At 53.2% G+C, this 57671-nt stretch carries 50 protein-coding genes, 1 pseudogene and 1 other annotated feature (1 of these 52 cut by a window edge); of the genes and pseudogenes, 25 read left to right on the forward strand and 26 right to left on the reverse strand.

Going from position 1 to position 57671, the window contains the following annotated elements; translation table 11 throughout:
• A protein-coding gene (ycjG, locus tag ACIP6T_RS05975; RefSeq protein WP_400455942.1) for an L-Ala-D/L-Glu epimerase crosses the window boundary here: on the reverse strand, positions 1–301 show its beginning. 686 nt of this gene lie to the left of the window's left edge; only the first 301 of its 987 coding nucleotides appear in the window; it begins with the start codon at positions 299–301; its stop codon lies off the left edge, out of view.
• Positions 302–455: 154 nt separating this feature from the next.
• Here ycjG and tpx point away from each other — a divergent pair, with 154 nt between their 5' ends.
• Entirely contained in the window at positions 456–959 is a 504-nt protein-coding gene (gene tpx / locus ACIP6T_RS05980; protein ID WP_400455943.1) for a thiol peroxidase, read from the forward strand.
• A 95-nt stretch (positions 960–1054) separates the two neighbouring features.
• Here the strand turns inward: tpx and tyrR are convergent, their stop codons facing one another.
• The 7 genes from tyrR to pspA all read right to left on the reverse strand — a co-directional run bounded on the left by tyrR (position 1055) and on the right by pspA (position 6979).
• Positions 1055–2620: a transcriptional regulator TyrR gene (gene tyrR / locus ACIP6T_RS05985; RefSeq protein ID WP_097097242.1), complete on the reverse strand. Its 1566-nt coding sequence runs from the start codon at positions 2618–2620 to the stop codon at positions 1055–1057.
• Positions 2621–2833: 213 nt separating this feature from the next.
• The gene (locus tag ACIP6T_RS05990; protein ID WP_400455945.1) at positions 2834–3907 is read right to left on the reverse strand and encodes a TIGR01620 family protein; all 1074 of its coding nucleotides are present in this window, start codon (positions 3905–3907) and stop codon (positions 2834–2836) included.
• On the reverse strand, positions 3904–5301 hold the full coding sequence (locus ACIP6T_RS05995) for a YcjX family protein (RefSeq protein ID WP_400455947.1): 1398 nt from the start codon (positions 5299–5301) through the stop codon (positions 3904–3906). Before ACIP6T_RS05995 ends, ACIP6T_RS05990 begins: the two co-directional genes overlap by 4 nt.
• Entirely contained in the window at positions 5282–5530 is a 249-nt protein-coding gene (pspD, locus tag ACIP6T_RS06000; protein ID WP_007888070.1) for a phage shock protein PspD, read from the reverse strand. The genes ACIP6T_RS05995 and pspD overlap by 20 nt, the downstream gene beginning before the upstream one ends.
• A 147-nt stretch (positions 5531–5677) precedes the next feature.
• Positions 5678–6025 (reverse strand): envelope stress response membrane protein PspC, encoded by a 348-nt coding sequence (gene pspC, locus ACIP6T_RS06005; protein WP_345829630.1) that lies wholly within the window; start codon positions 6023–6025, stop codon positions 5678–5680.
• A complete protein-coding gene (pspB, locus tag ACIP6T_RS06010) occupies positions 6022–6249 on the reverse strand; it encodes an envelope stress response membrane protein PspB (RefSeq protein WP_097097239.1) in 228 nt (75 codons plus the stop codon). The genes pspC and pspB overlap by 4 nt, the downstream gene beginning before the upstream one ends.
• Positions 6250–6313: 64 nt before the next feature.
• The gene (gene pspA / locus ACIP6T_RS06015; RefSeq protein ID WP_097097238.1) at positions 6314–6979 is read right to left on the reverse strand and encodes a phage shock protein PspA; all 666 of its coding nucleotides are present in this window, start codon (positions 6977–6979) and stop codon (positions 6314–6316) included.
• Between the two features lie 164 nt (positions 6980–7143).
• Between pspA and pspF the strand changes: the two genes are divergently transcribed.
• The 9 genes from pspF (at position 7144) to ACIP6T_RS06060 (ending at position 17652) form a co-directional block, all read left to right on the forward strand.
• Positions 7144–8136, forward strand: coding sequence for a phage shock protein operon transcriptional activator (gene pspF, locus ACIP6T_RS06020; RefSeq protein WP_097097237.1), 993 nt, complete (start codon positions 7144–7146; stop codon positions 8134–8136).
• A 274-nt stretch (positions 8137–8410) separates the two neighbouring features.
• On the forward strand, positions 8411–9838 hold the full coding sequence (locus ACIP6T_RS06025; RefSeq protein WP_400455951.1) for a trehalose-6-phosphate synthase: 1428 nt from the start codon (positions 8411–8413) through the stop codon (positions 9836–9838).
• A gap of 298 nt (positions 9839–10136) precedes the next feature.
• Positions 10137–11759 carry an ABC transporter substrate-binding protein SapA gene (gene sapA, locus ACIP6T_RS06030; RefSeq protein WP_097097235.1) on the forward strand — a complete coding sequence of 541 codons (1623 nt, stop codon included), beginning with the start codon at positions 10137–10139 and terminating at the stop codon, positions 11757–11759.
• Positions 11760–11761: 2 nt separating this feature from the next.
• A complete protein-coding gene (gene sapB, locus ACIP6T_RS06035) occupies positions 11762–12727 on the forward strand; it encodes a putrescine export ABC transporter permease SapB (protein ID WP_345829625.1) in 966 nt (321 codons plus the stop codon).
• On the forward strand, positions 12714–13604 hold the full coding sequence (sapC, locus tag ACIP6T_RS06040) for a putrescine export ABC transporter permease SapC (RefSeq protein WP_097097233.1): 891 nt from the start codon (positions 12714–12716) through the stop codon (positions 13602–13604). Before sapB ends, sapC begins: the two co-directional genes overlap by 14 nt.
• Positions 13604–14599 carry a putrescine export ABC transporter ATP-binding protein SapD gene (gene sapD / locus ACIP6T_RS06045; protein WP_400455954.1) on the forward strand — a complete coding sequence of 332 codons (996 nt, stop codon included), beginning with the start codon at positions 13604–13606 and terminating at the stop codon, positions 14597–14599. Before sapC ends, sapD begins: the two co-directional genes overlap by 1 nt.
• Positions 14600–14601: 2 nt before the next feature.
• On the forward strand, positions 14602–15405 hold the full coding sequence (gene sapF, locus ACIP6T_RS06050; protein WP_097097231.1) for a putrescine export ABC transporter ATP-binding protein SapF: 804 nt from the start codon (positions 14602–14604) through the stop codon (positions 15403–15405).
• A 139-nt stretch (positions 15406–15544) separates the two neighbouring features.
• Positions 15545–16333, forward strand: coding sequence for an enoyl-ACP reductase FabI (gene fabI, locus ACIP6T_RS06055; RefSeq protein WP_007892455.1), 789 nt, complete (start codon positions 15545–15547; stop codon positions 16331–16333).
• A 197-nt stretch (positions 16334–16530) separates the two neighbouring features.
• Positions 16531–17652, forward strand: a complete 1122-nt coding sequence (locus ACIP6T_RS06060) for a CMD domain-containing protein (protein WP_400455956.1) — start codon at positions 16531–16533, stop codon at positions 17650–17652.
• On the opposite strand, the gene ACIP6T_RS06065 is transcribed toward ACIP6T_RS06060, so the two are convergent.
• Positions 17649–18545 (reverse strand): LysR family transcriptional regulator, encoded by an 897-nt coding sequence (locus ACIP6T_RS06065; RefSeq protein ID WP_097097229.1) that lies wholly within the window; start codon positions 18543–18545, stop codon positions 17649–17651. The two genes, ACIP6T_RS06060 and ACIP6T_RS06065, sit on opposite strands and share 4 nt — an antisense overlap.
• Before the next feature lie 300 nt (positions 18546–18845).
• On the opposite strand from ACIP6T_RS06065, the gene ACIP6T_RS06070 reads away from it, so the two are divergent.
• The gene (locus tag ACIP6T_RS06070) at positions 18846–19031 is read left to right on the forward strand and encodes a general stress protein (RefSeq protein WP_097097228.1); all 186 of its coding nucleotides are present in this window, start codon (positions 18846–18848) and stop codon (positions 19029–19031) included.
• A gap of 61 nt (positions 19032–19092) precedes the next feature.
• On the opposite strand, the gene ACIP6T_RS06075 is transcribed toward ACIP6T_RS06070, so the two are convergent.
• The gene (locus tag ACIP6T_RS06075) at positions 19093–20682 is read right to left on the reverse strand and encodes a PTS transporter subunit EIIC (protein ID WP_400455959.1); all 1590 of its coding nucleotides are present in this window, start codon (positions 20680–20682) and stop codon (positions 19093–19095) included.
• Positions 20683–20926: 244 nt separating this feature from the next.
• Here ACIP6T_RS06075 and ACIP6T_RS06080 point away from each other — a divergent pair, with 244 nt between their 5' ends.
• The 5 genes from ACIP6T_RS06080 to pdeR all read left to right on the forward strand — a co-directional run bounded on the left by ACIP6T_RS06080 (position 20927) and on the right by pdeR (position 29973).
• Entirely contained in the window at positions 20927–23233 is a 2307-nt protein-coding gene (locus tag ACIP6T_RS06080) for an FdhF/YdeP family oxidoreductase (RefSeq protein ID WP_400455960.1), read from the forward strand.
• Positions 23234–23357: 124 nt separating this feature from the next.
• Entirely contained in the window at positions 23358–25292 is a 1935-nt protein-coding gene (locus ACIP6T_RS06085) for an exoribonuclease II (RefSeq protein ID WP_400455962.1), read from the forward strand.
• A gap of 184 nt (positions 25293–25476) precedes the next feature.
• Entirely contained in the window at positions 25477–27543 is a 2067-nt protein-coding gene (locus tag ACIP6T_RS06090; RefSeq protein WP_097097224.1) for a carbon starvation CstA family protein, read from the forward strand.
• Positions 27536–27832 carry a YbdD/YjiX family protein gene (locus tag ACIP6T_RS06095; protein ID WP_400455964.1) on the forward strand — a complete coding sequence of 99 codons (297 nt, stop codon included), beginning with the start codon at positions 27536–27538 and terminating at the stop codon, positions 27830–27832. The genes ACIP6T_RS06090 and ACIP6T_RS06095 overlap by 8 nt, the downstream gene beginning before the upstream one ends.
• Positions 27833–27987: 155 nt before the next feature.
• Positions 27988–29973 (forward strand): cyclic di-GMP phosphodiesterase, encoded by a 1986-nt coding sequence (gene pdeR, locus ACIP6T_RS06100; RefSeq protein ID WP_097097222.1) that lies wholly within the window; start codon positions 27988–27990, stop codon positions 29971–29973.
• A gap of 15 nt (positions 29974–29988) precedes the next feature.
• On the opposite strand, the gene ACIP6T_RS06105 is transcribed toward pdeR, so the two are convergent.
• The 3 genes from ACIP6T_RS06105 to araD form a co-directional block, all read right to left on the reverse strand.
• Positions 29989–30855 (reverse strand): crotonase/enoyl-CoA hydratase family protein, encoded by an 867-nt coding sequence (locus ACIP6T_RS06105; RefSeq protein ID WP_097097221.1) that lies wholly within the window; start codon positions 30853–30855, stop codon positions 29989–29991.
• A 145-nt stretch (positions 30856–31000) separates the two neighbouring features.
• Positions 31001–31984: a 2-keto-3-deoxygluconate transporter gene (gene kdgT, locus ACIP6T_RS06110; protein WP_097097220.1), complete on the reverse strand. Its 984-nt coding sequence runs from the start codon at positions 31982–31984 to the stop codon at positions 31001–31003.
• A gap of 231 nt (positions 31985–32215) precedes the next feature.
• Positions 32216–32914 (reverse strand): L-ribulose-5-phosphate 4-epimerase, encoded by a 699-nt coding sequence (gene araD / locus ACIP6T_RS06115; RefSeq protein WP_400455966.1) that lies wholly within the window; start codon positions 32912–32914, stop codon positions 32216–32218.
• A gap of 338 nt (positions 32915–33252) precedes the next feature.
• Between araD and osmB the strand changes: the two genes are divergently transcribed.
• Positions 33253–33471, forward strand: coding sequence for an osmotically-inducible lipoprotein OsmB (gene osmB / locus ACIP6T_RS06120; protein ID WP_097097218.1), 219 nt, complete (start codon positions 33253–33255; stop codon positions 33469–33471).
• Positions 33472–33544: 73 nt separating this feature from the next.
• Here osmB and yciH read toward each other — a convergent pair whose 3' ends face one another.
• The 5 genes from yciH to pgpB all read right to left on the reverse strand — a co-directional run bounded on the left by yciH (position 33545) and on the right by pgpB (position 37152).
• Positions 33545–33868 carry a stress response translation initiation inhibitor YciH gene (yciH, locus tag ACIP6T_RS06125; RefSeq protein ID WP_097097217.1) on the reverse strand — a complete coding sequence of 108 codons (324 nt, stop codon included), beginning with the start codon at positions 33866–33868 and terminating at the stop codon, positions 33545–33547.
• Positions 33868–34575 (reverse strand): orotidine-5'-phosphate decarboxylase, encoded by a 708-nt coding sequence (pyrF, locus tag ACIP6T_RS06130; protein ID WP_400455969.1) that lies wholly within the window; start codon positions 34573–34575, stop codon positions 33868–33870. The genes yciH and pyrF overlap by 1 nt, the downstream gene beginning before the upstream one ends.
• Before the next feature lie 202 nt (positions 34576–34777).
• Complete coding sequence (lapB, locus tag ACIP6T_RS06135) at positions 34778–35947, reverse strand: lipopolysaccharide assembly protein LapB (RefSeq protein ID WP_097097215.1); 1170 nt, start codon at positions 35945–35947, stop codon at positions 34778–34780.
• A gap of 6 nt (positions 35948–35953) precedes the next feature.
• On the reverse strand, positions 35954–36259 hold the full coding sequence (locus ACIP6T_RS06140; protein WP_097097214.1) for a LapA family protein: 306 nt from the start codon (positions 36257–36259) through the stop codon (positions 35954–35956).
• A gap of 128 nt (positions 36260–36387) precedes the next feature.
• Positions 36388–37152: a phosphatidylglycerophosphatase B gene (gene pgpB / locus ACIP6T_RS06145; protein ID WP_400455973.1), complete on the reverse strand. Its 765-nt coding sequence runs from the start codon at positions 37150–37152 to the stop codon at positions 36388–36390.
• 229 nt (positions 37153–37381) lie between these two features.
• On the opposite strand from pgpB, the gene ribA reads away from it, so the two are divergent.
• Positions 37382–37975 (forward strand): GTP cyclohydrolase II, encoded by a 594-nt coding sequence (ribA, locus tag ACIP6T_RS06150; protein WP_097097212.1) that lies wholly within the window; start codon positions 37382–37384, stop codon positions 37973–37975.
• A gap of 34 nt (positions 37976–38009) precedes the next feature.
• On the opposite strand, the gene acnA is transcribed toward ribA, so the two are convergent.
• From acnA to topA, 4 genes are all read right to left on the reverse strand, one after another.
• The gene (gene acnA, locus ACIP6T_RS06155; RefSeq protein ID WP_400455976.1) at positions 38010–40691 is read right to left on the reverse strand and encodes an aconitate hydratase AcnA; all 2682 of its coding nucleotides are present in this window, start codon (positions 40689–40691) and stop codon (positions 38010–38012) included.
• A gap of 629 nt (positions 40692–41320) precedes the next feature.
• Entirely contained in the window at positions 41321–41479 is a 159-nt protein-coding gene (locus ACIP6T_RS06160) for a YmiA family putative membrane protein (RefSeq protein ID WP_097097209.1), read from the reverse strand.
• 494 nt (positions 41480–41973) lie between these two features.
• Entirely contained in the window at positions 41974–42948 is a 975-nt protein-coding gene (gene cysB, locus ACIP6T_RS06165) for an HTH-type transcriptional regulator CysB (protein WP_400455978.1), read from the reverse strand.
• A 192-nt stretch (positions 42949–43140) separates the two neighbouring features.
• Positions 43141–45738 (reverse strand): type I DNA topoisomerase, encoded by a 2598-nt coding sequence (gene topA / locus ACIP6T_RS06170; RefSeq protein WP_345829606.1) that lies wholly within the window; start codon positions 45736–45738, stop codon positions 43141–43143.
• 371 nt (positions 45739–46109) lie between these two features.
• On the opposite strand from topA, the gene ACIP6T_RS06175 reads away from it, so the two are divergent.
• Positions 46110–46358: a DUF2498 family protein gene (locus ACIP6T_RS06175; protein WP_400455980.1), complete on the forward strand. Its 249-nt coding sequence runs from the start codon at positions 46110–46112 to the stop codon at positions 46356–46358.
• Positions 46359–46384: 26 nt separating this feature from the next.
• Here ACIP6T_RS06175 and sohB read toward each other — a convergent pair whose 3' ends face one another.
• Positions 46385–47431, reverse strand: a complete 1047-nt coding sequence (gene sohB, locus ACIP6T_RS06180; protein WP_097097206.1) for a protease SohB — start codon at positions 47429–47431, stop codon at positions 46385–46387.
• A gap of 174 nt (positions 47432–47605) precedes the next feature.
• On the opposite strand from sohB, the gene ACIP6T_RS06185 reads away from it, so the two are divergent.
• Positions 47606–48370, forward strand: a complete 765-nt coding sequence (locus ACIP6T_RS06185; protein ID WP_097097205.1) for a YciK family oxidoreductase — start codon at positions 47606–47608, stop codon at positions 48368–48370.
• Positions 48367–48954 (forward strand): cob(I)yrinic acid a,c-diamide adenosyltransferase, encoded by a 588-nt coding sequence (cobO, locus tag ACIP6T_RS06190; protein WP_097097204.1) that lies wholly within the window; start codon positions 48367–48369, stop codon positions 48952–48954. Before ACIP6T_RS06185 ends, cobO begins: the two co-directional genes overlap by 4 nt.
• A 37-nt stretch (positions 48955–48991) precedes the next feature.
• On the opposite strand, the gene rluB is transcribed toward cobO, so the two are convergent.
• Positions 48992–49867, reverse strand: a complete 876-nt coding sequence (gene rluB / locus ACIP6T_RS06195; protein WP_097097203.1) for a 23S rRNA pseudouridine(2605) synthase RluB — start codon at positions 49865–49867, stop codon at positions 48992–48994.
• Positions 49868–50686: 819 nt separating this feature from the next.
• Between rluB and ACIP6T_RS06200 the strand changes: the two genes are divergently transcribed.
• Positions 50687–51343, forward strand: a complete 657-nt coding sequence (locus ACIP6T_RS06200; RefSeq protein ID WP_345829598.1) for a serine protease — start codon at positions 50687–50689, stop codon at positions 51341–51343.
• Here ACIP6T_RS06200 and ACIP6T_RS06205 read toward each other — a convergent pair whose 3' ends face one another.
• Both ACIP6T_RS06205 and ACIP6T_RS06210 read right to left on the reverse strand, forming a co-directional pair.
• Positions 51344–51964: an L-threonylcarbamoyladenylate synthase gene (locus ACIP6T_RS06205; protein ID WP_097097201.1), complete on the reverse strand. Its 621-nt coding sequence runs from the start codon at positions 51962–51964 to the stop codon at positions 51344–51346.
• A gap of 12 nt (positions 51965–51976) precedes the next feature.
• Complete coding sequence (locus ACIP6T_RS06210) at positions 51977–52861, reverse strand: PHP domain-containing protein (protein ID WP_400455984.1); 885 nt, start codon at positions 52859–52861, stop codon at positions 51977–51979.
• 154 nt (positions 52862–53015) lie between these two features.
• Positions 53016–53120, forward strand: a sequence feature (Trp leader region).
• A gap of 23 nt (positions 53121–53143) precedes the next feature.
• Here ACIP6T_RS06210 and ACIP6T_RS06215 point away from each other — a divergent pair.
• The 3 genes and pseudogenes from ACIP6T_RS06215 to trpCF all read left to right on the forward strand — a co-directional run bounded on the left by ACIP6T_RS06215 (position 53144) and on the right by trpCF (position 57668).
• Positions 53144–54706: an anthranilate synthase component 1 gene (locus ACIP6T_RS06215; RefSeq protein WP_097097199.1), complete on the forward strand. Its 1563-nt coding sequence runs from the start codon at positions 53144–53146 to the stop codon at positions 54704–54706.
• Positions 54706–56299: pseudogene (gene trpD / locus ACIP6T_RS06220) on the forward strand (bifunctional anthranilate synthase glutamate amidotransferase component TrpG/anthranilate phosphoribosyltransferase TrpD). The gene ACIP6T_RS06215 and the pseudogene trpD overlap by 1 nt, the downstream one beginning before the upstream one ends.
• Before the next feature lie 7 nt (positions 56300–56306).
• Positions 56307–57668 carry a bifunctional indole-3-glycerol-phosphate synthase TrpC/phosphoribosylanthranilate isomerase TrpF gene (gene trpCF, locus ACIP6T_RS06225; protein WP_400457082.1) on the forward strand — a complete coding sequence of 454 codons (1362 nt, stop codon included), beginning with the start codon at positions 56307–56309 and terminating at the stop codon, positions 57666–57668.
• Positions 57669–57671 lie beyond the last annotated feature (3 nt).

A 57671-nucleotide genomic window follows, 5' to 3' on the forward strand; every position in this document is an offset into this window, starting at 1 on the left:
GCCGCTCTAAGTCCCACAAGGCGCAGTCGATAGCATTACGCGCTGCACCCGCAGGTAACGCCTGCTGCAAGGCTTCACGCGTCATGCCGCTCTGCAGCGCACTCAACTGCGAGGCAATCTGTTTCAATACCGAGGCTTCGCTTTCGCCGTAACGCAGATAAGGCGTGGCTTCACCCACCCCTTTGATGCCGTTCTGCTCAATTTCCACCACCACCACATGCGCCTCGGTGCGGCTGCCGCGCGAAATAATAAACGGCGAATGGAGCGGCCATGCTTCCGGATAACTCTTCACTGTTCTCATTCTTTCTCCTTAAATCCGCATGTTAATTGCGAGCCGGCTCGATTATCGCCCGGAAAGGCGCTCGTAAACCCTTAAAAATTATGTCATAAACAAACGCTATATCTATTCTGACGCGGCTAAAGTCAGATATTCACTTGTTAAAAAAGGAAATCGTATGTCTCAGACTGTTCACTTCCAGGGTAGTCCGGTACCGGTTGCAGGTCACTTCCCGCAGGCTGGCGAGCAAGCAAAGCCTTTCAACCTGGTCGCCAAAGATCTCAGTGATGTCTCCCTTGCTAAGTATGCAGGCAAACGTAAAGTTCTGAACATTTTCCCAAGCATCGATACTGGCGTGTGCGCCGCATCGGTGCGTAAGTTTAACGAACGCTCGGGTGAAGCGGACAATACCGTCGTACTCTGCATTTCGGCAGATCTGCCTTTTGCGCAGTCACGCTTCTGCGGTGCGGAGAACGTCAGCAATGTGATCACGCTCTCTTCACTGCGTGGTGCTGAGTTCAAAGAAAACTATGGCGTGGCGATTGCTGATGGCCCGTTAAAAGGCCTGACCGCGCGTGCTGTGGTGGTGCTGGATGAAAACGATAAAGTGATTTATAGCGAATTGGTGAACGAAATCACCGAAGAGCCAAACTACGATGCGGCGCTGGCTGCATTGAAGTAATTTTTTGTATTAAAAACGCCGCCCTATTGAGGCGGCGTTTTTAGTGTGCGCGCGTATCAATGCGCGCCTTGCTGCCACATCATCGCGGCCAGCGGCTACTCGCTCTCGGTGCGCTTCTGCCCCAATCCATACTCACGCAACTTATTAGCAATTGCGGTATGCGATACGCCCAGGCGTTTGGCCAGTTTACGTGTGCTGGGATAGGAGAGATACAGACGCGTGAGCACCGAACGTTCAAAGCGACTGGTAATGTCATCCAGCGATCCTTCCATCGCCTCTTCGCCCAGCGACACATCCAGCGCCTGCTCCGGTAACACAATATCCTGCGGTCCCAGTTCGTAACCTTCCAGCTGCGTCAGCGCGCGATACAGCGCATTTTTTAGCTGCCTTACGTTACCTGGCCAGTTGTAGCGAGTTAGAAACGGTGCCAGCTGCGATGACAGACGTGGACGCGGTAATCCCTGCTCATCGGCAAAGCGCGCCACAAACATTTCCGTAAGCGGCAGGATATCCAGCGGACGTTCACGCAGCGGCGGTAGATTCAGCGTCAGCACATTCAAGCGATAGAACAGATCTTCACGAAATTCGCCGCGTTGTACTAGCTCAATCAGGTTCTTCTGCGTGGCGCAGATCACACGCACATCAACATGCACTTCATGCTCTTCACCCACGCGGCGGAACGTCCCATCATTGAGGAAGCGCAGCAGTTTAGTCTGCATGCGTGGCGACATTTCGCCAATCTCATCCAGCAATACCGAGCCGCCGTTGGCCTGTTCAAAGAATCCTTTTTTGCCTTCCAGAGCATTAGGATACGCGCCCGCTGCGTGGCCAAACAGTTCGCTTTCAGCCACATCATCCGGCAACGAGGCGCAGTTAAGCGCGAGGAAAGGTTTTTTACCCCGCGCGCTACGCAAGTGGCAGGCGCGCGCCAGCATATCTTTGCCGGTGCCGGTATCGCCCACGATCAGCAGCGGAGCATCGTGCATCGCCAGTTTGCGTGCTTGATCGATCACCTGACGCATTTTTGGCGTTACCGCCACAATATGATCGAATTCTGATTCGTCAGTGACGGTGAGGTTTTGCAGCTGTCGCCCCATGCGCGCCGTTGATTTCAGCGTAATCATCGCGCCGACCGGCAGATCGCTCTGGCCCTCTTCTTCTGCCAGATAAATTGGCCGCGCTTCCATCAGGAAATCGCGTCCCTGTATCACCACATGCTGCGCCTGAGCATCAACCCGCTCATTCTCCAGCCAGCGCTGGAAGTTGAAGCCGGTGATTAGCGTGCCAACGTTTTGATTACGCAGCTTCTGTTCATCAAGCGTGAAAAGGTTTTGTGCCGCGGGATTCGCCAGCTCGACCTTGCCTTTTAGATCGATCGACAACACCGGCTCCGGCATCGCCACCAGCAGCGCGCTCAATGCACGATGTTCGCGTTCAGATGGCATAAACGAGACGGTGCGCACATCTGTCACGCCAGGTGTACGGCGAATTTCCGCCATCAGATTGCTGAAAGGTTCAAACTCCAGCGCGGTAAAATTGAGGTAAATGCGGCCGAGTGGCGCAATTTCGATGCCGCGCAGGTCAATATTGCGGGCAACCAACAGGTCGAGCAACTCGCGCGCCAGACCGATTCGGTCCTGGCAGAAAACTTCCAAACGCATTGCGATGAGCCTTAGTCAGGTTTTGATTTTAGTGATAATACGCTAACTTGCAGCGCCTCAGAAGAGGCCTGTCATGAAAAGTTGACAGCCAGAGGCAGGTGATAGAGGGAAGTGTAGCGGAGCGACCAACAAAAATCCCGCCAAATCCAGGCGTTAACACAGATAATTTCACCTTTCACGCCACGGCTAGCGTGAAAGGTAAGCAACAGCTGATTATTTAGCAGCCTTCCCTGGTTTATCCCCACTTTTTACCAGCGTTTCTTTAAGCTGACCGATCAGCTCACGGCGGAAATCACCCAGACGCGGTTTGTCCTCTTCCAGCCATGGCAGTGGACGACACAGCTCCATGGCTTTGATGCCAAGACGCGCAGTGAGTAAACCGGCGCCAATCCCTTGCGCAGCGCGGGTGGAGAGGCGCGCGGCGAGATCCTGCGACATCCAGTCCATCCCCACTTCACGCACCAGTTCCGAGGCACCGGCGAACGCCATATTGAGCAGTACCAGCCGGAATAGGCGGATACGACTGAAGTAACCCAGCTCGATACCATAAATGGCCGCGATGCGATTCACCAGCCGCAGGTTGCGCCAGGCGATAAACGCCATATCCACCAGCGCCAGTGGGCTAACGGCGATCATCAAGGTGGATTCCGCGGCATGACGGCTAATTTCACGTCGCGCCTGGCGATCCAGCACCGGCTGCACCAGCTGGGCATATAAAGTGACAATTTCCCGATCGTTATGGGTTTCATGCAATGCCGCATGCCAGCGTTGCAGCGCGGGATGCGCCTGGTCCAGCTGCGCCTGCTGGGCCAGTTTTTCGCAAAACGCCCGCCCTTTACCGACGCCGTGGCTGTGCAACAATTCGCGGCCAATATCGCGTTCCTCGGCACGTTGGCGCAGACGATACAGGCGACGCCATTCACCTATCAGCGCGCCAGCGCCCGCCGCAACAATCAATCCACCGGCAATGCCCGTGCCGAGCGCAAACCAGTCGCGCGTGATCCATGAATCGTGCAGCCACTGTGCGCCCTGCGCCACCACGCTGACGCCAAAAATACCGAGCCCAACGCCAACCATTTTGCGCCACAGGCTCCGTTTAGGACGCAGTGCCGCCTCCACCGCTTTTTCGCCTTGACCCTCTTCCAGCGGCTCGGCTTCTGCCGTGGCAAGAAACGCGCTCTCACTTTCGGGGGTGAAGGTTTGCGCGGCGCGCAGCGGTTTTTCTGCTTCTACCGTCAGCGGGCGGGCAAAATCAATGCGCCCTTTTAAAGGTGTTTCATCGCTCATCGCAATTTATCTCCCAGTAAAAATTCCAGCGCAGCATCCATGCGAATGTGCGGTAGCGGACGGTCGACATCCAGCTGCTGCGGTCTGAACTGCTCAAACTGAAATCCCTGCTGCTGCCAAAAACCGTGGCCAGGCAAACGCGGCGGCACTTCGCCGGGATAAAACGTGAGCGCTTCGTTATCGGCCAGACGATGGCCACGCAACGCAGGCAGCTTCTCGCCACGATGATCAACCAAGCCGCTTTCGGTGGCCTGCACCGACGCCAAACCAAGGCAATCCATGTTGATCCCTTCAAACGCCGCGTTCTGCCACGCATCCTGCACCAGCTGCTGCAGCAGAGAGACCATGTTGGCATGTTGATCGGCAGTCACATGATCGGCTTTGGTGGCAGCAAACAGCAGCTTGTCGATGACCGGGGAAAACAGGCGGCGGAACAGCGTGCGCTGGCCGTAATGGAAGCTCTGCATCAGCTGGGTCAGCGCCAGGCGCATATCGTTGAACGCCTGCGGTCCGCTGTTGAGCGGCTGCAGGCAATCGACCAGCACAATTTGGCGATCGAAGCGCAGGAAGTGATTCTTATAGAAACCTTTCACCACGTGCTGGCAATAGTAGTTGAAGCGCTGCTGCAGCATAGCAAAGTTGCTGCCCGCGGGGGCTTGCGCCAGTTTGCTGACCTGCATCTCTTCAACCTGCGGCCAGGGGAAAAACTGCAGCGCCGGCGCACCCGCCATATCGCCCGGCAGCACAAAGCGTCCCGGCTGGATAAAGTGCAAGCCTTCGGTTTTGCAGTGATGCAGGTAATCAGTCCAGGCAGCAGCGATCGCGGCGAGGCGATTCTCATCGGCTGGCGCGAAAGGATCGAGATCGGCGCACAGGCTGCGCCAGTGCGCTGACCACGCAGCACGATCGCCCTGCAACAGCCCGACCATTTGGCGTGACCAGCTAAGGTAATCCTGCGCCAGCATCGGCAGATCCAACAGCCATTCGCCGGGATAATCGACAATTTCAAGGTACAACGTGGCAGTGTCTTTGAAGTGGCGCAGCAGCGATTCATCGGGCCGATAGCGCAGCGCCAGGCGCATTTCGCTCACGCCCCGCGTGGGCATTGGCCACATGGGCGGCGTGCCATACAGCTGGGCCAGACCTTCATCGTAGGTGAAACGCGGCGTACCCAGTTCACGCTGCGGTACGCGCTTCACGCCCAGCAGCCGATCTTCGCGCACCACGGAAAACAGCGGCAAACGCGCGCCACTGTGTACATTGAGAAGCTGGTTAACCAGCGAGGTGATAAACGCGGTTTTGCCACTGCGGCTTAAGCCAGTAACCGCCAGGCGCAGATGGCGGTCAACACCGCGGTTCATCAGCGCCATCAATTCATTTTGCAGTCTTTTCATCGTTCTCCCTGATGAATCGTGCCGACAAGCGTTTGAACGCTTTGCTCAGCAACGGTTCCAGGGCGGCCGCCAGCAACAGGCGCAGCGGACGGCGCGCCACCGATTTCACCGCCCAGCCAGCAATCCCGCCGGGCCCGTAAGTTACTGCGCTAATGATGATAAATTTCCCCGCCGACATCAACGCAGGTGTCGCGCGACGGCGCAGAGCAGTAAAACGTTGAGTTTGCATACAGTTTCCTATTTCACTTTTTAACCAAAATAATTCGAGCGGCAGAAAGGCGGCAAGTGCCTGAATCCCCGGGAGCTTACTCTAGTAAGTGACCGGGGTGAGGTCACGCAGCCAACGCATCTGCCGCTTGAAGTATGACGGGTAAAATCAGATTTGGCGGAAGCGGCTACGCACGCTAAATGTTTCCGAGGTGACATAGCGTTCAATCTCACGCACGTTACGTTCGTCGCTGTGTAGCGTGGCTTCCAGCTCGTCGAGCAGTTCCCGTGCGCTCGGAGTGCGTTCACCCGCGGCATCGGCGGGCTTCTCATCCAGCACAAAACCGAGAATAAAATAGGCAACGATGGTGAACATAAACAACCCAAGGAACAGCGACAGCACCACAATGACGCGCAACAGACGCACCGGAATATCCAGGTATTCGGCGATACCGGCACAGACGCCGCGCACTTTACCCTGCTGGGGTATGCGCCACAGTTTACGACCGTTCATCATGGCTGCCTCCAGTTTGGATGTTCGGCATCCAAAATGGCTTCCAATGCTTCCACACGCTCACGCATACGACGTGCATCCTGGGTGATCTGTTGCAAACGCTGCAAATCATTCGATGACAAATCTGCACCGCCGTTGCGTTTGTTGCTGTAATGCAGCCATAACCAGATCGGTGCGACAAATAGCACAAAGATCGTTAACGGTATGGCGAGAAAAAGTGCGCTCATTAATTCGACTCTCCTTAATCATTTACACCCTTTTAACTCGGGCCTGCGGCCAGGCCCGTGGCGATCACTCACTGCGATTCATTTTGGCTTTCAGTGCGGCCAGCTGCTGGCTGATTTCATCATCGGCTTTCAGTTCAGCAAACTCCTGATCCAAACCTTTCGGTTTACCAAAACGCTGACTTTCCGCTTCGGCTTCCATGTGATCGATACGGCGCTCAAAGGATTCAAAACGCGCCATTGCATCGTTCAGCTTGCCGCTGTCGAGCTGACGACGTACATCACGTGAAGAGGACGCCGCCTGGTGACGCAGTGTTAATGCCTGCTGACGCGCACGGGTTTCGGTCAGTTTATTCTCCAGCTCACCAATCTCGCCTTTCATGCGTTCCAGCGTCTCTTCCACTTGCGCCGATTCCTGCTGCAGGGCCGCCATCAAATCGGTCAGTTTCTGCTTTTCGATTAACGCAGCACGCGCTAAATCCTCTTTACCTTTATTAATCGCCAGTTCGGCTTTGTCCTGCCATTCAGTCTGCTGAATCTCAGCTTGCTCAATGCGGCGCGATAACTGTTTCTTTTCCGCTAGCGCGCGAGCGGAGGTCGAACGCACTTCAACCAGCGTGTCTTCCATTTCCTGAATCATCAGGCGTACCAGTTTCTGCGGATCTTCGGCGCGCTCCAGCAGAGAGTTGATGTTAGCGTTCACGATGTCGGCGAAACGAGAAAAAATACCCATAATGATGTTCCTCTAATTTTGTAGGTAGGTGCGCAGGGCGCTCTTCACTAATACAAATCGCGTGCCAACTTTTAGTTGCTTGATTTTAATGGCTTTGTTTATTTTACATCCGCCACAACATCACTTAAGGTAGTGAAATTGATTAATCAGTGGCGAATTTCATCATGGCAAACGGTAGCGACAATCTCTTGGGCGAGTCGAATAACTTTCTGGAGGTGTTGGAGCAGGTCTCGCGTCTGGCGCCGTTAGAAAAACCTGTACTGGTGGTCGGCGAACGCGGCACCGGCAAAGAGCTTATCGCTAGCCGCTTACATTATCTGTCAAACCGTTGGGAAGGCCCTTTTGTTTCCCTCAACTGTGCTGCGCTGAATGAAAACCTGCTCGACTCCGAACTGTTCGGCCATGAAGCCGGTGCATTTACCGGGGCGCAAAAACGTCATCTGGGCCGCTTTGAGCGCGCCGACGGCGGCACACTTTTTCTTGATGAGCTCGCCACCGCACCGATGCTGGTGCAGGAGAAACTGCTGCGCGTGATTGAATATGGCCAGCTGGAGCGCGTTGGCGGCAATCAATCACTGCAGGTCAATGTGCGCCTGGTCTGCGCAACGAATGAAGATCTGCCCGCGCTGGCCAGCGCCGGAAAATTTCGCGCGGACCTGCTCGATCGCCTGGCCTTCGATGTGGTTCAACTGCCGCCGTTGCGCGAACGTCGCAGCGATATCTTGGTGATGGCTGAACATTTTGCGATTCAGATGTGCCGCGAATTAGGTTTGCCTCTCTTCCCCGGTTTTAGCGAGCGCGCCCAGCTGACGCTGCTGAAGCACAGCTGGCCCGGTAACGTACGCGAATTAAAAAACGTGGTAGAACGTTCCGTATATCGCCATCACAGCGCTGAAGAGCCACTGGATAATATCATTATTAACCCGTTTGCTCCGCGCACGCCGCTGCCAATTCACTCCGAACCGACAGCAGCTCCCCTGCCTTCTCTGCCGCTTGATTTACGCCAATGGCAAAACCAGCAGGAACGTGAGTTAGTGGAAGTGAGTTTGCAGCAGGCCAAATACAACCAGCGCCGCGCCGCCGAACTGTTACGTGTGACTTACCATCAACTACGCGCAATGATGAAAAAGCACGGCATAGAGATGAAGGTAAATTGAATAATATCGATTATTAAATATTTATAAATTTCACCGCTATTTTTACGGCTTTTTTACGGGTGAGTCGGCTAGATTAATTCTATCGACAACCCTGAAAGATGCGCAGGAATAGCAACAAATGGAAAATATCGAGTTAACTGGCAGGACTCGGCCGTTCATTAATACGCGCGAACGTTAAATAATGAGCGGCTTTCTTCAATTCCTTTTACATCAACCTTTTTTTAACGCTCTGCCAGAAATCGAGAACAGGCAGGTTAAGCAACAGGTAAAAACTATGTCAGGCTTAATATTGGTTTCGCACAGTCAGAATAGTCACTCAACTCTCGCCACTATTTATGAAAGCATATTAGCGCGCCGCGGTGGAATGTGGGTGAAATGGAGCGGTGAGTTCGAGACTCTCTCTTCAGAGCTGCACCGTGAGCTGAATTTTAATAAAGGCAATGAATATGACACGCTGACATTTCGCTTAACCAAAGCTGAATATGAAGAGGGTTACCATCAATATATTCATCAGGGATTGTGGCCGGTCTTTCATCAGCGACCTGACATGGCTCGATTTTCAACCAGTAGCCAGATTGGCTATATGCGGCTTAATGAAACCTATGCGCGTGCTATTAGTGATTATGCCATGCCCGATGATGATATCTGGTTGCAGGATTATCATTTAATTCCCAGTATTAAAATGCTGCGCGATGCGGGGCTAATCAATCGTATTGGTTTCTTTTTCCATCAACCTTTTCCCGCCGGGCAATCTTTTGAATCGATACCCAACTGGCGCTATTTGGCCGATTCATTATTGTGTGCCGACCTGATTGGTTTCCAGACCACCCAGGATATGAACAATTTCACTGCATGGGTAGAATCGCGTTTCCGCTGTGAACACCTCTCGCCTTATACGCTGCGGATTCATGGCCGCCAGTTAAGCGTTGGTGTATTTCCAGTGGGCATTGATACGGCGGAAACCAGCGCGCTGGCTGAAAGCAACAGCTGCCTTTTTATGGAACAGCAGTGCCGTGAAACCTTACCGGAGAATATCATTCTTAGCAGCGGACACTTCGACGATAGCACCGGCACGCCCTACCGTATCAGCGCGATTGAGGTATTACTTCGTCAACATGAAGAGTACCACCACAAATTTTCATTGGTGCAGCTCGCTTCTATGGCGTCCGGCTATTCTCATCGCATTAAAGAATTGTCGCGCGATCTTGAGACGCGCTGCGGCGAAATGAACGGTATTCATGGTGAGCTGAACTGGTATCCCGTGAGTTATCTGAGCAATCATTATTCGCGAGAAGAGCTGTGCGGATTCTACCGTGCGGCGCGCGTGGCGCTGGTAACACCGCTGATAGCCGGGATGAGCCTGATGGCTAAAACCTATGTCGCCGTGCAGGATCATACTAATCCCGGCGTTTTAATTTTGTCACAGTTTGCCGGTGCCGCCGAGCAGATGCAGGGGGCGCTGGTGGTCAATCCTTACGATCCCGATGCGATTGCAGATGCCATTCATACCGCGCTCATCATGCCACTTTCCGTGCGCCGCGAACGTCACGCGAGCCTGATGAAAAATCTTCACCTGCATAACTGCTATACGTGGGCGGAAGCCTTCATCAACGCCTTGCAACCGCGCGAACAAGAGGCCGATTTGAGCGTAAAATCAGGCGTGATGCTCTCGAATGGCTTCAGTGGACGCCTGCGTTATTAACGCTGGCTCGAACCTGGACAAAAAAAAGCCCGCACAGCGTGCGGGCAACTAATACTGGAAGCAATGTGAGCAATGTCGTGCTCTTCTTCGGTAGAGCCACCGTCGAAGCGCAGACGAATAATAATCATTCTTATTATCATCTGTAAACCCCTAATTGAGAATTTTTCTCATTTCCACACTAAGATTGTGATTACCTCATCGCCACTTTGGCGAAAAACGCAGCAGAAGCGTCGCGAATTTTGGGACTCCGAGCGGTTTGGGATACACTCACGCTATTGCCTCAGAATCGTTGAGTTCTATGCCAAAACTATTCCCTTCTCTGCTGCTTGGTCTCAGCATCATGAGTGCGTCAGCGTGGGCCGCGCCAACCGACAATATCCGTCACAGCGGCTTTGTCTATTGTGTGAACGGCACGGTTAATACGTTCAATCCGCAAATGGTAAGCAGCGGCCTGGTGGTCGATACGCTCGCGGCACAGCTGTACGATCGGCTGCTGGACGTCGATCCTTATACCTATCGGTTGATTCCCGATCTGGCTGAGAGCTGGGAGGTGCGAGATAACGGTGCAACCTACCGTTTCCACCTGCGCAAAGACGTGGCCTTCCAGCACACCAACGGGTTTAAACCGACGCGCAAAATGAATGCCGACGATGTGGTGTTCAGTTTTGCGCGCATGTTTGACCGTAAGCATCCATGGCATAACGTCAACGGTGGCAGCTATCCCTATTTCGACAGCCTGCAGTTTGCCGATTCAGTGCAGAGCGTTAAAAAGTTGGATAGCGATACGGTGGAAATCCGCCTCAACAGCCCAGACGCCTCCTTCCTCTGGCACATCGCCACCCATTACGCGCCAATTTTGTCGCAGGAGTACGCCAACAATCTCAGCGCTAAAGGCCAACAAGAGCAGCTGGATCGCGAGCCAGTAGGTACTGGCCCGTTCCAGCTGAGTGAATACCGCACCGGGCAATATCTGCGGCTGGCACGTAATCCGCAGTATTGGAAAGGCGTACCGCGGCTGCAGCAAGTGGTGATTGATTTGGGCGTCGGCGGGACCGGACGTTTATCTAAACTGCTGACCGGTGAATGTGATGTGCTGGCCTATCCTGCCGCCAGCCAGCTGAGCATTTTGCGCGACGATCCGCGTCTGCGTATGACGTTGCGACCCGGCATGAATATCGCTTATCTGGCGTTTAACACCCGTAAACCCCCGCTCGATCGCCCGGAAGTGCGTCATGCACTGGCGCTGGCAATCAATAACGAACGCTTGATGGAGTCGATTTATTACGGCACCGCAGAAACGGCGGCTTCGATTCTGCCGCGCGCGTCATGGGCTTATGACAACGATGCACACGTTACCGAATATAATCCGGCGAAAGCACGAGAAGCACTGAAGGCGCTCGGTCTGGAAGACCTGCATTTACGCTTAGTGGTGCCCTCTTCTTCACAGTCATGGAATCCTAGCCCGCTGAAAACCGCTGAGCTGTTACAGGCCGATTTGGCTCAGGTTGGCGTGCGGGTGACCATCGCGCCGGTGGAAGGCCGATTCCAGGAAGCGCAGCTGATGGAGATGAATCACGATCTCACGCTAACCGGTTGGGCCACCGACAGTAACGATCCCGACAGTTTCTTCCGGCCGCTTCTGAGTTGTGCCGCTATCCGCTCGCAGACCAACTATGCGCACTGGTGTTCGCCGGCGTTTGACGAAGCGCTGCAACATGCGCTTTTGTCGCAACAGCTTTCGGCGCGCATCGATAGCTACGACAAAGCGCAGCAGATTTTGGCGCAGGAGCTGCCGGTATTGCCGCTGGCCTCTTCGCTGCGTTTGCAAGCCTATCGACATGACATTAAAGGCTTAGTACTGAGCCCGTTTGGTAACGCCTCTTTTGCCGGCGTTTATCGTGATGAGAGCAGCGAGGAATAAGCATGATCATCTATATTTTGCGTCGTCTGCTACTGCTGCTGATCACCCTATTCTTGCTTTCGCTGGTGAGCTTCAGTCTCAGTTACTTCACACCCAACGCGCCGCTGGAAGGTGCATCGCTGTTTGATGCCTGGTGGTTCTGGTTTAAAGGCCTGTTGCAGTTCGATTTCGGCGTATCCAGTACCAACGGTCAGCCAATCGATATTCAACTGCGCGAAGTATTTCCCGCCACGCTAGAGCTGTGCGTAATGGCGTTTATTCTGGCGCTGCTGGTTGGCATTCCATTGGGGATCTGCGCCGGCGTGATGCGGAAAAAGTGGCAGGATAAAGCGATTAGCGCCCTGGCGCTGCTGGGTTTCTCAATGCCGGTGTTCTGGCTGGCGCTGCTCTTTACCCTTTTCTTCTCCTTGACCCTCGGCTGGCTGCCGGTTTCCGGACGCTTCGATCTGCTTTATCCGGTGCAAAATGTCACCGGCTTCGCGCTGATTGATGCCTGGCTGAGCCATTCGCCCTGGCGCCATGAAATGATGGTGAGCGCGTTGACGCATATGATTCTGCCGGTGATAGTGCTGGCCGTTGCGCCGGCTACCGAGATGATCCGCCTACTGCGCAGCAGCACCAGCGACGTGATGGACAAAAATTACGTCAAAGCTGCCGCAACGCGCGGGTTGTCGCGCTTCACGGTGATTCGCCGTCACGTATTACATAATGCGCTGCCGCCGGTGATTCCTCGTCTTGGGCTGCAATTCTCCACCATGCTGACATTAGCAATGATTACCGAAGTGGTGTTCAACTGGCCAGGCCTTGGTCGCTGGTTGATTAATGCGATTCGCCAGCAGGACTACGCAGCAATTTCTGCTGGCGTGATGGTGGTCGGTGGATTGGTCATTCTGGTTAGCGTGTTATCCGATATTCTCGGTGCGGCACTCAATCCGCTGAAACATAAGGAATGGTATGCCCTACGATAATGTCTATGACGAGAAGCGGTTGCCCAGCACGCTGCGTCGCAGCTGGCAGCGCTTATACCGCGACACCAGCGGCATGGTCGGTTTGTACGGCTTTGGCATCCTGCTCTTCCTCTGTCTGTTCGGTGGTTTGCTGTCACCTTATGGCATTGACCAGCAATTCCTGGGTTATCAACTGCTGCCGCCTTCGTGGTCGCGCTATGGCGATGTCTCTTTCTTCCTTGGTACCGACGATCTTGGGCGCGATGTACTGAGCCGCCTGTTAAGCGGCGTGGCGCCCACCGTGGGGTCCGCCATTCTGGTTACGGTGTTAGCGACGATCTGCGCGCTGGTGCTCGGTATCTTCGCTGGCATAACGCGCGGCGTGCGTTCGGCGGTAATGAACCACGTACTGGACACGCTGCTGTCGATTCCTTCGCTATTACTGGCGATTATCGTGGTGGCCTTTCTCGGGCCGCGTCTGGAACATGCGATGCTGGCCGTGTTTCTGGCGCTGATCCCACGTTTAGTGCGCGAAATCTATACTGCTGTACATGATGAGATGGAGAAAGAGTATGTGGTGGCGCTGCGCCTCGATGGTGCGCGCAATCTGAATATTCTATGGAACGCCGTGCTGCCGAATGTGCTGCCGCTGCTGGTGAGCGAAATTACCCGCTCGCTGTCAATGGCGATTCTGGATATCGCGGCGCTCGGTTTCCTCGATCTTGGCGCGCAGCTGCCCTCACCCGAATGGGGCGCAATGCTCGGTGACGCGCTGGAGCTGATCTACGTGGCGCCCTGGACGGTGATGCTGCCAGGCGTGGCGCTGATGGTGAGCGTGTTGATCGTTAACCTGCTGGGCGATGGTATCCGTCGCGCAGTAGAAGCGGGAGTTGAATAATGCCGCTACTGGATATCCGAAATCTGACCATCGAATTTATGACCGCTGACGGTCCGGTCAAAGCGGTCGACCGCATCAATTTGACGCTTACCGAAGGTGAAGTGCGCGGGCTGGTCGGTGAATCAGGATCGGGCAAGAGCCTGATCGCCAAAGCCATTTGTGGCGTAACGAAAGATAACTGGCGCGTCACCGCCGATCGCATGGTATTTGACGACGTCGACCTGCTGCGTCTGTCGCCGCGCGAACGCCGACGTATTGTCGGCCACAATGTCTCGATGATTTTCCAGGAGCCGCAATCCTGTCTCGATCCTTCAGAAAGCATTGGCCGCCAACTGATGCAGGCCATTCCGCGCTGGACCCATAGAGGTCGCTGGTATCAGCGCCTGTGGTTCTGGCGTAAAGTGCGCGCGATTGAGCTATTGCACCGCGTTGGCATCAAAGATCATAAAGACATCATGCGCAGCTTCCCGTACGAATTAACCGACGGTGAATGCCAGAAAGTGATGATCGCTATCGCCCTGGCCAATCAGCCGCGCCTGTTGATCGCCGATGAACCGACCAACGCCATGGAGCCAACCACGCAGGCGCAGATTTTCCGCCTGCTGAGCCGCCTCAATCAGAATAACAACACCACGATTTTGCTGATCAGCCACGACCTGCGCACGATGAGCCAATGGGCTGACCGCATCAACGTGATGTATTGCGGCCAGACGGTGGAAACGGCGCAAAGCGAAGATCTTATGGATACGCCGCACCATCCTTATACTCAGGCGCTGATCCGCGCGATGCCCGATTTCGGCAGCGCGCTGCCGCACAAAAGCCGATTAAATACGCTGTCTGGCGCGATCCCGTCGCTGGAACATTTGCCGATTGGCTGTCGTCTTGGTCCACGCTGCCCGTATGCGCAGCGAAAATGCATTGAGACTCCGCGTCTGACCGGTAACAAAGCCCACCTGTTCGCCTGCCACTTCCCGCTAAATATGGAGGGCCAGTAGTCATGGACACCTTGCTGGAAGTGCGCAACCTGAGCAAAACCTATCGCTATCGTACCGGCCTGTTTCGTCGCCAGCACGTTGAGGCGGTGAAAGGCGTCAGTTTTACCCTGCGTGAAAAGCAGACGCTGGCGGTGATCGGTGAAAATGGTTCGGGAAAATCCACGCTGGCGAAAATGCTGAGCGGCATGGTGGAACCCACCGCGGGTGAAATGCTGATTGACGATCATCCGCTGGAGTACGGCGACTATGGCTACCGGAGCCAGCGCATCCGCATGATTTTTCAGGATCCCTCCACCTCGCTCAATCCGCGGCAGCGCGTCAGCCAGATTCTTGATTTTCCGCTGCGTCTGAATACAGAACTCGACGATGAAGCGCGCGAGAAACGCATTATCGCCACGCTGCGCCAGGTCGGCTTGCTGCGCGATCATGCTGGCTACTATCCACATATGTTGGCGCCCGGACAAAAACAGCGCCTGGCACTGGCACGCGCATTGATTTTGCAGCCAAAAGTGATCGTTGCCGATGAAGCCCTTGCCTCACTGGATATGACCATGCGCTCGCAGCTGGTGAATCTGATGCTGGAACTGCAGGAGCAGCACGGCATCGCCTATATCTATGTCACGCAGCACCTTGGCATGATGAAGCACATCAGCGATCAGGTATTGGTAATGCATCAGGGCGAAGTCGTGGAGCGCGGCGGCACCGCCGATGTGCTGGCCTCGCCGTTACATGATCTAACCAAACGCCTGATCGCCAGCCATTTTGGTGAAGCCTTAACCGCCGAAGCCTGGCGACGTGAGCGCTGATGCCGCACCGCAGCGTGGAAAACGCGGTGCGATTTACCGCATTTATAGAGACGTGCTAGACTTCGCACGAGATTAACGTCGGTCGCCTGCTTTTTAACCATCGCGACCGCCAACAACAATGACCAAAAGGATTACAGCTATGGGTTTTCTTTCCGGTAAGCGCATTCTGATTACTGGCGTTGCCAGTAAACTCTCAATCGCCTACGGTATTGCGCAGGCGATGCACAAACAGGGCGCAGAACTGGCTTTCACCTACCAGAACGACAAACTGAAAAGTCGTGTGGAAGAGTTTGCCAAAGATCTGGGTTCAGACATTGTTCTGCCTTGCGATGTCGCAGAAGACGAGAGCATTACTGCGCTGTTCACCGAACTGGCAAAAACCTGGCCGAAATTTGACGGTTTCGTTCACTCCATCGGTTTCGCGCCTGGCGATCAGCTGGATGGTGACTACGTGAACGCCGTTACGCGTGAAGGCTTCAAAATTGCGCACGACATCAGCGCCTACAGCTTTGTGGCGATGGCAAAAGAGTGCCGCGCAATGCTGAACCCGAATTCTGCCCTGCTGACCCTCTCATACCTCGGCGCAGAGCGCGCGATCCCGAACTACAACGTGATGGGTCTGGCTAAAGCGTCTCTGGAAGCCAACGTTCGCTACATGGCGAACGCGATGGGTCCTGAAGGCACGCGTGTTAACGCTGTGTCGGCCGGTCCAATCCGTACTTTGGCGGCATCAGGCATCAAAGATTTCCGTAAAATGCTGGCACACTGCGAAGCGGTGACCCCGATTCGTCGTACCGTGACCATTGAAGACGTAGGTAACTCTGCGGCCTTCCTGTGTTCTGACCTCGCGGGTGGTATCACCGGTGAAGTGGTACATGTTGATGGCGGCTTCAGCATTGCCGCCATGAACGAGCTGGAACTGAAGTAAGCTTCATAGGGTCGCCATTCATGGCGACCTCTTAATACAAAAACATCCCTCCTTATACTCGTAAGCTATTAATTATTCCCCATCATTCTTTTGCCGTGGACAGCCGTTCAGCGACGATAAGCTAGCCCTTTGTTGCATGCCTGCTTTTCAGATTCGCACGCCGTGCAGCAAGTCCGTTTTTAGCGAAAGGAATGACCATGGAACAACGCCGTTCTCCCGGCCATGACCACTGGTTTTATGAAAGCCAGACTCGCCCGAATACAACCGCCACCGCACCGCTGGTGCCCGAAGCCGCCTATATCGAAGACCGTTTTCTGCTCGGTTTGCAACAGGAAGCCACCGCACTCCAGCCGCTGTTGACGAGTTTTCAGCCCACACTGCTGGCAGCACGCGACCTGAGCCAGATCCTGTTTCCCGATACGCTCGCGACCAGTTTGACCCACACCTTAACGCTGTACGATCGTCTTAGTACCGCGCTGACAGTAGCGCAGGTGGCCGGCGTTCAGCGCCTGTGTAATCACTACTCTGCGCGGCTTAATCCTTTGCCGGGCCCGGATTCCTCACGTGAAAGTAACAATCGCCTGACGCAAATTACCCAATATGCTCGCCAGCTGGCGATGCAGCCTGAATTGATCACCACTAACAGCATCAGCGCGCTGGATGCGGTGGGATTGACGGAGCCCGATATCGTCACGCTGAACCAACTTATCGGTTTTGTCAGCTATCAGTCGCGCGTCGTGGCCTCGCTGCACGCGATGATGGGCTTGCCGGTACGCTGGATCCCTGGCGTTTCTCCGCCACCCGATGCCAGCGCAGCGTTGTTTGCCAGCAGCGCTGGCTGGCAGCCTGCGCTAAAACCGGTGGAATTGCGCTATGCCAGCGCCGAACAGCTGGCAGCGGTGACTTTCTGTCAGGGAATTGACGGGTTAGATGACGCGATCTGGTTATTGGTACACGATGCACCAGCGCTATACGGTTTCGCCACTCTGAAGCAGCGACTGAGCAAACATTTCGCTGCGGAAGAGGCGCTGGCACAAGCGGTCTGCGCACGCGTGCTGGGTTGTCGCCGCCAGTTCGGGCAACTGACGGGCGAATGGCGCGCGGCGCTGTTGCAGGATGTGGAGAACGCGGGTACTGCATCGCCGGTGATAGCGATTGGCGCCCAGTTAACCCGCCAGCCCGATCGCTTTAGCGCGGCACATCTGCAACCTTTGCTCAATGCGGGCTGGGGCACCGAGCGCATCTTTACGCTGTTACAAGCCGTGGCGTTTGCTAACTGGCAGGATCGCGTGCTGATGGCGTTAGGAGAAACCCGTTAGTCGGGCAGATGCCGACGCGCTTCATCAAAGAAGTGCTGAGCCAGCGGTGAAGCTCTGCCTGGCTCGGCAATCACCAACGCTGCCTGGCGCCCCATTGGGGCAATCTCAATTGGCCGACGCGCCAGATTCTGTAACAGCTCCGGCAGCAGATGGCCGCATGGCGACACCATTACGCCCAATCCCACCTGCGTACTTTGCAACAGTTGCATAATTGACGCGCTTTCAACGATAACGCGCGGAATGAGGCCAGTTTCACGCAGCTGGCCGTCGAGATAACGGCGAAAATAGCGCGTTGGCTCGGCCAGACACAGCGGATGGCTGGCGAGCATCGATAGCGACAGCGTTTCATGCTCAAGCAGTGCCGGAAAATAGTGAGGATTGAAAAGTGCTTCCACGCCGGGATCTTTTAACAAAGCGGTTTGAAAATGCAGCTCGCGTAAGGAGGTCAGCTCAAAGAAGCCAATCCCGCCATCTACCGTATGGCTGTTGAGCGCCTCTAAAAGCTGATCGGCACTCATCGCTGAAACGCGATAATCAAGCTGCGGGTAGCGTATTTCAACCGCCTTTAATAATGCCGGCAGCGCCACGCTGCACTGCGGCATCACGCCCAGCCGCAAGGTGCCATTCACGCCATGCTTGAGCGATTCCACTTCCAGCTTTAAACCCTGATAGACCGAGACAATTTCCCGCGCCCACGTCAGTACGCGCTCGCCTTCCGGCGTGAAACCATCGAAATTGTTGCTGCGATTGATCAGCGATAACCCTAACTCGCGCTCAAGGTTTTTCAGCCGCATTGAAAGCGTTGGCTGGCTAACAAAGCTGGCCTCAGCCGCACGTCCAAAGTGGCGTTCGCGCTCCAGGTTACACAGATAGATTAACTGTTTGATGTCTATTTTGTTTGTCCAGCAATAAGTGATGAAATATGACTTCGACTACCTAAAAGTGCCGTGTTACCCAGCAGGCGAGCGCCAAATAATCGTGCCGGGAAAAACCGGGGGATGTTCAACCAGCCCGCCAGTGATGTCAATGTAACCCCTTCATTTTATTCCCGGGTATGCCTTACCCATTGAATTCTTTCTCCAACTTCAATTATTTACACCTCGCTCACTGGCCTTACTGCAACCAGCGTCTAAAATTGTCAGCGTGACTAGCTAGTCCTTAAATCTAATGGAACATTGATAAGAGGTCTTCCTATGAACAAACAGAGCTACAGAGGCGGCGCAGGGAATTTTGCCAACAATCCGGAACGTGCCAGAGAAGCTGGCAAGGCGGGAGGCCAGGCCAGCGGTGGTAACTTCAGAAACGATCCTGAAAGAGCCGTCGAAGCGGGTCGGAAAGGAGGCAAAATAAGCCGTCGTCCTCCAACGAAGTCTGAGTAAGGCGCCTTAGGATGTTGTCTGCCAGGGATTGGCATCAGCGTTGCTGTTATCAAGCAACGCTTTACGCCACGCCCAGAGCGCTTTTCACCTCGTTAGCAATCTTCTCAACCTGCGGGCCGTAAATCACCTGCACATCATGTTCGCTGACGCGATTAACCCCATTGGCGCCGGTCGTGAGCAAGGTTTGATCGACCACTTGCTTCATCTCTTTGACCCGTACCCGCAGCCGGGTAAAACAACAATCGACATCTTCTATATTGGCTTCACCGCCGAGCCCGCTAATGATCACTTTGGTGCGCTCATCAGCCGCCACCTGCTCCGGTTTTTGCTCCTCATCAGATTCGCGCCCCGGCGTTTCCACACGCATGCGCGTAATCACAAACCGGAAGGCGTAATAGTAAATCGGCACATACATCACCCCCAGCACAATCGTCCACCACCAGTGGGTTTTCGTGCCGCCGAGAATACCAAATACCACCAAATCGATGGCGCCGCCCTGCACGTTACCGATCATCAGGTGCAGCATCGACATCAGCATAAAGGACAAACCGGTGAGCACCGCATGCAGGATATAGAGCACGGGCGAAACGAAGATGAAGCAGAACTCCAGCGGCTCGGTGATACCGGTAGTAAAGGACGTTAATGCACCCGCCAGCACCAGTGCTTTAACGCGCTGTTTATGCTCGGGCCGTGCGGTGTGATAAATCGCGAGCGCGGCGGCCGGTAAACCAAACATCATTACCGGGATTTTGCCTTGTGCAAGGAATTGCGTGGCACCGCGCACCGTATCATCCGGGATCGCGCCGGGATGCGTCAGCGAAGTATTAAAGATATTTAGCGCGCCCACAACGCTTTGCCCCTCCACCGTCGCCATGCCACCAATCGGCGTAAACCGTACGGTTTCATTGAGAATATGGTGCAAGCCGGTGGGAATCAGCAGGCGTTCGCTGGTGCCAAGCAAAAAAGCACCATATTGCCCACTTTTACCAATCATCAGGCCAACCCACGCGATGCCTTCGCCGATAGTCGGCCAAATCAATGCCAGCAGCACGCCCACCAGCGGCAACACCACCACCGTGAAGATCGGCACAAAACGACGTCCACCGAAGAAGCTGATGGCCGTGGGCAGCTGCTGCGTATAAAACCGGTTGTGCAACACCACGGTAATCAAACCTGCGATCACGCCGCCCAGCACGCTCATGTTGTAAGTAAAAATACCGAGCATGTCGATGTATTCGGCGGAGGTCATCATCGCGGCGGTTTGGTCCATGCCAGCCTTTTGCAATGCTTCTGGCGTGGTGGTCGCCGCCGTCAAGCCCTTCGACGCCAGCGTGGAGCTGATGCCGACGTTCATGGCGATATAACCAATCACTGCGGCGAATGCGGCGGTGGGCTTCTCGGCTTTTGCCAGCCCAATGGCGCTGGCCACGGCAAAGAACAGCGGCAGATTGGCAAACAGCGCTCCCGCCACTTTACGAATAAAACCAATGATCAGTTGTGGCACCTGCAGATTGGCGAAAGCATCTCCGGTAATTGCCGGATTTTGCATTGCGGCGGCTAACCCAAGAAAGATCCCTGCGGCGGCGATCACCGAGATCGGCATCATCAAAGCTTTACCGAAAGCGTGAATTTGGCTGGCCAGATTCTTCATGCTGCGTGCCCTTCTCATCATTGAAAGAGCAATTATTAGTCAGTTATTCCTGCAGCACGTAACTCACGCACCTGACCAGCCGGAAAAATTTGATATAAGTCACGCTTTGCTACCTTTTTGCGATAAACGCCGCCTATCGCTCCATTAAACCAATCAATTAGACAACTTTTAAGGAGAGTCGCACACTTCCCGCTAACAGAAGACATATTCTGATAACAACTCATAAACAAATAAGCCTGCAACTATGAAATTTAAACGTAAGATTCAACCTTATCGCGCCGCGGCGGGCGGCTGGGGTTCATTGGAAGCGACTACCCGTTTTGTCCTTGATAGCAAAGCAGCGCTGAAAAACATGCGTAACTTAATGCGCATGAACAAAGCGCGCGGTTTTGACTGCCCGGGTTGTGCATGGGGCGATGACAACAAAAGTACCTTTAGTTTCTGTGAAAACGGCGCAAAAGCCGTGACCTGGGAAGCGACGCGACGCGTCGTTGCTCCAGATTTTTTTGCCCAGCACAGCGTGAGCACCCTCTATCAGCAAAGTGATTATTTTCTCGAATATCAGGGCCGCTTAACCCACCCAATGCGCTACAACAGTGCCACCGACCATTACGAACCGATTAGCTGGGATGACGCCTTTGCGCTGATTGCTCAGCACCTGCAGGCGATGGATCATCCAAACCAGATGGAGTTGTATACATCGGGTCGTGCCAGCAATGAAGCGTCATGGCTTTATCAACTGTTTGGCCGTGTGATGGGCACCAACAACTTCCCCGACTGCTCCAATATGTGCCACGAAGCCAGCGGCACCGGCCTGAAACGCAGCATCGGCGTGGGTAAAGGCACCATTCGTCTCGACGATTTTGATCATGCGGACGCGATTTTCGTCTTCGGCCAGAATCCAGGCACCAACCACCCGCGCATGCTGCACAGCCTGCGTCACGCTGCCGATCATGGCGCGAAAATCGTCACCTTCAATACCCTGCGCGAGCGCGGGCTGGAGCGTTTTGCCGATCCGCAAAAGCCGCTGGAAATCGTCACATCGATGGCCGGTACGATTAGTTCTGCCTATTACCAGCCCAATCTCGGTGGCGATATGGCGGCGATTCGCGGCATGGTGAAAACGTTGCTGGAAATGCAGCGTGAACGTTTGGCGGCTGGCGAAGCGGGCATTTTTGACCAGACGTTTATTAGCGCAAATACCCAAGGCGTTGAGGAATATCTCGCCGCCGTAGATAACACCCGCTGGGACGATATCGTGCGTCAATCCGGTCTGAGCGAAGCGCAGATACGTGAAGCCGCGGCAATTTATCAAAGCGCTGAGCGCGTCATCGTGACCTGGGCGATGGGTATTACCCAGCATAAACACTCGGTGGACACCGTACGCGAAATCACCAACCTGCAATTGCTGTTTGGCCAGTTGGGCAAAAAAGGTGCGGGCCTGTGTCCGGTACGCGGCCACAGTAATGTGCAGGGCAACCGCACCATGGGTATCGATGAAAAGCCGAGCAAGCCGTTCCTTGATGCACTGGGTACCCACTTTGGTTTTGAACCGCCGCGCGAGCAGGGTCATAACACCGTTGAAGCGCTGAATGCGATGTTGCGTGATGAAGTGAAAGTGCTGATTGCGTTAGGCGGAAATCTCGCGGCGGCAGCACCCGACTCCCCTGTAACCGAAGAGGCGTTTCAGCATTGCGGTTTGACCGTGCACATCAGTACCAAACTGAACCGCAGCCATCTGGTGCCGGGCCATGAAGGACTGATTCTGCCAACGCTGGGCCGCACCGAACGCGATCGTCAGGCCAGCGGTAATCAGTACATCACCGTTGAAGACTCTTTCAGCATGGTACATGCCTCAGAAGGCGTGGGGATTCCGCTGGCGGAGACGCAGCGTTCCGAAACCGCGATCGTTGCGGGTATTGCGCATGCCACCTTAGGCAGCGAGAAAATCGACTGGCTGGCAATGGCGGGTAATTACGATCTGATTCGCGATCACATCGCTGCGACCATTCCGGGCTTTGACGATTTTAATAACAAGTGCGACATCCCCGGCGGTTTCTATCTCGGCAATGCCGCCGCAGAACTGCGCTTCAACACACCGAGTAAACGGGCAGAATTCAGCGCCGCCGCCCTGCCGACTTCACTGTTCCCGCAGTTGGGTGATGTGACCGTGCCGTTTACGCTGCAAACTCTACGTTCACACGATCAGTACAACACCACCATTTATGGCCTCGATGACCGTTATCGCGGCGTGTATGGCCAGCGCGAAGTGGTATTTATCCATCCGGATGATATGGCGTCGTTAGGTTTCAGCGAGGGCCAGCTGGTGGATATTGAAACGCTGTGGAATGACGGATTAACGCGGCGCGTTAGTGGTTTCAAGCTGGTGCCGTACAATATTCCGCGCGGCAATCTCGCCGCCTATTATCCGGAAACCAACCCGCTGGTACCGCTCTCCAGCTTTGGCGACGGTAGCGGTACGCCGACCTCAAAATCGGTGCCGGTCAAGCTGGCATTAACTGCCGCCTTGCCCTCACAACGCATCGCCTAACCAAAGCGTTATCAGAAGGTAAAAAGCCGCGTAAAGCGGCTTTTTAGCCTGTTTTGACCTTGCCGCGCGCACGCGATTCGCGTAAAACTGTCAGCCGCTCTTAGGCCACGAAACTATATAAATTATGTTCCAGGATAATCCGCTGCTCGCGCAGCTTAAAGAGAAGCTTCATGCGCAGACTCCGCGTGTTGAAGGTGTTGTTAAAGGTACGGAAAAAGGCTTTGGCTTCCTTGAAGTTGATGCTCAAAAAAGCTACTTCATTCCGCCACCGCAGATGAAGAAAGTGATGCACGGCGACCGCATTCAGGCCGTGATCCACACCGATAAAGACCGCGAGAGTGCCGAGCCGGAAACCCTGGTTGAGCCGTTCCTGACCCGCTTTGTCGGCCGCGTACAAAGGAAGGACGATCGCCTGTCGATTGTGCCGGACCATCCGCTGCTGAAAGACGCGATTCCGTGTCGCGCCGAGCGTAGCGTGAGCCACGACTTCCAGAACGGGGATTGGGCAGTAGCGGAAATGCGCCGTCACCCGCTGAAAGGCGACCGTGGCTTCTATGCTGAACTGACCGAATTCATTGTCACGGCGGACGATCATCTCGCGCCGTGGTGGGTCACGCTGTCACGTCATAACCTCGAACGCCAGGCGCCTGACGTCGGCTTTGGTGAGATGCTCGACGAAAATCTCCAGCGTGAAGATTTAACCGCGTTGCATTTTGTCACCATCGACAGCGCCAGCACCCAGGATATGGATGATGCGCTGTATGTGGAAGAGAATGCCGACGGCAATCTGTCACTGACTATCGCTATCGCCGACCCTACCGCTTATGTCGCGGAAGGCAGCGAGCTGGATAAGCTGGCCGCTAAACGCGCCTTTACCAACTATCTGCCGGGCTTCAACATTCCGATGTTACCGCGCGAGTTGTCTGACAACGTGTGTTCACTGCGTCCGAACGAACGTCGCCCGGCGCTGGCGTGCCGCGTAACCGTGTTGAAAGATGGCAGCCTGGCTGACGATGTGCACTTCTTTGCCGCGTGGATCGAGTCCAAAGCCAAACTGGTTTATGACAACGTCTCCGATTGGCTGGAAAACAGCGGCAGCTGGCAGCCCGAAAGCGAGGCGATTGCTCAGCAAATTCGCCTGCTGCATCAGCTGTGCCTGGCGCGCAGCGAGTGGCGTCAAACCCATGCGCTGGTGTTCAAAGATCGTCCGGACTACCGCTTTGTGTTGGGCGAGAAAGGCGAAGTGTTGGATATCATTTCCGAGCCGCGTCGCATCGCTAACCGCATCGTTGAAGAATCCATGATCCTCGCTAACGTCTGTGCCGCAAAAGTGCTGCAGGAGAAGCTGGGCTTTGGTATCTACAACCTGCATACCGGTTTCGACCTCGCCAATGCAGAGCAGGCCGCAGGCGTGCTGGCAGGCCATGGTATTACCGTTGATCCACAGGCGATTACCACGCTGGAAGGCTTCCGCCAGCTACGTCGTGAACTTGATGCGCAGCCTACGCAGTATCTCGACAGCCGCATCCGTCGCTTCCAGTCTTTTGCGGAAGTCAGCACCGAGCCAGGCCCGCACTTTGGTCTCGGTCTTGAAGCCTACGCCACCTGGACGTCGCCGATTCGTAAGTTTGGCGACATGATAAACCATCGTTTGCTGAAAGCGATTGTGCGCGGTGACAGCATTGCCCGTCCGCAGGACGAGCTGACGACGATCATGAGCGAGCGTCGTCGCCTGAACCGTATGGCTGAACGCGATGTCGGTGAATGGCTCTATGCGCGCTTCCTGGCACCGTTTGCTGGTACCGATCGCAAGTTCAGCGCCGAGATCATCGACGTGTCACGTGGCGGTATGCGCGTCCGCCTGCAGGAAAATGGCGCGGTCGCCTTTATTCCTGCTCCGTTCATCCACGCGGTGCGTGATGAGCTGGTGTGCTCTCAGGAGAGCGGCACCGTGCAGATTAAAGGTGAAGTCGCTTACCGCGTCACCGACATCATTGATGTGACCATTGCGGAAGTGCGCATGGAAACCCGCAGCGTGGTTGCCCGTCCAGCCGCTTGAGCATGAAAACTCGCGGGATAACAGCCGTTATCCCGCATTTCATTGCAATCACCTTCGCAAAGGTTAAATTTGCATTCCGCTTCACACTTCTGCTGCTAACCCCTGTCGTTAACAATTCATTACATTACTTTTAACTTGTTGTATTCGATCGCCTCTTTTCCCGGTCTCTACAAGGAGTTAACTCATGAACAACGTCAAAACCGGAGTCATCTGGTTAGTGGTGGCGTTAATTGGCGCAGGCGCATTTGCCATGCTGGCGCTCAGTCGCGGCGAACACGTCAACGCCGTCTGGCTAGTGATTGCCTCGGTCGCCTGCTACAGCATTGCCTACCGCTTTTACAGCCTGTTTATCTCTAAACGCATCTTTGAACTGGACGATCGTCGTCGCACACCCGCGGAACGCTTAAGTGACGGCCTCGATTACGTCCCCACTAATAAATGGGTGCTGTTCGGCCACCACTTTGCGGCGATTGCTGGTGCAGGTCCGCTGGTTGGCCCAATTCTCGCGGCGCAAATGGGTTTTCTGCCCGGCACCATCTGGATTCTGGTTGGCGTGATGTTTGCCGGTGCGGTGCAGGACTTTCTGATTCTGTTCATCTCTACGCGTCGTGATGGCCGTTCGCTCGGTGAGATGGCGCGTCAGGAGCTCGGTTCGTTCGCGGGCGTGGTTACCATGCTCGGTGCGTTGGGCGTGATGATTATTATCCTCTCAGCGCTGGCGCTGGTGGTGGTAAAAGCGTTAGCAAACAGCCCGTGGGGCTTGTTTACCATCGCAGCCACCATTCCGATTGCGCTGTTTATGGGCGTGTATATGCGCTTCCTGCGGCCGGGAAAAATTGCCGAGGTGTCGATTATTGGCTTCGTACTGATGATGGCGGCGATCATCTACGGCGGCAACGTGGCAGCTGACCCTTATTGGGGGCCGCTCTTTACGCTCAAAGGCACTGAGTTGACGTGGGTGCTGGTGATCTACGGTTTTATTGCCTCTTCGCTGCCGGTGTGGCTGCTGCTGGCACCACGCGATTATCTCTCAACTTTCCTTAAAATCGGCGTCATCATTGGTCTGGCGATTGGCATTCTGTTTGCTATGCCGGAAATGAAGATGCCCGCCGTCACCAAATTTATCGATGGCAGCGGCCCGGTATTCTCCGGCGCGCTGTTCCCGTTCCTGTTTATTACTATTGCCTGTGGTGCGATTTCCGGCTTCCACGCATTGGTCTCGAGCGGAACCACACCGAAGCTGGTGGAGCGCGAAAGTCATATTCGCTTTATCGGCTATGGCGCGATGTTGATGGAATCGTTCGTGGCGATTATGGCGCTGATTTGCGCTTCGGTGCTCGACCCGGGCGTTTACTTTGCCATGAACTCACCCGCCGCACTGATTGGTACTACGGTGGAAAGTGCCTCGCAGGCCATCAACGGCTGGGGCTTTGTCGTGACGCCGGAAATGTTGAGCGGCATTGCCCGCGACGTCGGCGAAAGCACGATTCTGTCACGTGCCGGTGGTGCGCCGACCTTTGCCGTAGGTATGGCGCATATTATTACCGAGGTGTTTAACAGCCGGGCCATGATGGCGTTCTGGTATCACTTCGCGATTCTCTTTGAGGCACTGTTTATTCTTACTGCGGTTGATGCCGGTACCCGCGCCTGTCGCTTTATGGTGCAGGACCTGGTGGGCACCGTGGTACCGTCGATGGCCAATAACCGTTCATGGCTGGGTAATATGGCCGGCACCACCGTGGCGGTAGCAGGATGGGGCTTCTTCGTTTATCAGGGCGTGGTCGATCCACTTGGCGGGATTAACACGCTGTGGCCACTGTTTGGCATCGGTAACCAGATGCTGGCGTCGATGGCGCTGATTCTCGGCACCGTTGTCTTGTTCAAGATGAAGAAGCAGCGCTACGCGTGGGTCACTATTTTACCTACCGCCTGGCTGTTCATCACCTCAATGACGGCCGGATGGCAGAAGATCTTCCACGAGAAGCCCTCCATTGGTTTCCTCGCGCAGGCGAACAAATTCAGCAAAGGTATCGATGACGGCATCGTTATCGCTCCGGCCAAGACCGTTGCTGATATGCAAACCATCGTGTTTAGCAATCAAATTAACGCGGCCCTGTGCGCCTTCTTCATGCTGGTGGCGGTCACCATGCTAGTGGCAGCCTTCTTCGTGATCCGTCGCGCACTCAACAGCACAGTGCCGACTACCCATGAATCCGAAATCTCCCTGCGCAAAGAGGTGCGAAATGTCTGAGTCCATTTTTCAGTGGAGAAAGCCCACCGGTGCGTGGCAAATTCAGCACTGCTTACCAATCACACCTGCAGCGGGTGGGCAAAATCTTACGCGCTGGCAGCGACTCTGGCGGGGTTTGCAGCAAAGTTTTCGTTTAATGGTCGGCGTTCATGACTATGAAACTTATCTGAAGCATATGCGCGAACATCATCCAACGCTCGCTCCAATGGATGAGCGCGCTTTTCACCGTCACTGCCTCGATGCGCGCTTTCCCAGCCAGCCAGGCAAGCTGGGTAAGTGCCCTTGCTAAAGACTTCAGCCCCGTTTATCGGGGCTTTTTCGTGCCATTCTTTAGTAAAAACAAAAATATATTTACTTTGCACCTTGTGCTGACGCAGGAGGTTGAATACTGTTGCTAAAATAATGAGATACCGCCCGCTGAGCATTCCCCCGGAGGAAGTTTCCATGACCGATGAACAAGGGCAAACGTTGCTATATACCTTGTTTGGCACCACCAGCCCTCATTGGCGTTTAACTTCAGATAGTGATGCTTTGCATTTTGCCGAAGATGAGAACGCTAACACCAATATGGCGGTTCCGCTTACCCCCGCGCAGGCCAGTTTACTTCGCGCGATGACGGTCATTACCTCCAGTATCAACCTTACGCTGTCGCTGCACGGCGAGCCGGTGCCGATGCATTTCGTCGGCCGTAAAGTTAACCAATCAACCTGGGCAGGAACCTCCTCAGCTTGGGGCGATACCTCCGCCGTCGCGCGAGATTTGACGCTGGGCTTATCTTTTGCCGAGCAGGTGGTTTCTGAAGCAAACTCGGTGATTGTGATCCTCGATCAACGCGGTAATATTCAACGATTTAACCGCTTGAGCGAAGAGTATACCGGGCTGAAAGAGCAGGAAGTGATTGGCCGCAACGTGTTTCAGCTGTTTATGACTAAACAGGAAGCCCAGGCATCACGGCGCAACATCACCGGCTTCTTCCGTGAAGGCAGTTCATATGAAGTTGAGCGCTGGATTAAAACCCGCAAAGGTCAGCGACTGTTTCTGTTTCGTAATAAGTTCGTACACAGCGGTAGCGGGAAAAATGAAATTTTCCTCATCTGTTCTGGAACCGACATCACAGAAGAGCGTCGAGCGCAGGAACGGCTGCGTGTTCTGGCCAATACCGATACGGTGACCGGATTACCTAATCGCAACGCCATCCATCAGCAGATCAGCCTGGCACTGGAGCTGGCAAAGGGCAGTCAAACCGGCGTGGTTTATCTTGATTTAGATAATTTTAAGAAGGTTAACGACGCCTATGGCCACATGTTCGGCGACCAGCTGCTGCAGGCGGTATCGTTAGCCATCCTCAGCTGTCTGGGTAAAGATCAAACCCTGGCGCGTCTTGGTGGCGATGAATTCGTGGTGCTGGCGGAACACACTAGCCAGGCCGCGCTAGAAGCGATGGCGTCGCGCATTCTTGAGCGCCTGCGCCAACCGTTCCGCATTGGCCTGATTGAGGTCTATAGCGGCTGCTCGATTGGCATCGCCCTCGCCCCGCTGCATGGCGAAGACCGCGAAAGCCTGATTCGTAACGCCGACACGGCGATGTACCACGCGAAAGAGAATGGTCGCGGTAAATTCTGCGTGTTTGCCAATGAGATGAACCAGCGCGTGTTCGAGTATCTTTGGCTGGATACCAACCTGCGTAAAGCGCTGGAGCTGGATCATCTGGTGGTGCATTACCAACCGAAACTCAATGCTAAAGGCGACGTGGTTAGTGCAGAGGCGCTGGTACGCTGGAATTCTCCCGAGCGCGGTTTGGTGCCGCCGGGCGACTTCATTTCCTATGCGGAGGAGTCAGGATTGATTGTGCCGCTGGGTCGCTGGGTCATGCTCAATGTCCTGCAGCAAATCATTAAGTGGCGTAGTGAAGGCATCTACCTGCGTGTCGCCGTGAATGTTTCAGCTAAGCAGCTGATCGATCAAAGTGTTTATACCGATCTAAAACATGCCTTAAGTGAAGCGGGCCTGACGGATTGTCCTATTGATATCGAACTGACGGAAAGCTGTTTAATTGAGAATGAAGCGGGCGCCCTGATGTTGATGAAGCAGTTTCAGGAACTTGGCGCAGAGATTCATCTTGACGATTTTGGTACCGGCTACTCTTCTCTTTCCCAGCTGGCGCGTATCCCTATTGATGCCATTAAGCTGGATCAGAGTTTTGTGCGTAATATCAATATGCAACCTGTTGCACAATCGCTGGTCCGTGCGATTGTTGCCGTTGCTAAAGCCCTTAAGCTGCAGGTGATTGCTGAGGGCATTGAAACCGAAGCTGAAGAGAAGTTTGTGATGGCCAACGGTGTCGATGGGCGGCAAGGTTATTATTATGCAAAACCAATGCCCGCAGAAGAGCTCGGGCATTGGCTGGCTAAGCATCCTGCCCGCGTCTAATGCCGGTTAGCGAGATTAACCGGCTTTGCGCATGGAAGCGCTATGCCGGTTCTGCAGTTGTACCAGACGTTCCATATAGGCAATGTCTTTCGGTTCCAGCGTGAAGGCATAATCTACCCAATCCTCCGTTATATCCATCAGTTCTGCCCGTGACAGCTGCAGCACACGTTGACGTGCTTTGAGCATGGCACGTACGCCATTCAACTTTGGACGAAGCGTGTCGATAAAGGTCCGCGTAGTGCGATAACCATCGCCCGGCTGGAACACTTTATCGACCAGGCCACGCGTCTCATACCACTCCGCGCTGTGTGACTCCCCTTCCATAATCAGCTCTTCGGCCAGCTTCATGCCAGACCGACGCGCCACCAGGGAGTAACCGCCCATGCCGGGGAACAGGTTGAAGGCGATCTCGGGGAACCCCATGCGCGCACTGTTCTGCGCCAGAATGAAGTGGTGTGCCAGCGCCGCTTCAAAACCGCCACCGAGCGCACTGCCTTCAATCATTGCCAGGGTCACCGCTCCGGTATCAAACCCCCGCGCTGCGGAATGGATGCAGTCGACACAGGCACGTGCATAAGCGCGCAGCGCTTCACGACGATTATTGCGAATGCACTCTACGAAGAAACGCAGATCGCCGCCGGCGTTAAACATCTGCGGTACTAACGAACCCGTGACCCAAAAATCAATTGGCAGACCGGAACGCTGGGCGGAATAGCTCAGGTTCATGATCTCCTCGATTAATTCGTGGTTAAAACTCGGGCGTGGTTGCGCACGCAGCATCATCCACATGGTGTGGCGGCCCTCTTCATAGTAGGCCGCGAGCTGTGTGGTTTGTCCAACTTCGGTGAACAGTCTGCATGTGGGTTGGTTAATTACTGTCATTGTCTCATCCTCTGTTTATGTTTATGTGGTGCGTTAAACGCCACATCAGCGTAATCCAGAGTGAGGCCAGACCAAATGAGAGATTGATTTATAAAGCAAAATCCAGAGATATCCCCGACCATCGGCCGGGGAAGCATTAGCGGGCTTACTTGATGGCAGCGCGTTGCCCTACGGCAACATGAGAACGCTTAACGCGTCTTGAATACACAGCGGTGATGATAGGCACGATTACAGACGTCACTATCACCGACGTGGCGACTAATGCCGTGGCAGCAGGAGCAACCGGTTTAAACTGCGGCAGCATTTCTGCAATCAGGACCGGCGTGGCGACCGCGGCTCCGGCAGTGCTGGAAGCCGCGATTCCCGCCGTGCCGTCGCCGCCACCTATGAAGCGGTCGGCAATAATCAGAGGAATGCCGGTAATAATGATGACCGCAACACCCAGCAAAATGCCCAACATCCCCGTTTGAGCAATCACCGCCAAATCGATGGTATTACCCAGCGCGAAAGCGAAGAAGGGAATCAAGGTGTGAACCGCTTTACCAAAGAAATCGCGCAGTTCCGGATCGAGATTGCCAAGCGCAAATCCGACAATAAACGGCAGTACTGCGCCAACAAAAACGTGGGGTTCAAATGAAGCGATGCCTGCGGTACCGAGGATCACCATGGTCATCAGCGGTCCCGATTCCAGCGACATCAACACAAAGGCTCCCGCCTCCTCTTTCGATCCATATTGCTGCATGATTGAGGCATATAAGCCGCCGTTGGTCATATCCATGGCGGCTACCAGGGCTAGCGTAGAAAGACCGGCAAACATCCCCACTTCAATACCATTTTCCGGCATCACCCGTGAGGCAATCGCCGCGACAACCCAGGCGACGGCAATCTTAGTGAGGACTAGCGTACCGGATTTGCGCAACACCGTGCCGGTGGCGCTCAGTTTGATTGACGCCCCCATGCAGAAGAACCACACCGCCAGGATCGGTACCGTACCGCTCATTAAGCCATTAGTAAAAGAACCGAAATATTTACCCGCGCCGGGGGAAAAAGTATGGCATAGCGCGCCTAAAAACAGCGGAATCAACATCATACCGCCAGGAATTTTATCAATTGCCCGTTTAATATGCATAGGTCTGTCACCTTAACTGAGCCAAAGGGAGGTGCGTTTCAATTGCCGGAAGGCATGGGGAGCAAGATAACGGCGGGTGACAAGGAAAAAAGTGATCGCACCTTTATTTATGAAACAGTGTTTTATTTTTATTGATTGATCATTTTGTATTTATGATGCGTATCGCCATACCAGTTGAAATGGCGGGAAAAAGAAAGGCGCCCTCAGGCGCCTGTCTCATTTTGCATACCCCTAATTCTGTCCATACCATGCGTTTTGACCATGTTTGCGCAGGTAGTGTAGATCGAGCAATGTTTGAGAAATGGGCGTTAACTCAGCTTGAAGCCTGGCAGTGTGCAACGCCATATAGGCAACTTCCTCCAACACCACGGCGTTATGCACCGCAGCGTGCGCATCTTTACCCCAGGCAAAAGGACCGTGTGAATTGACCAACGCAGCCGGAACGGCATTGGGATGAATCCCTCGTTGTGCGAAGGTTTCAATGATCACCTGCCCGGTATTCCACTCATAATCTCGCTCTATTTCTTCACGCTTCATCTGACGCGTGCAAGGGATAGTGCCGTAGAAATCATCCGCATGCGTGGTACCCAATGCAATGATCTCACGTCCAGCCTGAGCCCAGATAGTCGCGTGGCGCGAGTGCGTGTGAACAATACCGCCAACGTCCGGCCACGCCAGATAGAGTGCGCGATGCGTCGCCGTGTCAGATGACGGGCGCATTTTGCCTTCTATAATATTGCCGCTGGCTAATTCCACCACCACCATATCGTCGCGCCGCATATCCTCGTATTTCACGCCAGAAGGCTTGATCACAAGTAGACCGCGTTCGCGATCCACGGCACTGACATTGCCCCAGGTAAAGGTCACCAGGTTATAGCGTGGTAAATCGAGATTCGCTTCCAGTACCTGCTGCTTTAACGCTTCCAGCATGATTTTTCTCCTGAGAACTGTGATACCTCAATTGTGAGGAGCAGGCCAGGAAACCGTTATGGAAGGAATCGCTATAAAAGCAGCGAAAAGTGGCTGAGGCACCAAAAATGCGGTGTAAATTAAGACTTTTCTATCTTCGGAAACAATGCGCAAAGTTTAGACTTATCTAAGCATTGATGCGGACCTGATCTCTCCCAGTTTGAATGCTGTTGCAGGATGAATAGGGCAACGCATTTTACGGTGATTATCGACGGCATAGGATGTGACGAAGGAGAATTTTGGAGGACAACATCTATACTTACAGTGTTACCTCTGTGTTAACAATCAAGGAGAAGTGAATGACTACAACAATGAAACGTTTAACCGCAGCCTTACTGGCTACCACTTTAGTTGTTGCCTTGAGCGGTTGCTCCAACTGGTCGAAACGCGATCGCAATACCGCAATTGGTGCGGGTGCGGGTGCCATTGGTGGTTCCGTGCTAACCAACGGTAGCGGGCTCGGTACTATTGGCGGCGCGGCCGTCGGCGGTATCATCGGCCATCAGGTGAGTAAGTAATAAAACAATAATACGCAGGCTACGCAGCGCATCTACCGATCAACGGGCCACCGATAACGTGGCCCGAACTGTTTCAACCGCCGGCGAGTTTTACTTTCATACCTTTGGCTTCCAGCAGCGTCTTAATCACATCGCGCTTGTCGCCCTGGATTTCGATCACGCCCTCTTTTACCGCACCACCACAACCACATTTTTTCTTCAATTCAGCGGCGAGCTTTTCAAGTGCTGCATCATCAAGATCGATACCGCTGATCAGGCAAACGCCCTTTCCTTTGCGACCGCTAGTCTGACGCTGAATACGTACAATGCCATCGCCTTTTGGTCGCGGCGCTTTCTCTTCTTCGTGCGTAATGCGACCGCTATCCGTCGAATATACCAGTCGATTGTCCTGAGCCATTATGCCTCCTGTAAGCTATGCAGGATTTGCTGCAGGGTTGCTGCCGGATCGGCGGATTGGGTAATCGGACGACCAATAACCATATAATCCACACCCGCCAGTTTAGCCTGCTGCGGCGTCATGATGCGTCGCTGATCGCCTGCATCACTGCCTGCGGGCCGAATGCCAGGCGTTACCAGCGCAAATTCCTTGCCAATTACCTGCTTAAAGTGCGCGGCTTCTTGTGCAGAGCAAACCACGCCGTGCAGACCGCAATCATGGGTTAAATGCGCCAGGCGTTCTGCCTGCTCAGCCGGGGAAAGTGTAATACCCAGACCTTTCAAATCGCTCTCATCCATGCTGGTTAACACGGTGACAGCAATCAGCAATGGTGCATCTTTCCCAAAGGGTACTAACGCTTCACGCGCCGCATTCATCATGCGCGCGCCACCGCTTGCATGAACATTTACCATCCACACGCCTAAATCGGCAGCGGCTGCCACAGCATGTGCCGTCGTGTTTGGGATATCGTGAAACTTGAGGTCGAGGAACACTTCAAAACCGCGCTCCTGCAGCAGCTTCACCAGTGCTGGACCAAATAACGTGAACATCTCTTTGCCCACTTTCAGCCGACACTGGCTTGGATCAATGCGGTCAACAAACTGCAGCGCGCTGTTGAGATCATGATAGTCGAGAGCCACCAGAATGGGTGAAGTGGTTACAGGCATAACGTTTCCTCAGTGACAGGCACCCGCAGGCGCGATGGACAAACGGCAAGCATTCTACCTGCGCAGAACGGTGACCACAATCACGCTACCGCATCTAACGAACCTGACTGACGAGCCTATGCACAATGTTGAGGAGTCGCAAAAGCGTAAACCCTACTGTATGTTGTAACTATATCGCGCTATAAAAAGAACATCACGGCCACTATTGGCCGTCGAGTCCACGAATGGGTTTAACGGAAGACCACGCACGACAGGATGGACAATGCCAGTACAGTGCATGCGCCGTAAATCCACACTTTTGGCAGCGATAGCGCGGTTTGGTGCGGATCTGTTCACCTACCATGTCACGCAGGACCATCAAACTCTCTTTCGCGCGTCCATCTTCAGCTTCATGTAAGTGGAAATCCATCAGGCGATGGAATACGCGCATTGTCGGATGCCGCTGCAGCTGACGATTGATGTATAACTGCGCGGCTTCTGGGCCTTGCTGCTGCTCAAGGATGTCGGAGAGATAGAGTTCTGCCGCTGCGCCCGTGTTCTCATCAACGCAGCGTTGTAAAAATTGGGCCCAGTTTTCGGCTTGATTCAGTCGCTGATAGCAGGTTTCCAGCATAGGCAAGGTTTCGCTTACCAGTTCTTTATCCTGCTCCAGCACGCGCTGCAATCGGCTGGCAGCTTTGGCGTACTCGCCCTGCTCCATCAGAATACGGCCCATCATGATCGAAACACGCGCACTCTGATGATCGGCTGATTCACCCTTTTTCAATAGCGTCATTGCACGATCAAGGTCATCACTGCTTAGCGCCTGTAATGCCAGCTCGCAATAGAAATGGGCGATTTCACCTTTTTGTTTGTCTTTACCGAGTTTAACCAGTTTTTCGGCCACTTCGATGGCCTTTTGCCAGTCGCTGGTCGCCTGATGAATCAGTAACAGTTGCTGGAGCGCACCAATGCGAAAATCCGTTTCTTCCACCAGCTGACCAAACATGTCTTCGGCGCGGTCGTAAAGCCCCGCTGCCATATAATCACGTCCAAGTTGCTGGATCGCCAGCAAACGCTGTTCGTAGCTGAGCGAAGCGCTTTCCATCAATGCCTGGTGAATACGAATAGCGCGATCAACTTCGCCTCGCGAACGGAACAGATTGCCCAGCGTCAAATGCGCCTCAACTGTGCCGCTGTCCTCTTTCAACATATCGAGAAAGAGATCAACCGCTTTGTCCTGTTGATTGGAGAGTAAGAAGTTAACCCCCGCCACATATTCACGTGACAGGCGATTCGCTTCTTGTTGCTTATCCTGATGCGCACTGCGGCGGCCCATATACCAGCCATACGCCGCCGCAACAGGAAGAAGCAAAAACAGCAGTTCAAGCATCGAAAATTAATCCCGACGGCTAACAGTAGGTGACGTTGTCACAGCAGTAGCTTGCTCATTTTGCGCCTGAATACGCTTTAGTTTTCGCTGCGCGTTGGCCAGTGATACGCGTATGCGTAGCCAGAACAGACCACAAATCGCCCAGCCAAGCAGGAACCCGGCGCCAAATAGACTGGCGAGTAAAGTAGAAATACGAAATTCGCCCTGCGCAAGCAGATAATTAAAAGTGATGACCTGGTCGTTATGCGCTCCGAGCGTAACGGAGATAATAAAAATGACCAAAACCACGAGAAAAATTAGCAAATATTTCACAATGCATCCTGTCGAGAGGTTATCCAAGAGAAGTATGCCAAAAAAGCGCCATTGATGCTGCTTATCCCCGCATCAGTTAGCGCATTTTTCTGCAAGCGCAATCAATCATATGGGGATAAATAGCGTAATTACAATCCATCATCGCGCTGCGCAATCTCCTTCTGCTCTGCGGGGGGAACCGTTAGAGGGCCGCAAAAACGCTGGGCCAACAGGGTTGCTAGCGTCACCAGTACCCAGGAAATGATTGTTGCCATAACTACATCACGCGGCCAGTGCATACCCAGTAATAGGCGGCTTCCCATCACCATTGTTGCCCAAATAAACAACACTGCGACCGTCTTAATATGCCTGCGTGGCCATAACAGGCCGATCGCCAATAACGCCCAGCTGGCTGCAAACATGGTATGCCCGGAAGGAAATGCATAGCCGGTTTCAAAGGCCCAATGATTTTTTAACCATTGAGGCAGCTGCGTATCATTGGCCAATAAGGTGGAAACCATCTCACTGCGCTCGGTACGATGCAGCTGATAGAACTCATCGCCGCTAATGCCATGGCTTTTTTCCAGCCAAATCACATAGGGTCGAGGTTCCTGGACATGCTCTTTAATGGAGGTTTTAGTGTACTGGCCGGCAAGAATTGCCCCATTCATTATTAGAATAAGCAAAATCGCGGGTTTGAGACGGAAACGTAAGCACCACAGCATCCAGGCACTGAGAATAATGCTGGTGAGAATCCCCCATGGGCTGGTTACGGTTTCCGTCATCCAAAACAACAGGCGCAGTATCTTACTGCTTTCTCCTGGCTGCCATTGCCAACCCGATATCCACACGCCCACGGGCATCAGCAATAATAAAAACGCCCCGAAGGTGGTCCGCTTGATGATGTTTAACATTCGCTTCCTTTAAGATCTGCTGCAACACGCGCGGCATGCATAACTTTAGCTGAAAAAAGAATAACATACCCATTGCGGCTTGGATAATTGTGCTTTATCACTACAATCACTCTGACCGATTAACGGCGAGAGTTCGGGTTGTGGCACAATAGCGTAAGTTTCATCGGGCCACCTGGGCCCGTGCGTTATCATGATGATAGCGCATCCTCTGAAGGTTCTGGAGAGTCACATGCAGCTTAAACGGGTAGCAGAAGCCAAACTGCCCACGCCATGGGGAGATTTCCTTATGGTTGGTTTTGAAGAACTAGCAACCGGGCACGACCATGTCGCGCTGGTTTATGGAGATATTAGCGATCACAATCCGGTACTGGCACGCGTCCATTCCGAATGCCTGACCGGCGATGCCCTGTTCAGCTTACGCTGCGACTGCGGCTTTCAGCTGGAGGCCGCGTTAACGGCTATCGCTGAAGAGGGGCGCGGTATCTTGATGTACCATCGCCAGGAAGGCCGCAACATTGGTTTGTTGAATAAGATTCGTGCTTATGCCTTACAGGATAAGGGCTACGATACGGTTGAAGCGAATCATCAACTCGGTTTCGCCGCGGATGAGCGCGATTTCACCTTGTGTGCAGATATGTTCAAACTGTTGGGCGTCAATGAAGTGCGCTTGCTAACGAATAACCCACGTAAGGTTGAAATACTGAGTGAAGCCGGTATTAACATCGTTGAGCGTGTACCGCTGGTTGTGGGGCGTAATCCAAAAAATGCCCACTATCTTGATACCAAAGCCGAAAAGATGGGTCATCTGCTACCGAAGTCTTGAGCAGATAAAAAAGCCGGGAAATCCCGGCTTTTTTTTAGTTGAGCATGTTGCGTATCACATAGTGCAAAATGCCATCGTTCTGGTAGTAGGTTAGCTCATTGCCGGTATCGATTCGGCAGCGCGTTTCCAGCGTCTCTTTAGTCCCATCCACGCGTGTCAGCGTTACCGTCACGGTTCCACCTGGCTTTAGTTGCGCCAGATTCGCTACATCAATGTACTCTTCACCGGTTAATCCTAACGTTTTGCGAGTGACACCTGCGGGAAACTCCAGCGGTAAAATGCCCATGCCAATCAAATTGGAACGGTGAATACGTTCGAACGATTCGGAAATAACCACGCGCACGCCTTGCAAGCGTGGGCCCTTTGCAGCCCAGTCACGGCTGGAACCTGAGCCATACTCCTTGCCGGCAATCACCGCTAACGGTACGCCTTCCTGCTGATACTTCATCGCCGCGTCATAAATCGCTAGCTGCTCGTTACTGGGGAAGTGTTTGGTGTAACCTCCCTCCACCCCCGGCACCATCTCATTGCGTATGCGGATATTGGCGAATGTACCGCGCATCATCACTTCGTGGTTACCACGACGCGAGCCGTATGAGTTGAAATCGGTGCGTTCAACGCCGTGCGAGAGTAAATAGCGTCCGGCAGGACTTTCCGCTTTGATGCTGCCCGCAGGCGAAATGTGGTCAGTTGTTACGGAGTCACCGAGCATCGCCAGAATGCGTGCGCCCTTGATATCTTGTACTGGCTGCGGCGTTTTCTCCATATCATCAAAGAAGGGTGATAAACGAATATAGGTGGAATCGCCGTCCCAATCATAGGTTGCCGCTTCGCTGACCTTGATCTGTTGCCATTCAGGCGTGCCGTTAAAGACCTCAGCGTACTCCTTGTGGAACATATCGCTGGTCACTTTTTGCACCGCCGCTGCAATTTCTTCAGGCGACGGCCAGATATCTTTCAGGAATACATCATTGCCCTGCCGATCTTTTCCAAGCGGATCGGATTGCAGGTTGAGCTTCATATTGCCCGCTAATGCATACGCCACCACCAGCGGCGGTGATGCCAGCCAGTTGGTTTTAATCAAGGGATGAATACGACCTTCAAAATTACGGTTACCAGAGAGCACTGCAGCAACCGTAAGATCACCCTCTTTGATGGCGCTTTCTATAGCATCAGGCAATGGGCCTGAGTTACCGATACAGGTGGTACAACCATAGCCGACCAGATTGAAGCCCAGATCGTTCAGGTAAGGCGTTAATTGCGCGACGTCCAGATAATCAGAAACCACCTTCGAACCAGGCGCCAGCGAAGCTTTAACCCAGGGTTTACGCATCAGTCCGCGCTCAACTGCATTCTTCGCTAGCAACCCCGCAGCCATCAACACGCTTGGGTTAGAAGTATTCGTACAGGACGTAATAGCAGAAATCACCACGGCGCCATCATCTAACTGATAACTTTTACCGGTTTCACTGTCGCGATAGCTCACGGTTTTATGTGGCTTTTGCGCCTGATTGATTTCAAGTTCATTACTGGCAGCAAAAGCATCAGGAACATCACCAAGCGATACACGATCCTGTGGACGTTTTGGTCCAGCCAGACTGGATTCGACTTCGCCCATATCCAGCGCTAAGGAACTGGTAAACACAGGCTCGTCCCCAGCGTTACGCCACATTCCCTGCTGTTTAGCATAGGCTTCAACCAACTCTACCTGCTCCTGGTCACGACCGGTGAGCGTCATGTAACTAAGCGTCACTTCATCAACGGGGAAGAAGCCACAGGTCGCGCCATATTCGGGCGCCATGTTGGCTATAGTGGCGCGGTCAGCAAGCGGCAGATCTGCTAAGCCATCGCCGTAAAACTCAACGAATTTACCGACTACGCCATGCTTACGTAGCATTTGAGTGACGGTTAGCACCAGATCGGTCGCGGTAATACCGGGACGCAATTTGCCGGTGAGTTTAAAACCGACCACATCAGGAATGAGCATAGAGACCGGTTGGCCCAGCATCGCCGCTTCGGCCTCGATGCCACCCACCCCCCAACCCAATACGCCCAGCGCATTGATCATCGTTGTGTGCGAATCGGTCCCAACCAGCGTATCGGGGTAAGCAACCTCTTGCCCATTTTGCGTTTCATGCCACACAGATTTGCCGAGATACTCCAGGTTCACCTGATGACAAATGCCGGTGCCCGGTGGTACAACGCGAAAGCGGTTAAAGGCTTTCTGGCCCCAACGCAGGAAAACATAGCGTTCATGGTTGCGTTCCATTTCTAAACGTACGTTTTCGTCGAAGGCTTTGTTATCGCCGAAATGGTCGACGGTAACGGAGTGGTCAATCACCAAATCAACGGGCGAGAGCGGATTCACTTTGGCGACATCACCGCCAAGACGTTTTACCGCCTCACGCATAGCGGCTAAATCCACCACGGCGGGAACGCCGGTGAAGTCTTGCATTAGAACACGGGCTGGCCGATAAGCAATCTCACGATCGGCATGCGCATCTTTTTGCCATGCTACCAGTGCCTCAATATCTTCGGCCGTTACCGAATCTCCATCTTGCCAGCGCAACAGGTTTTCAAGCAGGACTTTCATTGACTTGGGCAAGCGATCGATGTTGCCCAATTGCTGAGCTGCTTTCGGCAGGCTGTAATAGTGATATTTTTTTGCCCGAACATTCAGCGTGTCCTGACTGTGCTCGCGTAACGTTAACGACATAGCGCCTCCATGTAAGTAGATCTCTTTTTAAACCTCAGTGACTGCAAGGTTTAGCTTAAAGATAGACCACATTTTCGTTAACGTTTTGATAACAACACGAATTGACACATTTTAACGTAATAAAAAATGCCCCGACATTTGTCAGGGCATTTCAAGTAATTCATTTTTAATTTGCGTTAGGGATTACATCATTGCCCAAAAGGCTGCTGCCCAAAAAGCAAACGAAAAGGTATATACGCTAAACCAGGATAAGGTTGTTGTATTGAGGTTCATGATTCACTCCCTCCCGGATTCCGGGCAAAAAAAGTCCACCGTCGTCAGCGTTGTACTGATGACACCGTTTTTTTAATGCTGAGTGTTAAAGGACGGGCTTTTAACTTGCCCACCGGATAATCCGGCAAAATGAGGGACTAAATAGCGCTATTAAGAGCGGAATGCACACTGCGTTATTTGGACTTCGGATCCATGAATGATTCGATAAAATTACGTTGATTCTCACTCAGTTCCCACGATGCAGGAATGGTGACTTGCGGTTCTTTCGAAACAACGTCTTTCGCTTTACATGCTGGCGTTTGCGACTGACGCGCAGCAACCGGGTGTTTACGACTAAGAGTATTTGCCCACATGGCTTAACCCCACATACGCCAAATCATTAATGCCACCACTACCCAGAACAGTGCTGAAGCAGCGAAGACAGTCAACCAAGCCTTGCGACGAGTGTTACCAGAACGCTCAACTTTGGTGCTTTTAGTCCGGAAATCCGGCTGTACAGTTATTCTCGTGTTCATAGTTTTTGATAATCACTCTCAATAAAACGATTGATGACAACGATTAAGATTTAGGACGAATCCTAAACTTGTTAAGACCGAAAATCCAGTTATTTTTATTGAGCACAACGATTAACGCTATTTATCAAAACACAAAAAATTGATGAAATAAATTTAATTGCCACGATAACTATTAATTAAATAGTTACATTGTAAATTTGAGTTAGCACCAAATTAGATCCACTTTAAATTTGAGTTTAATTCGCTAACCCAGTAAAAAAGCCCTTCTCCATCAACTCTTAACTGGAGTATGGGAATATTCCTGGCGTGCTGCAAAGTAGCAAGGTAAAAATTGTGTACTGATTCGCATTTAATAACTAACAATAGAAAAACATGTGACCCATGTTTCATTTACATAAAAATAATGGAATTTTTTTGATCTACTCGTGGCGCTAAGCGCTATGGGATTCCGAAGGTGCCCACTGGACACCTTGGCAAAATAATGAGTTAGGTAATTATTTGAAAGGTAATTTGATATCGCGGAACATCGCTTCAATATCGTCGTTAGAACGCAGTGCTACCGCAGCATCCACCACATCACGCGTAAGATGAGGTGCAAAACGTTGAATAAAATCATACATATAGCTACGCAGGAAAGTGCTGCGTCTGAAGCCAATTTTAGTCGTGCTATTGGTAAAGATCTCTGAAGCTTCTATACGCACCAAATCCGGATCGGCAATGGGGTCTACTGCCATGCTGGCGATAACCCCTACACCTAAGCCTAAACGCACGTAGGTCTTAATCACATCCGCATCGGTAGCGGTAAATACGATGCGTGGCGTCAATCCTGCTCGGTTGAATGCAGTGTCCAGCTCTGAACGCCCGGTAAAACCGAAGGTGTAAGTGACTAAAGGAAAATCTGCCAACTCTTCAATCGTCACATTTGATTTGCCCGCAAGCGGATGATCGGGCGTCACAACGATGGCGCGATTCCAGTGATAGCAAGGCAGCATAATCAAATCGTCATACAGATGCAGTGCTTCAGTGGCAATAGCAAAATCCGCATTCCCCTTGGAAACCGCTTCAGCAATTTGTGTCGGCGAGCCTTGGTGCATATGCAGCGAGACGCGTGGATAGCGTTCAATGAAACCCTTAATCACGCCAGGAAGCGCATAGCGTGCTTGTGTGTGCGTCGTCGCGACATAGAGCGATCCCTTATCTGGCCAGGTATGTTCACCGGCGACAGATTTAATCGCATCCACCTTCGATAACACTTCACGCGCAATACGAATAATCTCTTCACCCGCTGGCGTGACCTGAGTCAGATGTTTACCACTGCGAGCAAAAATCTGCACGCCGAGCTCATCTTCCAGCATGCGTACCTGCTTGCTGATGCCGGGTTGCGAAGTGTATAAGCCTTCGGCGGTCGATGAGACATTGAGATTGTGATTGACCACTTCGACGATGTAACGCAACTGCTGCAATTTCATAGTTATATCTTCCTGGTAGCGACAGAGGTGCATTCCCTGCAGGCGTGTTTCCGCCTTGATGACAGCAGAGGGAGGGAAAGCGAGTCAGCGAAACGAAAAGAGTTCTATAACTACTATATCAGTTAAGGGAAGAATGTAGAACGATTAGCTATAAGGATAAGAGAAAGGCCAGCTGACGCTGGCCTTGGAGGATTACTTCTTAGCTTCCTGCCACTTGCCGTCAATATAGAACATTGACCAGCCTGTAGCTTTGCCGTCTTTTTCTGATGAAACGTATTGCTGCTTTGTTTTGCGACTAAAACGTACCATCGTCTTATTACCTTCCGGATCGGCGGCGGGCGCTTCCGACAGATATTTCAGCTTTTCAGGGAGACGATCGGCAAAGCGTTGCAGCTCTTCCACTAAAGGCGCACGTGTTTCACGCGATTTAGGGAAGGTATTGGCAGCAAGGAACACGCCAGCTGCGCCATCACGCAATACAAAATAAGCATCTGACTTTTCACACGGCAACTCTGGCAGCGGCACCGGATCTTCTTTTGGCGGGGCGACATCACCGTTGCGCAAAATTTTGCGGGTATTTTTACAATCATCATTGGTACAAGCCATGTACTTGCCAAAACGCCCCATTTTCAGGTGCATTTCAGAACCACATTTCTCACACTCAACAACAGGACCGTCATAGCCCTTGATACGGAACTCGCCCTGCTCGATTTCGTAGCCATCACACTCTGGGTTGTTACCGCAGACGTGCAGTTTACGCTGATTATCGATCAGGTAGCTATCCATCGCCGTACCACACTTCTGGCAGCGGCGACGTGCGCGCAGCGCGTTGGTTTCGGCATCATCGCCTTCCAGCACGTTGAGAACTTCATTTTCCGGAATCAGGTTTATGGTCTGCTTACAGCGTTCTTTAGGCGGCAAAGCATAGCCAGAACAACCCAGGAAAACACCGGTGCTGGCAGTGCGGATCCCCATAGGACGGCTGCACGTCGGGCAATCAATCGACGTTAATACCATCTGGTTCGGCTGCATGCCGCCCTCTTCCGGATCTTTTTCAGCATGGTCTAACTGCTGGCTGAAATCACTGAAGAAAGAGTCGAGCACGGCTTTCCACTCGGCTTCATTATTGGCAACCTGATCGAGGCTGTTTTCCATGCGCGCGGTGAAGTCATAGTTCATCAACTCGCGGAAGTTCGCTTCCAGACGATCGGTGACAATCTCACCCATTTTTTCAGCATAGAAGCGGCGGTTCTCTACGCGAACGTAACCGCGATCCTGGATGGTCGAAATAATTGATGCATAAGTCGATGGACGGCCAATTCCGCGCTTTTCAAGCTCGCGCACTAGCGAAGCTTCGCTGAAGCGCGCCGGCGGCTTGGTAAAGTGCTGGCTTGGCATCAGCTCTTTCAAATCCAGCGTGTCGCCGACATCAACCGGTGGCAGCGTCAGATCTTCATCATTCTTGCGCAGCGCAGGCATCACGCGCGTCCAGCCATCAAAACGCAGCGTGCGCCCTTTGGCTTTCAATTTGAATTCAGCCGCGCCCACGGTCAGCGTGGTGGAATCGTACTGCGCCGGTACCATCTGGCAGGCAACAAACTGACGCCATATCAGCTGATACAGTTTTTGTGCGTCAGCTTCCATATCTTTCAGCTGTTCTGCCACGACATTCACATCTGAAGGACGAATCGCTTCATGCGCTTCCTGCGAGTTCTCTTTGCTGGCATAGGTGTTCGGCGCTTCTGGCAGATATTTCTTACCAAAGCTGCTTTCAACGTAGCCACGCGCCATCGCCACCGCATCCTGGCTCAGGTTGGTGGAGTCGGTACGCATATAAGTAATGTGGCCGGCTTCATACAGACGCTGTGCCATCATCATGGTCTTCTTCACACCGAAGCCAAGACGCGTGCTGGCTGCCTGTTGCAACGTAGAGGTAATGAAAGGTGCAGAGGGTTTGCTGCTGGTCGGTTTATCTTCACGATCCAGCACTTCATAACGCGCTTTCTGCAGAATAGCGACCGCAGCGTGAGTTTGCTCACGATTGACCGGGCGGAACGCCTTATCATTTTGATGCGTAACCTGCATCGCCAGATCGGCACCTTTCGGCGTGGCAAAATCAGCATTGATCTCCCAATACTCTTCCGGCACGAAGGCTTTGATCTCGTGCTCGCGTTCCACCACCAGACGAACAGCTACAGACTGTACGCGGCCGGCTGACAAACCGCGGGCTATTTTTTTCCACAATAGCGGCGACACCATGTAACCGACGACGCGGTCCATGAAACGGCGAGCCTGCTGGGCATTAACACGTTCGATATTAAGCTCGCCCGGCTTCTCAAACGCCTGACGAATTGCATTCTTGGTGATTTCGTTAAACACCACGCGGCTGAAACGCTTGTCATCGCCACCAATCACTTCCCGCAGGTGCCAGGCAATGGCTTCCCCTTCGCGGTCAAGGTCGGTTGCGAGATAGATGTGGTCGGCATCAGCAGCAAGGTTTTTCAGCTCAGCAACCACTTTCTCTTTGCCAGGCAGAATTTGATAATCCGCTTCCCAGCCATGCCAGGGATCAACACCCATACGGTTGACTAATGCGGCTTTCTCATCCTTCTTAACCTTTTTGCCAGTTTTCGCCTTTTCCCCGTCGGCACTTTTACGGGCAGTTGAACCGCTGGTCGGCAAATCACGGATATGACCGACGCTGGATTTCACCACGTAGTCATTACCGAGGTATTTATTGATTGTTTTGGCCTTTGCCGGGGACTCAACGATTACGAGTGCTTTACCCATATGTACCTTTACCTAAATGAAACGTCCTGATAAACGGGAGAGAATTGGAGGTCCCAAAACCCAATGGGTTCAATATTGCTGCCAACATTTCTCATTTCAAGGCAGCAGGGATAATCTCAGGCCAGATTGCGTCGACTTCTGCAACTTTATGATTAGGAGCGAGTTTTCCATCTGACAGTATCACACATCCGGGTGTGATCTCCCTGAAAGCTGAATCGCCCACACTCTACCTGATAAAATCCGTTACGCAACTTAATTAGCATTCTGCTTAATTTTGCGCCAGTTTTATAACGCAATGCTGATTTGCTGAACGCGATGACTCGCAAGTAATATAGAAGGAGAAAATTGGCTGTCAAAAAAAGGAGTGGAAAATGTCAGGACCAATGGAATCTATTTCACGCCAGGCGTTACTGGAAATAGCGAATCAGTTAACCAAAGAGCACGACGATTATTTTATCGGATTAGAAGCGAATGATGTGATTCAACAGGGTGACGTATTGGTGTTTCGCGGCCCCTATTTTCTTGATGATGAAGGCTTGCCCACCGCCAAAACCACCAAGGTGTTTAATGTGTTTAAACACCTCGCCGTTGAGCTCTCCGCTCACTATCGTCTGGCATAAAAAAGCCCGGCATTTGCCGGGCTTGATTACAAGAGTGGCTTGTCGCCGCGCTGCCACATTTTCAGAATCAACCGTTCAACGGCCAAACTGGCGCTGTTGGTAAAGCGATCCATCATTTTACGCTTACGGGCATAATGCACGCCCAGCACGGTGAAGCGCTCCATATGATTAATGATCAGCGCATCGCTGGTGCCAATTTCGTCAATCAGCCCTAAATCCAGCGCCTGACGGCCATACCAATGTTCTCCCGTCGCCACTTTGTTCAGATCAAGTGATGGGCGCATCTGCTGTACAAAATCTTTGAACAGCTGATGGGTTTCGTTGAGATCTTCCTGGAACTTCTCACGCCCTTCATCAGTGTTCTCACCAAATAGCGTCAGAGTGCGCTTATACTGGCCGGCGGTGTGTAATTCGACATCAATATCGTTGCGTTTCAGCAGACGATTGAAGTTAGGTATCTGCGCAACCACGCCAATGGAGCCAATAATAGAGAAAGGCGCCGCAACGATACGATCTGCAACGCAAGCCATCATATACCCCCCGCTCGCGGCCACTTTATCTACCACAGCGGTAAGCTGCAGTCCCGCATCGCGCAGGCGTTGAAGCTGGGAAGCAGCCAAACCGTAGCCGTGCACCACGCCGCCGGGGCTTTCCAACCGTAGCAGAACTTCATCGCCCGGCGTTGCCACTGCCAGCACGGCAGAAATTTCTTCACGCAACGAGGTCACTTCGCTGGCATCCATGCTGCCTTTAAACTCAAGTACATAAAGCGTAGGTTTTGCCGCTTCGCTGATGCCTGCTTTGGCATTGCGCTTTTCGGTTTTGGCTTTGTGCTTCTCTTCTTTCTTATGCTGCTTCAGCCATACTTTTTGCGCCTGTGGCTTCATTTTAGCGAGCTGAAGATCTTCCTTCATCTCGCGATAATCGTCGTCGAGATGCGTCAGGCGCAGTTGACCGCCGCTATGACGTTTACGCAGCGCGGCATTGAGCACAATCAAAACAATAGCTGCAATCGCCACCACCACGGTGACGGCTTTAGCCAGAAATAATCCGTAACTGGAGAAAAAATCCATTCTGCCGCCTTATTAAACAGTAAATTACAACGGGCTCAAGTTTACCCGCTTTACACCTTGCCGTCGCCTGAAATGCCGCCAGGCGGCACAGAATGCGAGGCAGATCGATTGCACCTGACGGCGATTTAAGGCATAAAGCCAAAAACCTGCTGATCCCCTATAAAGGACATCGCTGTGCATTATCAACCGAAAAGCGACCTGTTGGAAAATCGTATCATTCTTGTCACCGGTGCTTCAGACGGCATTGGCCGTGAAGCCGCCCTTACCTATGCGCGCTATGGCGCGCGCGTCATTCTGTTAGGGCGCAATGCGGAGACGCTGCAGCGCACGGAACACACTATCAACCAACTGAATAAGCAGCCTGCCGCGTCATTGTTACTGGATCTCGCCGACGCCACGCCGGAAAGTTGCCAGCAATTAGCGCTGCAGATCGCTGCCCTGGTGCCTCGTCTTGATGGCGTGCTGCATAATGCCGGCATCCTCGGCGAAATCGTGCCGCTGGAAGAACTTGATCCCACCATCTGGCGCAATGTCATGCAGATTAACCTTGATGCCACCTTCTATTTAACCCAGGCCTTGCTGCCGCTGCTATTGAAATCAGATGCTGGCTCGCTGGTATTTACCACATCCAGTGTCGGCCGGACCGGACGTGCTGGCTGGGGCGCTTATGCGGTATCAAAGTTTGCTACTGAAGGTATGATGCAGGTGCTGGCTGATGAGTATAAAAATCGTCATCTGCGCGTAAACTGCATCAATCCTGGCGGTACACGCACCAAAATGCGCGCCAGCGCATTCCCGGAAGAGGATGCGAATTTGCTCAAAACACCCGCCGACTTGATGCCGCTCTATCTCTATTTAATGGGCGATGACAGCCGCCGTAAAACGGGCATCAGCTTTGATGCGCAGCCTGGACGTAAAGCGGGGCCCGCTACCGCATGAGCGATCGCCACCAGCAGCGACAGCAGCGCCTGAAAGAACAGGTAGATGCACGTATTTCCGCCGCCACCGAAACGCGCGGCATCTTGATGGTATTCACCGGTAACGGCAAAGGTAAAACCACCGCTGCATTTGGCACTGCGCTGCGTGCCTGCGGTCACGGCAAAAAGGTCGCCGCCGTGCAGTTCATCAAAGGCGCATGGCCAAACGGCGAGCGCAATTTGCTGGAACAGCACGGCGTTGAGTTTCAGGTCATGTCCACCGGATTTACCTGGGAGACACAAAACCGCGATACCGATACTGCCGCCTGTCAGGTGGTGTGGCAGCAGGCACGCCGACTGTTAGCGGATGAGAGCCTGGATCTGGTGATCCTCGATGAAATCACCTACATGGTAAGCATGGATTATCTGGAGCTGGATGAGTTAATTCAGGCGCTACAACAACGACCATCGCAGCAAAGCGTAATTATTACGGGCCGCGGCTGCCATCGCACGCTGTTGGATATGGCGGATACCGTGACGGAAATGCGTCCGGTTAAACATGCATTTGATGCCGGCATTCAAGCACAGCAAGGCATAGACTGGTAAATCAGTGACGCCACACCATGCGGCGTCACTTTTCGTATCAGGAACCGCGTTTTGTATTATTACGACGCGGAGTATTGCTGACCACGCCGTGACGTTTTACCGCGCGACGGATTTGGTTGGCTTTAGTGCGACGACGATCTTTTTCCACCGCCACTTTGGTCACCGTCTCTTCCGGCATGCTGACTAAGGTACGCAGATAGTTTACCGCCGGTAACTCTAACTCCATCCAGCCGCCGCGAGGCAACCCTTTGGGCAGTTGAATATCACCGTAACGTACGCGCATCAGACGACTCACCTGCACACCAACGGCTTCCCAGAGACGACGCACTTCACGGTTACGTCCTTCGGTCAGCGTTACGTTGTACCACTGGTTGATACCTTCACCACCGGCAAACTTAATGGTTTTGAATGATGCCGGACCGTCCTCAAGCTGCACGCCTTTGCTCAGCTGACGAATTTTATCGTCATCCACTTCGCCAAACACGCGAACGGCATATTCGCGCTCAACTTCACGGCTTGGGTGCATCAGACGGTTAGCCAGTTCACCATCAGTAGTGAACAGCATCAAGCCGCAGGTATTCACATCCAGACGGCCAACGGCAATCCAGCGCGAACCACGCAGACGCGGCAGACGATCAAAGACCGTTGGACGCCCTTCGGGATCGTTACGCGTACAGAGTTCACCTTCCGGCTTGTAGTACGCCAGCACGCGGCACACTTCGGTTGCTGATTCAGCGATTGAAACCAGATGACCATCAATACGGATTTTCAGGGACTTATCACTTTCAATACGATCGCCAAGCGTCGCCAGTTTGCCGTCAACGCTGACGCGTCCGGCTGAAATCATGGTTTCGATTTCGCGACGCGAACCGTGACCGGCGCGCGCTAATACTTTCTGTAATTTTTCGCTCATGGAGCCTCGTTGTCGCCTTCCCAGGCGTCGTGGTAAGAAGAGGTACGATACAGGGATTACCAATTCCCATATCAGAATCTGTTACCGCTGCGCATCGCTTCCGCAATCTCAGACGGCCCGCGATTTTACACTAACGCAAGTTTTGTTAACACCTTTTCCTTTGCTGCCGATAACAGAGGGCCAGATAAACATCGCCAAATAGGGGCGAAGAAATTAAACATTGATCCCACTGATAGATCATCCCGGTTGCTGAACACACATTCAATGCCAAGTGACTGAAATATTATCAGTTAGAACATCGCCTGCTCTTAAGAAAATCAAACCCACTTAAGCGACGTGATACATTAACCCTTTTCATCACTCCTCAGGCAGCAGAGCGCGCCACATGAAAAGGCTAGCACCAACATTAAATCTAAGTAAAAACGATAAAACAGCATAAAAATCTAATCAACAACCTTAAGTGAGCCTTTAAAATCCAATAAATTTAAATTAATAGTTAATTGGTACTACAGGTTGGATTAAGTCTGTATTTTTGTATTTTTTGATTCAGATTAAATTTGATGAATTGTTATGATGAGAAAACTGTGTAAAATTTGAGCCTGAAATCCAGTGTGTCGTAATTATAACCATTTTAATATTACAACTTACATTCTTTCAGTTAACAACCCATTAACGGTCACTGTGTAATTTCACTGATATATAAACAAACGGGCGCACGCGGGATTTGATGCGTTTATTCATTTACGGAATGAATTTAATTCGCATGTCGAAAGTCTTCACCAGGGATTTTACTGACATGCTTTTATGAAGATTATTGCCATGAAAACCTCTCTGCTTTGGCCAGCGCTTGCGGCGCTGGCACTGAGCGGTTGTTCCGTGGGCCACACTGAGTACAGTCGTACCGCGATGCAGCACGTTGATATGAGCGTGACGGGCATCCCGACTGTGCTGGGTTTGGGCATCCTCGGCACAACCATTCCTTTAACGCCAGAATATAGCCTGACGGCGGCTCACGTCGCGAAAACCGCCGTTCAGCGGGTGAAGGCGTATCATCCCTATTGCGATGTCGCGATTATTTACCATAAAAACAGCCCGGAAACTCTGGCTAAATTCCGTAATAGCGCCGTTGGCGAACCCATTAAAATGTATGGCTATAGCTTTATTTCCGCCATGCCGGTTGAATCAAGCGGCGTTAATTTAGCGCGCACCGCTATCACTAACAAATGGAATAAAAAGCCCTGCATGGCGATGGCATCTAATGCTGGCGTAGTGCAAGGAATGTCGGGCGGCGCGGTATATAATGCTGACCAAACCATTGGCGGCGTCATTGTGGGTTACAGTCATGAAATCGCGAATGTACGCAGTAAGAAAGTCATCTTAAAAGATGTCTCTCTTTATATTCCGTATAGCGATTTCAGCAAATGGCTGGAGGCAAATATTGGTCAGACGCAGAGCATCACGCCTGACCATGTGTAATCACTGGAAGGGACGGATGTCGCCGACGCCTTCCCGCACCACCACTGGCGCATCGCTGGTGAGATCGATAACCGTAGTGGGCTGCTGTCCCAGCGTGCCACCGTCGATGATCAGATCCACCAGCTTGCCAATGCTGTATTGAATCTCTTCAGGATCAGATTCGGTAAAATCGTTGCCGGGCAACATCAGCGAGGTCGACATCATTGGCTCGTTAAGACGTTCCAGCAACGCCAGCGCGACGGGATTTGATGGCACACGTAAACCTATAGTTTTACGTTTATCATTCATCAAACGGCGCGGCACTTCTTTAGTCGCCTTCAAAATGAAAGTGTAATTCCCCGGCGTATTATTTTTCAGAATACGGAACGCCGAGTTATCGACCTGCGCATATGTCGACAGTTCCGACAAGTCGCGACACATCAGCGTAAAGTTATGGTTGCCATCCAGTTGACGGATACGGCATATCCGCTCCATGGCATTCTTCTCTTCCAGTCGACAGCCCAGCGCATAACCCGAATCGGTAGGATAGACAATCACGCTGCCTTTATTCAGATAGTCGACGGCCTGATTCACCAGGCGTGGCTGCGGATTGTCGGGATGAATGTGAAAATATTGACTCATAGAAACCTCATATCACCTGTCTGCAACAGCAATGCTGGGTGCCAAATCGGGGAAGCGCTCCCAAATGGGCTCGACGCCACCAGGAAGCCATAATTTGCGGCCCAGTTCTATCCACGGACAAGGTTGGTGAAAATCTGATCCTTGCGACCCTGCTAGCTGATTATCACGCGCATAAGTTGCCAACTGCGTACGCTCGTTTGGTGCCTGCTGACACTGCGCGACTTCCATCGCGTCCCCGCCCACGTCGGCAAAATGCGCAATCAATCGCTTAAGCCATTTTGCGGAAAGGCCGTAACGCCCCGGATGCGCTAAAACGGCATAGCCGCCAGAATGATGAATAGCATCAATGGCTTGTTTAATTGTACACCATTGCGGAGGCACGTAGCCGGTTTTCCCTCGCGCCAGATAATTTTTGAATACCTGCGCCATATTATCGGCTTTGCCAATCTCCATCAGATAGCGCGCAAAATGACCGCGCGTGATCATACCGCCTTGCGCCAGACGCTGAGCGCCGGCTAACGCATCGGGAATACGTGCACGCTCAAGCCGTTCAGCCATCTGCTGTGCACGGTCGAGGCGACACTGATACTGATGCGCAAGGAATTCTGTCAGCGCGGGATGCTGGCAATCCACATTCAGCCCCACAATATGGATTTCATGATTTTCCCATAATGTTGAGGCTTCTAAACCGGCCAGCACGCGGATCGGAAGGTCCTGCTGCTGCACCGCAGCCCTCGCCTCCGCGACGCCCGCAACGGTATCGTGATCGGTGATCGCTAACACGCCAACTTTCATTTCAACCGCGCGCTGTACCAGTGCGGTAGGCGACAACAGTCCGTCAGAAGCCAGCGTATGGCTATGTAAATCGTAAAGGGGAAAGCGAGCAATGTCCGACAAGATAACTCCAGCAACAGCGTAAACCGGCAGGCATGATAACGATTTTACCCCTGGCTGAAAAAGGGTGTTGACTTTTTTCGCCCGAACCAGTTAACTAGTACACAAGTTCACACGTAACGGGTATTTAATCATGGCTATTTTGGGTACGCATTTAAATGGTTGGTGGCACGATGATCCCTTGAACGGGCGACGTCGTCGTGCACAACTTGCGTAACCGCTGTGCAGATACCTAAGCCCGCCACCGAGCGGGCTTTTTTTTGAGCGAAATTCAGAGAATCCATTATGGCAATTGCGAAACCTACATTGAAGTTGATAACCGGTACCGCGCCCTACCGCGAAGATCCGGCCGCAGTGTTCCATCAGCTATGCGGCGCACGTCCAGCAACTTTGCTACTTGAATCCGCGGATATCGACAGCAAACAGAACCTGAAAAGCCTGCTGATTGTTGACAGTGCGCTGCGCGTCAGTGCACTTGGCAATATCGTTACGATTAAAGCACTGTCTGAAAATGGTCGCGCTATCTTGCCACTGCTGGATGAGGCGCTGCCCTCTGACGTGCGTATTGAAGTGCGCCCCGACGGTCGTGAACTCCATTTTTCCCAGCCGCAGGGTTTACAGGATGAAGATTCCCGCCTGAAAGCGCTCTCGGTGTTCGATGCCCTGCGCCTGATCCCCCAGCTGGTTAACAGCCCGGAAGAGGAGCGCGAAGCGATGTTGCTAGGAGGTCTTTTCGCCTATGATTTAGTCGCAGGCTTTGAAGATTTACCGCAACTGCGCAACGAACAGCGCTGCCCGGATTACTGCTTCTATCTGGCTGAAACCCTGCTGGTGATCGACCACCAACAGCGCAGTGCGCGCCTTCAGGCCAGCTTGTTTAGCCCGTCCACCAGCGAGTTTCAGCGTCTGCAAGGCCGCATTGAGCAACTACGCGGTCAGATGACACAAGCCGCACCTGCCTTACCCGTGCAACGCGTTGAGCAGATGACGTTAAGCACCAGCCAAAGCGATGAAGAGTATTGCAGCGTAGTACGTGAGATGCAGGAAGCGATTCGTATCGGCGAAATCTTCCAGGTGGTCCCTTCTCGTCGCTTCTCGCTGCCGTGCCCTTCACCACTCGCCGCTTACGACACGCTGAAAAACAGCAATCCAAGTCCTTACATGTTCTTTATGCAGGATCAGGACTTCGCGCTGTTTGGTGCCTCTCCGGAAAGCTCGCTGAAGTATGACGCCACATCACGACAGATTGAGATCTACCCGATTGCCGGTACGCGCCCGCGCGGTCGTCACGCTGATGGCTCGCTGGATCGCGATCTTGATAGCCGTATCGAACTGGAAATGCGCACCGACCATAAAGAGATGGCGGAACACCTGATGCTGGTTGATTTAGCGCGCAACGATCTGGCACGCATCTGCGTACCGGGCAGCCGCTACGTTGCTGATTTAACCAAAGTAGACCGCTACTCGTTTGTGATGCATCTGGTGTCACGCGTGGTTGGCACGCTACGTGAAGACCTCGACGTGCTGCATGCCTATCGCGCCTGCATGAATATGGGCACGCTGAGCGGTGCGCCGAAAGTCCGCGCCATGCAGCTGATTGCTGAAAAAGAAGGCACCCGTCGCGGCAGCTACGGCGGCGCCGTGGGTTATTTCACCGCTAACGGTGACCTCGATACGTGTATTGTCATCCGTTCGGCCTGGGTAGAAGACGGCGTTGCCACCGTGCAAGCCGGTGCCGGCGTGGTACTGGATTCTCAACCGCAGGCAGAAGCGGACGAGAGCCGCAATAAAGCGCGTGCGGTATTACGTGCCATCGCAACTGCCCATCACTGCAAGGAGATTTTCTGATGGCCGATATCCTGCTGCTCGATAATATCGACTCCTTTACTTACAACCTCGTTGATCAGCTGCGCACCTTCGGCCACAACGTGGTGATTTATCGCAACAACGTACCGGCTGACGTGCTGATTGAACGCCTGCAGCACATGGAGAATCCGATCCTGATGCTCTCACCGGGTCCCGGCGCGCCAAAGGATGCCGGCTGTATGCCGCATCTGTTGCAAGCCCTGCGCGGCCGACTGCCGATTATCGGTATCTGCCTCGGCCATCAGGCGATTGTCGAAGCTTACGGCGGCCATGTCGGCCAGGCTGGCGAGATACTGCATGGCAAAGCCTCATCTATTACCCATGACGGAGAAGGCATGTTTGCCGGCCTGAGTAACCCGCTGCCGGTAGCGCGTTATCACTCGCTGGTGGGCAGCAATACGCCTGCGGAGTTGACTGTAAACGCCAGCTACAACGGCATGGTGATGGCTGTGCGCCACGATGCTGACCGTGTATGCGGCTTCCAGTTCCACCCCGAATCCATTCTCACCACTCAGGGCGCACGCTTGTTAGAACAGACGTTGGCCTGGGCGCTGGCGAAGTAATAGGGAGATTATGATGCAAACTATTCTGGAAAAACTTTATCAGTCTGAAACGCTGAGCCAGGGCGAAAGTCATCAGCTATTTAGCGCCATTATTACTGGCCAGCTGGAACCAACGCAGTTGGCCGCCGCGCTGGTTGCCATGAAAGTCCGTGGTGAACGTCCGGAGGAGATCGCCGGCGCGGCCTCAGCGCTGCTGGAAGATGCCAAACCGTTTCCGCGTCCGGATTACACCTTTGCCGATATCGTCGGTACCGGCGGTGATGGCAGCAACAGCATCAACATTTCCACCGCTAGCGCCTTTGTGGCGGCTACCTGCGGTTTGAAAGTTGCCAAGCATGGTAACCGCAGCGTCTCCAGTAAATCAGGCTCATCCGATCTACTGGCGGCATTTGGCATTAATCTCGACATGCCGGCGGAAAAAGCCCGCAAGGCGCTGGATGACCTGAACGTCTGCTTCCTGTTTGCGCCGCAGTACCACAGCGGTTTCCGTCACGCGATGCCGGTACGTCAACAGCTGAAAACACGTACCATCTTCAATGTGCTGGGCCCGTTGATTAATCCGGCGCGCCCTCCACTCGCGGTGATTGGCGTGTATAGCCCAGAACTGGTGTTGCCGATTGCGCAAACGTTAAAAGTATTGGGTTATCAGCGTGCAGCGGTGGTACACGGTGGCGGCATGGATGAAGTCGCGCTGCATAGCCCAACGCAAGTGGCTGAGCTGCGCGATGGTGAGATTACCGGTTATCAGCTGACGCCAGAGGACTTCGGTTTTGGCTTCCATGATAAAGACGCGCTGGCTGGCGGGACGCCGGAAGAAAACCGTGACATTCTTACCCGTTTACTCCAGGGTAAAGGCCAGCCGGCCCATGAGCAGGCCGTTGCGGTGAACGTCGCAATGTTACTGAAAGTATTCGGAAATGAAGATTTGCGCGACAACGCACAGCGCGCCATCGCTGCCATTCGCAGCGGACAGGCTTATGAGCGCGTTGTCGCTCTGGCAGCGAGAGGATGAGATGAGTATTAAGGGCACTGTTTTAGAGAAAATCGTACAAGACAAAGCCGTGTGGGTTGAGGCGCGCCAGGCACAGCAGCCGCTCGCCACGTTCCAGAACGATTTACAGCCTGCCGCACGTCATTTTTACGATGCGCTGCGTGGTTCGCGCACGGTATTCATCCTGGAATGCAAAAAAGCATCGCCTTCTAAAGGGCTGATCCGCGAGGATTTCGATCCTGCGGCTATTGCTGGCGTTTATCGTCACTACGCTTCTGCGGTATCGGTGTTAACCGATGAAAAATACTTCCAGGGCGATTTTTCGTTCCTGCCTATTGTCAGCGCGGCCATTACGCAACCGGTGTTGTGTAAAGACTTCATCATCGATCCTTATCAGATCTATCTGGCCCGCCACTATCAAGCCGACGCCATTCTGCTGATGCTCTCGGTGTTGGATGATGAACAATATCGCCAACTCGCCGCCGTAGCGCACAGCCTGAAAATGGGCGTGCTGACGGAAGTGAGCAATGAAGCAGAGCTGGAGCGCGCAATTGCGCTGGAAGCCAAAGTGGTTGGGATTAATAACCGCGACCTGCGTGATTTATCCATCGACCTCAACCGCACGCGTCAGCTGGCGCCGCGCCTTGGGCATGGTGTAACAGTCATTAGCGAATCGGGTATTCATAACTATGCGCAAGTGCGTGAGTTAAGCCATTTCGCGAATGGCTTCCTGATTGGTTCCGCGCTGATGGAAGAAGCCAATCTCACCGCTGGCGTGCGTCGCGTGTTACTCGGCGATAACAAAGTTTGCGGCCTGACTCGCGCCGAAGATGCACGAGTGGCACAAGAAGCCGGAGCCATCTACGGTGGACTGATTTTCGCTGAAGGTTCGCCGCGTCAAATCAGTATTGAACAAGCGCAAGTGGTTCAGTCTGCTGCTCTATTGAAGTACGTAGGCGTATTCCGTAATAACGCAATAAGTGACATTGTCACCACAGCGTTAACCTTGAAGCTTGCAGCCGTACAGCTGCACGGTGATGAAGACCGAGCATTTGTCGCAGAACTACGTGCCGCCATGCCCGCTGAGACGCAGATTTGGAAAGCGCTCAGCATCAAGGAGCATTTGCCAGCACGTGATTGGCAACATGTTGATCGCTACGTGTTCGATAACGGCCAGGGCGGTAGCGGTCAGCGTTTCGATTGGTCACTGCTGCAAGGTCAGGATCTCGGCAATGTACTGCTGGCCGGTGGCTTAAGCGCTGATAACTGCGTCGAAGCCGCTCAGCTCGGCTGTGCCGGCCTCGACTTCAACTCTGGCGTAGAGTCTGCCCCGGGCATTAAAGATGCCGGTAAAGTCGCAGCGGTATTCCGCACGCTGCGCGCCTATTAATTT

It is taken from the genome of Pantoea sp. NPDC088449 (assembly GCF_044753225.1).
GTDB lineage: Bacteria > Pseudomonadota > Gammaproteobacteria > Enterobacterales > Enterobacteriaceae > Pantoea > Pantoea floridensis.

What these genes read in the sequence shown, in the direction of transcription:
- tpx (WP_400455943.1), top strand. Translation starts at nt 456, where the DNA reads ATGTCTCAGACTGTTCACTTCCAGGGTAGTCCGGTACCGGTTGCAGGT.
- tyrR (WP_097097242.1), bottom strand. Translation starts at nt 2,620, where the DNA reads ATGCGTTTGGAAGTTTTCTGCCAGGACCGAATCGGTCTGGCGCGCGAG.
- ACIP6T_RS05990 (WP_400455945.1), bottom strand. Translation starts at nt 3,907, where the DNA reads ATGAGCGATGAAACACCTTTAAAAGGGCGCATTGATTTTGCCCGCCCG.
- ACIP6T_RS05995 (WP_400455947.1), bottom strand. Translation starts at nt 5,301, where the DNA reads ATGAAAAGACTGCAAAATGAATTGATGGCGCTGATGAACCGCGGTGTT.
- pspD (WP_007888070.1), bottom strand. Translation starts at nt 5,530, where the DNA reads ATGCAAACTCAACGTTTTACTGCTCTGCGCCGTCGCGCGACACCTGCG.
- pspC (WP_345829630.1), bottom strand. Translation starts at nt 6,025, where the DNA reads ATGATGAACGGTCGTAAACTGTGGCGCATACCCCAGCAGGGTAAAGTG.
- pspB (WP_097097239.1), bottom strand. Translation starts at nt 6,249, where the DNA reads ATGAGCGCACTTTTTCTCGCCATACCGTTAACGATCTTTGTGCTATTT.
- pspA (WP_097097238.1), bottom strand. Translation starts at nt 6,979, where the DNA reads ATGGGTATTTTTTCTCGTTTCGCCGACATCGTGAACGCTAACATCAAC.
- pspF (WP_097097237.1), top strand. Translation starts at nt 7,144, where the DNA reads ATGGCAAACGGTAGCGACAATCTCTTGGGCGAGTCGAATAACTTTCTG.
- ACIP6T_RS06025 (WP_400455951.1), top strand. Translation starts at nt 8,411, where the DNA reads ATGTCAGGCTTAATATTGGTTTCGCACAGTCAGAATAGTCACTCAACT.
- sapA (WP_097097235.1), top strand. Translation starts at nt 10,137, where the DNA reads ATGCCAAAACTATTCCCTTCTCTGCTGCTTGGTCTCAGCATCATGAGT.
- sapB (WP_345829625.1), top strand. Translation starts at nt 11,762, where the DNA reads ATGATCATCTATATTTTGCGTCGTCTGCTACTGCTGCTGATCACCCTA.
- sapC (WP_097097233.1), top strand. Translation starts at nt 12,714, where the DNA reads ATGCCCTACGATAATGTCTATGACGAGAAGCGGTTGCCCAGCACGCTG.
- sapD (WP_400455954.1), top strand. Translation starts at nt 13,604, where the DNA reads ATGCCGCTACTGGATATCCGAAATCTGACCATCGAATTTATGACCGCT.
- sapF (WP_097097231.1), top strand. Translation starts at nt 14,602, where the DNA reads ATGGACACCTTGCTGGAAGTGCGCAACCTGAGCAAAACCTATCGCTAT.
- fabI (WP_007892455.1), top strand. Translation starts at nt 15,545, where the DNA reads ATGGGTTTTCTTTCCGGTAAGCGCATTCTGATTACTGGCGTTGCCAGT.
- ACIP6T_RS06060 (WP_400455956.1), top strand. Translation starts at nt 16,531, where the DNA reads ATGGAACAACGCCGTTCTCCCGGCCATGACCACTGGTTTTATGAAAGC.
- ACIP6T_RS06070 (WP_097097228.1), top strand. Translation starts at nt 18,846, where the DNA reads ATGAACAAACAGAGCTACAGAGGCGGCGCAGGGAATTTTGCCAACAAT.
- ACIP6T_RS06075 (WP_400455959.1), bottom strand. Translation starts at nt 20,682, where the DNA reads ATGAAGAATCTGGCCAGCCAAATTCACGCTTTCGGTAAAGCTTTGATG.
- ACIP6T_RS06080 (WP_400455960.1), top strand. Translation starts at nt 20,927, where the DNA reads ATGAAATTTAAACGTAAGATTCAACCTTATCGCGCCGCGGCGGGCGGC.
- ACIP6T_RS06085 (WP_400455962.1), top strand. Translation starts at nt 23,358, where the DNA reads ATGTTCCAGGATAATCCGCTGCTCGCGCAGCTTAAAGAGAAGCTTCAT.
- ACIP6T_RS06090 (WP_097097224.1), top strand. Translation starts at nt 25,477, where the DNA reads ATGAACAACGTCAAAACCGGAGTCATCTGGTTAGTGGTGGCGTTAATT.
- ACIP6T_RS06095 (WP_400455964.1), top strand. Translation starts at nt 27,536, where the DNA reads ATGTCTGAGTCCATTTTTCAGTGGAGAAAGCCCACCGGTGCGTGGCAA.
- pdeR (WP_097097222.1), top strand. Translation starts at nt 27,988, where the DNA reads ATGACCGATGAACAAGGGCAAACGTTGCTATATACCTTGTTTGGCACC.
- ACIP6T_RS06105 (WP_097097221.1), bottom strand. Translation starts at nt 30,855, where the DNA reads ATGACAGTAATTAACCAACCCACATGCAGACTGTTCACCGAAGTTGGA.
- kdgT (WP_097097220.1), bottom strand. Translation starts at nt 31,984, where the DNA reads ATGCATATTAAACGGGCAATTGATAAAATTCCTGGCGGTATGATGTTG.
- araD (WP_400455966.1), bottom strand. Translation starts at nt 32,914, where the DNA reads ATGCTGGAAGCGTTAAAGCAGCAGGTACTGGAAGCGAATCTCGATTTA.
- osmB (WP_097097218.1), top strand. Translation starts at nt 33,253, where the DNA reads ATGACTACAACAATGAAACGTTTAACCGCAGCCTTACTGGCTACCACT.
- yciH (WP_097097217.1), bottom strand. Translation starts at nt 33,868, where the DNA reads ATGGCTCAGGACAATCGACTGGTATATTCGACGGATAGCGGTCGCATT.
- pyrF (WP_400455969.1), bottom strand. Translation starts at nt 34,575, where the DNA reads ATGCCTGTAACCACTTCACCCATTCTGGTGGCTCTCGACTATCATGAT.
- lapB (WP_097097215.1), bottom strand. Translation starts at nt 35,947, where the DNA reads ATGCTTGAACTGCTGTTTTTGCTTCTTCCTGTTGCGGCGGCGTATGGC.
- pgpB (WP_400455973.1), bottom strand. Translation starts at nt 37,152, where the DNA reads ATGTTAAACATCATCAAGCGGACCACCTTCGGGGCGTTTTTATTATTG.
- ribA (WP_097097212.1), top strand. Translation starts at nt 37,382, where the DNA reads ATGCAGCTTAAACGGGTAGCAGAAGCCAAACTGCCCACGCCATGGGGA.
- acnA (WP_400455976.1), bottom strand. Translation starts at nt 40,691, where the DNA reads ATGTCGTTAACGTTACGCGAGCACAGTCAGGACACGCTGAATGTTCGG.
- ACIP6T_RS06160 (WP_097097209.1), bottom strand. Translation starts at nt 41,479, where the DNA reads ATGAACACGAGAATAACTGTACAGCCGGATTTCCGGACTAAAAGCACC.
- cysB (WP_400455978.1), bottom strand. Translation starts at nt 42,948, where the DNA reads ATGAAATTGCAGCAGTTGCGTTACATCGTCGAAGTGGTCAATCACAAT.
- topA (WP_345829606.1), bottom strand. Translation starts at nt 45,738, where the DNA reads ATGGGTAAAGCACTCGTAATCGTTGAGTCCCCGGCAAAGGCCAAAACA.
- ACIP6T_RS06175 (WP_400455980.1), top strand. Translation starts at nt 46,110, where the DNA reads ATGTCAGGACCAATGGAATCTATTTCACGCCAGGCGTTACTGGAAATA.
- sohB (WP_097097206.1), bottom strand. Translation starts at nt 47,431, where the DNA reads ATGGATTTTTTCTCCAGTTACGGATTATTTCTGGCTAAAGCCGTCACC.
- cobO (WP_097097204.1), top strand. Translation starts at nt 48,367, where the DNA reads ATGAGCGATCGCCACCAGCAGCGACAGCAGCGCCTGAAAGAACAGGTA.
- rluB (WP_097097203.1), bottom strand. Translation starts at nt 49,867, where the DNA reads ATGAGCGAAAAATTACAGAAAGTATTAGCGCGCGCCGGTCACGGTTCG.
- ACIP6T_RS06200 (WP_345829598.1), top strand. Translation starts at nt 50,687, where the DNA reads ATGAAAACCTCTCTGCTTTGGCCAGCGCTTGCGGCGCTGGCACTGAGC.
- ACIP6T_RS06205 (WP_097097201.1), bottom strand. Translation starts at nt 51,964, where the DNA reads ATGAGTCAATATTTTCACATTCATCCCGACAATCCGCAGCCACGCCTG.
- ACIP6T_RS06215 (WP_097097199.1), top strand. Translation starts at nt 53,144, where the DNA reads ATGGCAATTGCGAAACCTACATTGAAGTTGATAACCGGTACCGCGCCC.